The 55,870-nt window shown below is 38.6% G+C and carries 60 protein-coding genes, 5 pseudogenes and 1 riboswitch (2 of these 66 cut by a window edge); of the genes and pseudogenes, 52 read left to right on the top strand and 13 right to left on the bottom strand.

Annotated features, from left to right (window positions below):
• The 4 genes in view from ACOMA9_RS03705 to ACOMA9_RS03690 are tightly spaced (at most 32 nt apart) and all read left to right on the top strand, a layout consistent with a single transcriptional unit that may run on beyond the window.
• Positions 1–447: the end of an ABC transporter ATP-binding protein gene (locus tag ACOMA9_RS03705; protein ID WP_330945356.1), read on the top strand. It extends 1,233 nt beyond the left edge of the window; only the last 447 of its 1,680 coding nucleotides appear in the window; its start codon lies off the left edge, out of view; the stop codon is at positions 445–447.
• Positions 440–1,276, top strand: a complete 837-nt coding sequence (locus tag ACOMA9_RS03700; RefSeq protein ID WP_270737029.1) for an energy-coupling factor transporter transmembrane component T family protein — start codon at positions 440–442, stop codon at positions 1,274–1,276. The genes ACOMA9_RS03705 and ACOMA9_RS03700 overlap by 8 nt, the downstream gene beginning before the upstream one ends.
• Positions 1,277–1,308: 32 nt before the next feature.
• Positions 1,309–2,061 (top strand): SDR family oxidoreductase, encoded by a 753-nt coding sequence (locus tag ACOMA9_RS03695; protein WP_270737030.1) that lies wholly within the window; start codon positions 1,309–1,311, stop codon positions 2,059–2,061.
• Between the two features lie 21 nt (positions 2,062–2,082).
• Positions 2,083–2,910, top strand: coding sequence for a glycosyltransferase family 8 protein (locus ACOMA9_RS03690; protein WP_421424682.1), 828 nt, complete (start codon positions 2,083–2,085; stop codon positions 2,908–2,910).
• 37 nt (positions 2,911–2,947) lie between these two features.
• Here ACOMA9_RS03690 and rsmG read toward each other — a convergent pair whose 3' ends face one another.
• Positions 2,948–3,661: a 16S rRNA (guanine(527)-N(7))-methyltransferase RsmG gene (gene rsmG / locus ACOMA9_RS03685; protein WP_421424680.1), complete on the bottom strand. Its 714-nt coding sequence runs from the start codon at positions 3,659–3,661 to the stop codon at positions 2,948–2,950.
• Positions 3,662–3,808: 147 nt separating this feature from the next.
• Between rsmG and ACOMA9_RS03680 the strand changes: the two genes are divergently transcribed.
• Both ACOMA9_RS03680 and htpX read left to right on the top strand, forming a co-directional pair.
• A complete protein-coding gene (locus tag ACOMA9_RS03680) occupies positions 3,809–4,369 on the top strand; it encodes a LemA family protein (RefSeq protein ID WP_080979205.1) in 561 nt (186 codons plus the stop codon).
• A 1-nt stretch (position 4,370) separates the two neighbouring features.
• Positions 4,371–5,267, top strand: a complete 897-nt coding sequence (gene htpX, locus ACOMA9_RS03675) for a zinc metalloprotease HtpX (RefSeq protein ID WP_421424678.1) — start codon at positions 4,371–4,373, stop codon at positions 5,265–5,267.
• A 96-nt stretch (positions 5,268–5,363) separates the two neighbouring features.
• On the opposite strand, the gene ACOMA9_RS03670 is transcribed toward htpX, so the two are convergent.
• From ACOMA9_RS03670 to ACOMA9_RS09780, 3 genes and pseudogenes are all read right to left on the bottom strand, one after another.
• Positions 5,364–6,593, bottom strand: coding sequence for an MFS transporter (locus ACOMA9_RS03670; protein WP_421424676.1), 1,230 nt, complete (start codon positions 6,591–6,593; stop codon positions 5,364–5,366).
• Between the two features lie 189 nt (positions 6,594–6,782).
• Positions 6,783–7,331, bottom strand: a pseudogene (locus tag ACOMA9_RS09785) (Rgg family transcriptional regulator); the annotation flags it as partial.
• A gap of 21 nt (positions 7,332–7,352) precedes the next feature.
• Complete coding sequence (locus ACOMA9_RS09780) at positions 7,353–7,640, bottom strand: helix-turn-helix domain-containing protein (protein WP_462127919.1); 288 nt, start codon at positions 7,638–7,640, stop codon at positions 7,353–7,355.
• A gap of 112 nt (positions 7,641–7,752) precedes the next feature.
• On the opposite strand from ACOMA9_RS09780, the gene ACOMA9_RS03660 reads away from it, so the two are divergent.
• From ACOMA9_RS03660 to ACOMA9_RS03635, 6 genes are all read left to right on the top strand, one after another.
• Positions 7,753–8,289, top strand: a complete 537-nt coding sequence (locus ACOMA9_RS03660) for a DUF177 domain-containing protein (RefSeq protein ID WP_330945361.1) — start codon at positions 7,753–7,755, stop codon at positions 8,287–8,289.
• A gap of 50 nt (positions 8,290–8,339) precedes the next feature.
• Entirely contained in the window at positions 8,340–8,963 is a 624-nt protein-coding gene (locus ACOMA9_RS03655) for a DNA alkylation repair protein (protein ID WP_106083574.1), read from the top strand.
• A gap of 298 nt (positions 8,964–9,261) precedes the next feature.
• Positions 9,262–10,686, top strand: coding sequence for an NADP-dependent phosphogluconate dehydrogenase (gene gndA / locus ACOMA9_RS03650; protein ID WP_151379988.1), 1,425 nt, complete (start codon positions 9,262–9,264; stop codon positions 10,684–10,686).
• A gap of 8 nt (positions 10,687–10,694) precedes the next feature.
• Positions 10,695–11,384, top strand: a complete 690-nt coding sequence (locus tag ACOMA9_RS03645; protein ID WP_247906440.1) for a response regulator transcription factor — start codon at positions 10,695–10,697, stop codon at positions 11,382–11,384.
• 210 nt (positions 11,385–11,594) lie between these two features.
• Entirely contained in the window at positions 11,595–13,784 is a 2,190-nt protein-coding gene (locus ACOMA9_RS03640; RefSeq protein ID WP_049534654.1) for a PTS transporter subunit IIBC, read from the top strand.
• Positions 13,785–13,800: 16 nt separating this feature from the next.
• Positions 13,801–14,616, top strand: a complete 816-nt coding sequence (locus tag ACOMA9_RS03635) for an endonuclease/exonuclease/phosphatase family protein (RefSeq protein WP_330945352.1) — start codon at positions 13,801–13,803, stop codon at positions 14,614–14,616.
• Positions 14,617–14,662: 46 nt separating this feature from the next.
• Here the strand turns inward: ACOMA9_RS03635 and ACOMA9_RS03630 are convergent, their stop codons facing one another.
• Positions 14,663–15,292, bottom strand: coding sequence for a hypothetical protein (locus tag ACOMA9_RS03630; protein WP_151380002.1), 630 nt, complete (start codon positions 15,290–15,292; stop codon positions 14,663–14,665).
• A 166-nt stretch (positions 15,293–15,458) separates the two neighbouring features.
• On the opposite strand from ACOMA9_RS03630, the gene nrdR reads away from it, so the two are divergent.
• The 15 genes from nrdR to ACOMA9_RS03555 all read left to right on the top strand — a co-directional run bounded on the left by nrdR (position 15,459) and on the right by ACOMA9_RS03555 (position 30,271).
• A complete protein-coding gene (gene nrdR, locus ACOMA9_RS03625) occupies positions 15,459–15,932 on the top strand; it encodes a transcriptional regulator NrdR (RefSeq protein ID WP_144211171.1) in 474 nt (157 codons plus the stop codon).
• On the top strand, positions 15,933–17,081 hold the full coding sequence (locus ACOMA9_RS03620) for a DNA helicase (protein WP_151379989.1): 1,149 nt from the start codon (positions 15,933–15,935) through the stop codon (positions 17,079–17,081).
• Positions 17,082–17,981 (top strand): primosomal protein DnaI, encoded by a 900-nt coding sequence (gene dnaI / locus ACOMA9_RS03615; protein WP_247906439.1) that lies wholly within the window; start codon positions 17,082–17,084, stop codon positions 17,979–17,981.
• Positions 17,978–18,691, top strand: a complete 714-nt coding sequence (locus tag ACOMA9_RS03610) for a nitroreductase family protein (protein ID WP_330945351.1) — start codon at positions 17,978–17,980, stop codon at positions 18,689–18,691. The genes dnaI and ACOMA9_RS03610 overlap by 4 nt, the downstream gene beginning before the upstream one ends.
• Before the next feature lie 338 nt (positions 18,692–19,029).
• Positions 19,030–20,340 (top strand): ribosome biogenesis GTPase Der, encoded by a 1,311-nt coding sequence (gene der / locus ACOMA9_RS03605; RefSeq protein WP_151379991.1) that lies wholly within the window; start codon positions 19,030–19,032, stop codon positions 20,338–20,340.
• A 92-nt stretch (positions 20,341–20,432) separates the two neighbouring features.
• Positions 20,433–20,771, top strand: coding sequence for a hypothetical protein (locus tag ACOMA9_RS03600; protein WP_003029943.1), 339 nt, complete (start codon positions 20,433–20,435; stop codon positions 20,769–20,771).
• Positions 20,772–20,851: 80 nt separating this feature from the next.
• Positions 20,852–23,962: a pilus expression-regulating Snf2 family helicase gene (locus ACOMA9_RS03595; RefSeq protein ID WP_421424671.1), complete on the top strand. Its 3,111-nt coding sequence runs from the start codon at positions 20,852–20,854 to the stop codon at positions 23,960–23,962.
• 40 nt (positions 23,963–24,002) lie between these two features.
• Positions 24,003–24,647: a divisome accessory protein ZapJ gene (gene zapJ / locus ACOMA9_RS03590; protein WP_151379992.1), complete on the top strand. Its 645-nt coding sequence runs from the start codon at positions 24,003–24,005 to the stop codon at positions 24,645–24,647.
• 81 nt (positions 24,648–24,728) lie between these two features.
• Positions 24,729–26,060 (top strand): UDP-N-acetylmuramate--L-alanine ligase, encoded by a 1,332-nt coding sequence (murC, locus tag ACOMA9_RS03585; protein WP_151379993.1) that lies wholly within the window; start codon positions 24,729–24,731, stop codon positions 26,058–26,060.
• Positions 26,050–26,583, top strand: coding sequence for a GNAT family N-acetyltransferase (locus tag ACOMA9_RS03580; RefSeq protein WP_003041370.1), 534 nt, complete (start codon positions 26,050–26,052; stop codon positions 26,581–26,583). The genes murC and ACOMA9_RS03580 overlap by 11 nt, the downstream gene beginning before the upstream one ends.
• Positions 26,580–27,089 carry a GNAT family N-acetyltransferase gene (locus tag ACOMA9_RS03575; RefSeq protein ID WP_003029948.1) on the top strand — a complete coding sequence of 170 codons (510 nt, stop codon included), beginning with the start codon at positions 26,580–26,582 and terminating at the stop codon, positions 27,087–27,089. Before ACOMA9_RS03580 ends, ACOMA9_RS03575 begins: the two co-directional genes overlap by 4 nt.
• Positions 27,090–27,187: 98 nt before the next feature.
• Positions 27,188–28,792, top strand: coding sequence for an endolytic transglycosylase MltG (gene mltG / locus ACOMA9_RS03570; RefSeq protein WP_330945350.1), 1,605 nt, complete (start codon positions 27,188–27,190; stop codon positions 28,790–28,792).
• 109 nt (positions 28,793–28,901) lie between these two features.
• Positions 28,902–29,150 carry a hypothetical protein gene (locus ACOMA9_RS03565; RefSeq protein ID WP_106083588.1) on the top strand — a complete coding sequence of 83 codons (249 nt, stop codon included), beginning with the start codon at positions 28,902–28,904 and terminating at the stop codon, positions 29,148–29,150.
• Positions 29,151–29,244: 94 nt separating this feature from the next.
• Positions 29,245–29,727 (top strand): transcription elongation factor GreA, encoded by a 483-nt coding sequence (gene greA, locus ACOMA9_RS03560; protein WP_003029952.1) that lies wholly within the window; start codon positions 29,245–29,247, stop codon positions 29,725–29,727.
• Positions 29,728–29,806: 79 nt separating this feature from the next.
• Positions 29,807–30,271, top strand: coding sequence for an 8-oxo-dGTP diphosphatase (locus ACOMA9_RS03555; RefSeq protein WP_330945349.1), 465 nt, complete (start codon positions 29,807–29,809; stop codon positions 30,269–30,271).
• Between the two features lie 74 nt (positions 30,272–30,345).
• Here ACOMA9_RS03555 and yidC read toward each other — a convergent pair whose 3' ends face one another.
• Complete coding sequence (gene yidC, locus ACOMA9_RS03550; RefSeq protein ID WP_151379994.1) at positions 30,346–31,263, bottom strand: membrane protein insertase YidC; 918 nt, start codon at positions 31,261–31,263, stop codon at positions 30,346–30,348.
• Positions 31,264–31,342: 79 nt separating this feature from the next.
• A complete protein-coding gene (locus ACOMA9_RS03545; RefSeq protein ID WP_003029956.1) occupies positions 31,343–31,621 on the bottom strand; it encodes an acylphosphatase in 279 nt (92 codons plus the stop codon).
• Between the two features lie 31 nt (positions 31,622–31,652).
• Here ACOMA9_RS03545 and ACOMA9_RS03540 point away from each other — a divergent pair, with 31 nt between their 5' ends.
• From ACOMA9_RS03540 to ACOMA9_RS03470, 15 genes are all read left to right on the top strand, one after another.
• Entirely contained in the window at positions 31,653–32,393 is a 741-nt protein-coding gene (locus ACOMA9_RS03540; RefSeq protein ID WP_247906207.1) for a TrmH family RNA methyltransferase, read from the top strand.
• A 45-nt stretch (positions 32,394–32,438) separates the two neighbouring features.
• A complete protein-coding gene (locus tag ACOMA9_RS03535; protein ID WP_126407599.1) occupies positions 32,439–32,930 on the top strand; it encodes an HDIG domain-containing metalloprotein in 492 nt (163 codons plus the stop codon).
• A gap of 25 nt (positions 32,931–32,955) precedes the next feature.
• Complete coding sequence (locus ACOMA9_RS03530) at positions 32,956–33,639, top strand: Bax inhibitor-1/YccA family protein (protein WP_003029961.1); 684 nt, start codon at positions 32,956–32,958, stop codon at positions 33,637–33,639.
• Between the two features lie 84 nt (positions 33,640–33,723).
• Positions 33,724–34,974 carry a diaminopimelate decarboxylase gene (locus ACOMA9_RS03525; RefSeq protein ID WP_421424666.1) on the top strand — a complete coding sequence of 417 codons (1,251 nt, stop codon included), beginning with the start codon at positions 33,724–33,726 and terminating at the stop codon, positions 34,972–34,974.
• Between the two features lie 54 nt (positions 34,975–35,028).
• Positions 35,029–35,277, top strand: a complete 249-nt coding sequence (locus ACOMA9_RS03520) for a YneF family protein (RefSeq protein ID WP_421424664.1) — start codon at positions 35,029–35,031, stop codon at positions 35,275–35,277.
• A gap of 93 nt (positions 35,278–35,370) precedes the next feature.
• Entirely contained in the window at positions 35,371–36,165 is a 795-nt protein-coding gene (gene racE, locus ACOMA9_RS03515) for a glutamate racemase (protein ID WP_022526600.1), read from the top strand.
• Complete coding sequence (locus ACOMA9_RS03510) at positions 36,162–37,148, top strand: nucleoside-triphosphate diphosphatase (protein WP_421424662.1); 987 nt, start codon at positions 36,162–36,164, stop codon at positions 37,146–37,148. Before racE ends, ACOMA9_RS03510 begins: the two co-directional genes overlap by 4 nt.
• Positions 37,124–37,645, top strand: a complete 522-nt coding sequence (locus ACOMA9_RS03505) for a metallophosphoesterase (protein ID WP_421424661.1) — start codon at positions 37,124–37,126, stop codon at positions 37,643–37,645. The genes ACOMA9_RS03510 and ACOMA9_RS03505 overlap by 25 nt, the downstream gene beginning before the upstream one ends.
• Positions 37,642–38,103: a cyclic-di-AMP-binding protein CbpB gene (gene cbpB, locus ACOMA9_RS03500; protein WP_024051492.1), complete on the top strand. Its 462-nt coding sequence runs from the start codon at positions 37,642–37,644 to the stop codon at positions 38,101–38,103. Before ACOMA9_RS03505 ends, cbpB begins: the two co-directional genes overlap by 4 nt.
• Entirely contained in the window at positions 38,100–38,831 is a 732-nt protein-coding gene (xerD, locus tag ACOMA9_RS03495; protein ID WP_003023642.1) for a site-specific tyrosine recombinase XerD, read from the top strand. The genes cbpB and xerD overlap by 4 nt, the downstream gene beginning before the upstream one ends.
• On the top strand, positions 38,831–39,541 hold the full coding sequence (locus ACOMA9_RS03490) for a segregation/condensation protein A (protein WP_421424658.1): 711 nt from the start codon (positions 38,831–38,833) through the stop codon (positions 39,539–39,541). Before xerD ends, ACOMA9_RS03490 begins: the two co-directional genes overlap by 1 nt.
• Positions 39,534–40,100 (top strand): SMC-Scp complex subunit ScpB, encoded by a 567-nt coding sequence (scpB, locus tag ACOMA9_RS03485; protein ID WP_421424656.1) that lies wholly within the window; start codon positions 39,534–39,536, stop codon positions 40,098–40,100. The genes ACOMA9_RS03490 and scpB overlap by 8 nt, the downstream gene beginning before the upstream one ends.
• Positions 40,087–40,812 (top strand): pseudouridine synthase, encoded by a 726-nt coding sequence (locus ACOMA9_RS03480; RefSeq protein WP_003023648.1) that lies wholly within the window; start codon positions 40,087–40,089, stop codon positions 40,810–40,812. Before scpB ends, ACOMA9_RS03480 begins: the two co-directional genes overlap by 14 nt.
• A complete protein-coding gene (gene yidD, locus ACOMA9_RS03475) occupies positions 40,812–41,066 on the top strand; it encodes a membrane protein insertion efficiency factor YidD (RefSeq protein ID WP_151380003.1) in 255 nt (84 codons plus the stop codon). Before ACOMA9_RS03480 ends, yidD begins: the two co-directional genes overlap by 1 nt.
• Before the next feature lie 347 nt (positions 41,067–41,413).
• Positions 41,414–41,899, top strand: a complete 486-nt coding sequence (locus tag ACOMA9_RS03470; RefSeq protein WP_151380001.1) for an acyl-CoA thioesterase — start codon at positions 41,414–41,416, stop codon at positions 41,897–41,899.
• Between the two features lie 407 nt (positions 41,900–42,306).
• Here ACOMA9_RS03470 and ACOMA9_RS03465 read toward each other — a convergent pair.
• A pseudogene (locus ACOMA9_RS03465) lies at positions 42,307–43,035 on the bottom strand (IS982 family transposase); the annotation flags it as partial.
• On the opposite strand from ACOMA9_RS03465, the pseudogene ACOMA9_RS03460 reads away from it, so the two are divergent.
• Positions 43,026–43,130: pseudogene (locus ACOMA9_RS03460) on the top strand (IS30 family transposase); the annotation flags it as partial. The pseudogenes ACOMA9_RS03465 and ACOMA9_RS03460 sit on opposite strands and share 10 nt — an antisense overlap.
• 176 nt (positions 43,131–43,306) lie before the next feature.
• Here ACOMA9_RS03460 and ACOMA9_RS03455 read toward each other — a convergent pair.
• Positions 43,307–44,746 (bottom strand): TrkH family potassium uptake protein, encoded by a 1,440-nt coding sequence (locus ACOMA9_RS03455; RefSeq protein WP_106083787.1) that lies wholly within the window; start codon positions 44,744–44,746, stop codon positions 43,307–43,309.
• Between the two features lie 3 nt (positions 44,747–44,749).
• A pseudogene (gene trkA / locus ACOMA9_RS03450) lies at positions 44,750–46,098 on the bottom strand (Trk system potassium transporter TrkA).
• Positions 46,099–46,460: 362 nt separating this feature from the next.
• Here trkA and ACOMA9_RS03445 point away from each other — a divergent pair.
• The 8 genes and pseudogenes from ACOMA9_RS03445 (at position 46,461) to ACOMA9_RS03410 (ending at position 52,837) form a co-directional block, all read left to right on the top strand.
• Entirely contained in the window at positions 46,461–46,973 is a 513-nt protein-coding gene (locus ACOMA9_RS03445; protein WP_003041332.1) for a tRNA (cytidine(34)-2'-O)-methyltransferase, read from the top strand.
• A gap of 68 nt (positions 46,974–47,041) precedes the next feature.
• Positions 47,042–47,266, top strand: a riboswitch (FMN riboswitch).
• Between the two features lie 148 nt (positions 47,267–47,414).
• A complete protein-coding gene (locus tag ACOMA9_RS03440) occupies positions 47,415–47,978 on the top strand; it encodes an ECF transporter S component (RefSeq protein WP_059221000.1) in 564 nt (187 codons plus the stop codon).
• Entirely contained in the window at positions 47,968–48,618 is a 651-nt protein-coding gene (locus tag ACOMA9_RS03435; protein WP_421424653.1) for a phosphatase PAP2 family protein, read from the top strand. The genes ACOMA9_RS03440 and ACOMA9_RS03435 overlap by 11 nt, the downstream gene beginning before the upstream one ends.
• 30 nt (positions 48,619–48,648) lie before the next feature.
• A complete protein-coding gene (locus ACOMA9_RS03430; RefSeq protein ID WP_059220997.1) occupies positions 48,649–48,975 on the top strand; it encodes an MGMT family protein in 327 nt (108 codons plus the stop codon).
• A 41-nt stretch (positions 48,976–49,016) separates the two neighbouring features.
• A complete protein-coding gene (mnmL, locus tag ACOMA9_RS03425) occupies positions 49,017–49,961 on the top strand; it encodes a tRNA modification radical SAM protein MnmL/YtqA (RefSeq protein ID WP_151380522.1) in 945 nt (314 codons plus the stop codon).
• The gene (gene mnmM, locus ACOMA9_RS03420; RefSeq protein ID WP_247906092.1) at positions 49,955–50,503 is read left to right on the top strand and encodes a tRNA 5-(aminomethyl)-2-thiouridylate-methyltransferase MnmM; all 549 of its coding nucleotides are present in this window, start codon (positions 49,955–49,957) and stop codon (positions 50,501–50,503) included. The genes mnmL and mnmM overlap by 7 nt, the downstream gene beginning before the upstream one ends.
• 12 nt (positions 50,504–50,515) lie before the next feature.
• Complete coding sequence (locus tag ACOMA9_RS03415; RefSeq protein ID WP_003041513.1) at positions 50,516–50,770, top strand: hypothetical protein; 255 nt, start codon at positions 50,516–50,518, stop codon at positions 50,768–50,770.
• Between the two features lie 11 nt (positions 50,771–50,781).
• Positions 50,782–52,837: pseudogene (locus tag ACOMA9_RS03410) on the top strand (cation:proton antiporter).
• A gap of 70 nt (positions 52,838–52,907) precedes the next feature.
• On the opposite strand, the gene ACOMA9_RS03405 reads toward ACOMA9_RS03410, so the two are convergent.
• The 3 genes from ACOMA9_RS03405 to ACOMA9_RS03395 form a co-directional block, all read right to left on the bottom strand.
• Positions 52,908–53,207, bottom strand: a complete 300-nt coding sequence (locus ACOMA9_RS03405; protein WP_003023675.1) for a DUF1827 family protein — start codon at positions 53,205–53,207, stop codon at positions 52,908–52,910.
• Between the two features lie 63 nt (positions 53,208–53,270).
• Complete coding sequence (locus tag ACOMA9_RS03400; protein ID WP_059220993.1) at positions 53,271–53,720, bottom strand: NUDIX hydrolase; 450 nt, start codon at positions 53,718–53,720, stop codon at positions 53,271–53,273.
• 75 nt (positions 53,721–53,795) lie between these two features.
• On the bottom strand, positions 53,796–54,920 hold the full coding sequence (locus tag ACOMA9_RS03395; protein ID WP_151380520.1) for a PTS sugar transporter subunit IIC: 1,125 nt from the start codon (positions 54,918–54,920) through the stop codon (positions 53,796–53,798).
• Between the two features lie 391 nt (positions 54,921–55,311).
• Here ACOMA9_RS03395 and ACOMA9_RS03390 point away from each other — a divergent pair, with 391 nt between their 5' ends.
• Positions 55,312–55,870 carry the 5' portion of a GyrI-like domain-containing protein gene (locus ACOMA9_RS03390; protein WP_330945389.1) on the top strand. Its footprint extends 47 nt past the window's final position, so the window shows 559 of its 606 coding nt (coding positions 1–559); its start codon is at positions 55,312–55,314; its stop codon lies off the right edge, out of view.

Genomic DNA, 55,870 nt, shown 5'->3' with positions numbered 1-55,870 from the left:
GTGCTGAAAAACTGTGGTTTATATGAATTTCGGCATTGGCCCATTTCTGCTCTGTCTTTTGGGCAAAAGAAGCGGGTGACCATTGCTTCGATTTTAGTGTTAAATCCAGAGATTATCCTTTTAGATGAGCCAACGGCTGGCCAAGATCAACGCAATTATACAGAAATCATGAATTTCTTAGATGAGTTGAACCAAAAAGGGCATACGATTATCATGATTACGCATGATATGCAGCTGATGCTGGATTATTCTGACCGTGCGGTTGTGATGTTAGACGGAAAGATCTTGGCAGACAAAACACCGGCCGAAGTTTTGACAGATAAGACTTTGATTCATGCAGCGAACCTTAAGGAAACGTCTATCTTTTCCTTGGCTGAGAAATTAAACGTTGATCCACTAGCTTTAACAGAATTTTATATGCAAGAAAGGGAGGAAAGCCATGCTTAATCAGCAAAAACTTATTGGTTACCATGCGGGAACGACCTTTTTGCATCGCCTATCCGGAGCGAGTAAGTTACTGTTTTTCATTTTGGTATCAACTGCAGCGATGATTAGTTACGATACTCGCTTGCTGTTGGTCATTGCGATTGGCTCACTCTTTCTTTTTAGAGTGTCGAACATTCATTTTAAAGATGTATCGTTTGTTTTGGCTTTTGCAGGTGTTTTTGCCGCTTTGAATCTTATCATGGTCTATCTGTTTGCTCCTCAGTACGGAGTGGAGATTTATGGTCAACAAACGGTCTGGTTCAGCGGATTAGGCAGTTATACCGTAACTGCGCAGGAAATCTTTTACCTGTTTAATCTGTTCTTGAAATATCTCTGTACCATTCCTTTGGCAGTTATTTTTCTAATGACCACTCACCCTAGTCAGTTTGCGTCCAGTATGAATCAAATCGGAATTCCTTATAAAATTGCCTATTCTGTCAGTTTGACGCTGCGCTATATTCCTGACCTGCAGGAGGAATTTTACCTAATTAGAATGTCGCAAGAAGCGCGTGGACTGGAATTGTCCAAAAAAGCAAAATTAAGCCAGCGTATCAAAGGGAACCTGCAAATCATTATTCCATTGATTTTTAGCTCACTGGAGCGGATTGATACGATTGCAACAGCCATGGAATTGCGGCGTTTTGGTAAAAATAAAAAGCGGACTTGGTACACTTATCAGGCTTTTCAGAGGTTGGATATTGAAGTGATTTTGCTGGCTATTTTATTTTTACTGCTGAGCTTCCTACTCTTTTTTGTCAATCACGGTCGCTTTTACAATCCTTGGTTATAAATGAGAATTGAAATGTACATAGGAGGAAGAAAATGATTGCATTGGTAACAGGAGCTTCAGCTGGTTTTGGTCAAGCTATTTGTCGTCGCTTGGTGGCAGAAGGTCACCGAGTGATTGGAGTAGCGAGAAGATCAGAAAAATTAACGCAACTTCGAGAGGAGCTAGGTCTTGAAAATTTTTATCCGCTTCAAATGGATGTGTCGGATACAAAAAGCGTGGATCAGGCTTTAGAACATTTGCCAGAGGCTTGGCGGACGATTGATATTTTGGTCAACAATGCAGGTTTAGCATTGGGTTTAGACAAGGCTTATGAGGCAGATATGCAAGATTGGCTGACAATGATTCAGACCAATATTATTGGTTTGGTTTATCTAACACGTCAGATCCTACCGCAAATGGTAGAGCGAGATAGCGGATTGATTATCAATCTAGGTTCGACTGCTGGAACGGTTCCTTATCCAGGTGCCAACGTCTATGGAGCTAGTAAAGCATTCGTGAAGCAATTTTCTTTGAATTTACGTGCTGATTTGGCAGGACATCATATTCGTGTTACTAACATTGAACCCGGTCTTTGTGAGGGAACAGAATTTTCAAATGTCCGATTTAAAGGGGACGATCAACGAGCTGAAAAATTGTATGAAGGAGCTCATGCTATTCAGCCAGTTGATATTGCCAATACTGTTGCTTGGATTGTTGGACAGCCTCTTCATGTCAATATTAACCGGATTGAAATCATGCCTGTTTCACAAACATTTGGAGCGCAGCCTGTTTTTCGAGAAGAATAGATGAGATAGAATGGGGAGAGTATGACAGAAATAAACCTTTTGTTTTCAATTGATGATCGCTATGTAGAGCAATTTAAAACAACCTTGTATTCCGTTTACCTAAATTCACCGTCAGCTTTGCTGCATGTGTTTGTCTTGCAAAAACAATTGTTAGAAAAGAATGCGGAGATTGAGGATTTTTGTGCAGCATTAGGGATCATCTATGAACCAGTCGTGATTGGTGAAAAAGCTTTTGAAGATGCTCCAAGTACTGATCGGTATCCAGAAACAATCTACTATCGCTTGCTGGCACATGAATACCTTCCTCAAGATTTGGATCGGATTCTTTATTTGGATGCAGATATTTTATGTTTGAACGACATTTGTCCTCTTTATGAAATGGAGTTGGGAGCTTCTTTGTATGCTGCGGCTAGTCATGGATCAGATGACAATATGACAGATTTAGTCAATAAGCTGCGCTTACAAAATTTTGAGGCAGAAAGTTATTATAATTCAGGCGTTTTGCTTATGAATTTGACCGCCATTCGAAAAGAAGTGAAACGAGAAAAGATTTTAGAATACATTGCTCAAAATAGTTTTAAACTCTTTTTACCGGATCAAGATGTGCTAAATGCCTTGTATGGGCATTTGACAATTCAAATTCCAGATGAATTGTATAATTATGATGCACGCTACAATGTGCTGTATTATGCTCGGAGTAAAGGAGAGTGGGACTTGGATTGGGTGATTGAGAACACCGTTTTTCTTCACTTTTGCGGTCGAGATAAGCCTTGGCTGACAGAATACCACGGACGCTATGCCGCACTTTACAAGCATTACCAACATCGCAGCCGAAAAGTTGGCAGATAAAAACGAAACCAACCAATTAAATGGTTGGCTTTTCTTTTTATAACGGCCGTTTATTAGGTATCCCTGCTTTGCGCGGGTATTTATTGGGAGTTTCTTTTTTTTTGCCAACAACCGTGATATACCGCGGGTCGCCATTGGGGAGTTGGTAATGAATGTTTTCTTCGACTTTGCTGAAAAGAAGGCTAAGCGCGGTTTTTGCTTCTGTCAATTCCTCAGGGGCATTAGTAGCTTTGAGTGCTAAAAGACGTCCACCAACTTTAAGAAAAGGAATGGTCAGTTCAGCTAAGATTTGCATACGGGCGACGGCGCGTGCAGTGACAATATCAAACTGGGCGCGAAAGTCTTTATCTTGAGCAAAATCTTCTGCCCGACCATGATAAAAATGAACGTTTTCCAAACCTAACTCGTCAGCCAAGTGATTTAAAAATAGAATACGCTTGTTTAGAGAATCAATAATCGTCACATCTAGCGCTGGATAGAGGATTTTGATCGGAAGACTCGGAAAACCTGCTCCAGCTCCAATGTCCAGCAGTTTAATGTCTTTATTGTCAATCAATCCCTGTAAAATCGGTGCAATGGAGTCATAGAAATGCTTGAGATAGACTTCCTTTTTCTCAGTAATAGCTGTCAGATTAATTTTTTTATTCCATTCAACGAGCAGTTCAAAATAGCGTTCAAACTGCATCTGTTGTTGGTCCGTGAGTTCAATCTGTTGCTGTTTTAAAAGTTCATAAAATTCTTTGGGTGTCATCATTTGTCCTTACTTGTATCTTCTTGCTTCTATTATATCAAATAATCAGAAGAGAATCTTCAAAATTTCTCTTTTGAAGAAGTCTAAATTTTTATTCTTTTCATTTTTCTGGTATAATGTCTATAATAAATTTAAAGGAGAATGATTATGTGGATGATTATTTTAGCCATTGTTGTGGTACTGATATTGTTTGTGATTGCTAGTTACAACGGTCTAGTGAAAAGTCGGATGCAGACCAAAGAAGCCTGGAGTCAAATTGATGTTCAGTTAAAACGTCGAAATGATTTGCTGCCAAATTTGATTGAAACGGTCAAAGGGTATGCTAAATATGAAGCATCAACGCTTGAAAAGGTAACAGAGCTTCGTCGTCAAGTGGCAGCTGCTACAACGCCAGCAGAAGCTATGAAAGCAAGTGATGCCTTGACGCGTCAGATTTCTGGTATTTTTGCAGTTGCAGAAAATTACCCAGAGTTAAAAGCAAGCGCGAACTTTGTAAAATTGCAAGAAGAATTGACTAATACTGAAAATAAAATTTCGTATTCTCGTCAACTTTATAATAGTGTAACAAGCAATTACAATGTGAAGCTGGAAACATTTCCAAGTAATATTATTGCCGGAATGTTTAGCTTTAAGCCGGCAGATTTCTTAGCTGTCCCAGAAGAAGAAAAATCCGTACCAAAAGTTGATTTTAGCGGTCTAGGTGACTAATATGCTCTTTGATCAAATTGCTAGTAATAAAAGACGAACGTGGGTTCTCTTAATTGCTTTTTTTGCTCTGTTAGCGATTATTGGTGCTGCGGTAGGGTATTTATGGTTAGATTCAACTCTCGGTGGTGTGATAATTGCCTTTATCATTGGCGGCATTTATGCTTTTAGCATGATTTTTCAGTCTACTGAGGTTGTCATGTCTATGAACGGTGCTCGACAAGTCACTGAGGCTGAAGCTCCTGATTTGTACCATGTGGTAGAAGATATGGCGATGGTAGCGCAAGTTCCGATGCCACGGGTATATATTGTAGAGGATTCATCGCCTAATGCCTTTGCGACGGGCTCAAAGCCTGAAAATGCAGCAGTTGCCGCAACGACAGGGCTGTTAAATCTAATGAACCGTGAAGAGTTAGAAGCGGTCATCGGGCATGAAGTGAGCCATATCCGTAATTATGATATTCGGATTTCGACAATTGCGGTAGCACTTGCCAGTGCAGTGACCATGCTATCTAGCTTAGCTGGGCGTATGATGTGGTTTGGTGGCGGTGGTCGCAGACGTGATAGTCGAGATAATGACAACGGTTTAGGAATTTTGATGCTGATTCTGTCGCTTATTGCGATTATCTTGGCTCCTTTAGCAGCAACGTTGGTTCAATTAGCCATTTCTCGTCAGCGTGAATTTTTGGCAGACGCTTCAAGTGTAGAATTAACTCGCAATCCACAAGGGATGATTAACGCTCTCTTGAAATTAGAAAATAGCGAGCCGATGCACCACAAAGTTGATGACGCTAGTGCAGCTCTCTATATCAATGATCCGAAAAAAGAAAGTGGACTTCAAAAGCTATTTTACACTCATCCGCCGATTTCAGAGCGAGTAGAGCGCTTAAGAAAAATGTAAAAAGGTTGAGATAGACTATATGGTTGTGCAGCAATCATGACTGTCTGTCCCAATCTTTTTTTGTATTTAACCATATAAATTTTAGTTACGATAGCCTTATCTATGTTGTTTTTGGAATGAGAGTAAGAGAGATAGCACGCCACAGATTGTAAACACAATCCAAGTAACTTTCATATTCCAAATAGCGAGACTGGTAAAGATCATTGTTCCAAATGGGACAGAAAAACTAAATAGCAAACTCAGGAAGTTAGAAGTCTGTGCTAAGATATCTGATGGAAGTTTGCTGAGGAGCATGCTGTTGATTTTTGGATTGACTTTTCCGGAAAGATACATGATAAAGAAAACAGCAAAAATAGTAAGGAAAACAGGTAGCTGGAGAAGATTTATGAAGCCAATTAGAGCAATGGTTAAAGTAGCCCAAAAAGCAATTTTATTGACGGAAAGTTTACTAAAATAATCATTGGGAGTCAGGCTGGCAGAGACAACTCCTAAAATAATCGTTGTTTCAAAAATGAGAAGAGATTGACTGAAAGGGAGTCCAAATAAAGGGTGATCCAATAAATAAAGATTGTAAATGGCCATAATAGAGCCGCCGAGTGCATTGAGCATTAGTATCTGAAAGAGTAAGGTCAAAAAATGGCTGTCTCCGTTTTGCTCAAAAATTAATTTAGAACTTTGATACATTTCTAGGAATTGTTGTTTGAGAGGAAGAGGATTTTCATTTTCTTTGACTGGGTCATGGGTGAGTTTATGTCGAACAAAATAAAGAGTAGTGGAAGAAAGTAGGAAGGCTAAGGCATTGATGAAGGCGACCAACGCAAATTGTTGGTTGCTGACAGCAAGAAGCCAAACCCCTAATGCTTGTCCGGCTAGATTACAGAGATAAGCAATTAGTTGCATAAAGGAGAAAGCCGGTATCATCTCTTCCTCTGCTAGATTCTTTTTCAAAATAGGCATTTGCAGGCCACTACGATAATCACTCATCATATCTGATACGATATTTAGCAAACAAACGACAGAAAAAGCTAGATAAGAAGTTGAGCGAGTTAGACATGCTACAAAGACAAAAAGCAGGGCTTGGAGATAGCCCATGTGAATGAGCCAACGAGCTTTATGGGCTGTTTGATCAGCTTTCATTCCCACAAAGATAGTGAAAAATACTGGAACGAGAACGATAAAATTAGCAATTCCAACAGCAAATTTAGGATTTGGTAAACTGGATGCAAAGACTACAAAAACAATATTATAAATGGAAGAACCCAAGATATTGAATATGCGTGACAGACTAATAAAAGCAAATACTTTATTTCTCAAAATAAGTTTCATGATAACCTCCTATGTGTGTTGCATTGATTATAACAAGCAAAAAAGTAAATTCAATAGTCTTTTCGCAAGTGGGAATAAAGTTTAAGTAAGTGAACGATATGGAAAAGTAACTTGCAAGTAAACTTTATGTATTTTAGTATAAATGAAAAAATGCAACGTTAGCAAAACGTTGCACATATTCAACAAAAGTTAATTTTCTTTGAGGAGCTTTTCAATTCCATTTTGATAGTATTCGGCACCAGTCTGGCAATCTAATAGTTGCAAGATATGGACAGCTTGCTTCATTTGTTTCAATCCGTTTTCTTTATTTCCTTGAAGGAATAGGAGTTCTCCTTGAGCGAATTTAAAAACGATTCGTAGATAGGCTTCATTTTCCTTATAAAAATGAGCTTTAATCCAGTTTTCGAAGAAAGTAGCTTCTGCAAAGTGTCTTGATTCAATAGCTAGAAAGAAGCCATTTATAAAAATGGTATGAATAGTATAACGATTGCTCTCAAATAAGCCTAAAAAATCTTTTCTGTTGACCATTTCTTTTGTATATTGTGTATAAAGTTTTGAGGAGAGAATAGTTGTACAAAAGGCGAAAAGTTTAAGTTCATACAAACCCCAAATATCCACAGAAAAGAGATAATTATGAAGAAAGTTACTTTCCTCTGTGGAAGCTGTAACTCCATCTTTTAGGGCACAAAGAAAACCTTTGACAATAATAGCTTCAATCATATCTTCTTTTTTTCTGGATTTTTGATATAGAGCTTGTTTTTATAAGTAAAAAGCTTCGATAAAATCTGGATTATCAGACTGTTCTTGAAGGGTGTCAATTAGTTGTTGTTCGGAATTTTTTTGATGTCCATGAGCTGCTAGAGTAAATTCTTTAACATCTGTGTGGATGTTTTCAAGAGCTGTAAATAATTTTTGAGCAGAAAGCTCACTCTGACCATTTTCAAAACGTGACAGCATAGACTTTGAAAATTCTCCTCCGGTTGCTTCTATCAATGAAATATGTCTAGCTTCTCGGAAAGATTTAAATATACGACCTAAATTCTCCATCGCAATCCTCCTTTTGATTGTTATTATTATAACAAAATAATAGTTTCTCTCCTATTTATCATCTCAAAAATGGTATAATAAAACTAGAAATCTAAATACAAATGAGGAAATGATGTTATATATTCAAGAAATTCGTAAAAATCCAGATGGTCTTGCTTTTGAGCAAGGATTTGATTTGACACAAGAATTGCAAGTACGCAATCCTGAAATTTTAAATGTCCAAGATATTTTTGCAAGTGGAAGAGTGCAATATGAGGACGGTCTTTATTTTTTAGATTACGATTTATCTTATACCATTACACTGGCATCAAGTCGCAGTATGGAGCCAGTAGAGCAAAAAGAAAGCTACTTAGTGAATGAAGTTTTTGCCGATGCGCATAGTGGAAAAGTAGACCAGGATTTGATAGCGGATGATTTGGTGTTGCCGATTGAAAATGAAGAAATCGATTTAGCTGAAAGTGTGGCAGATAATATTTTATTGCATATCCCTCTTAAAGTGCTGACAGCCGAGGAGGAAGCGAGTGATAGCATGCCTTCAGGAAATGATTGGCAGGTCATGACCGAAGAAGAGTATCAGCAAAGTAAACAAGAGCAAAAAGAGAAGAACAGTCCTTTTGCAAGCCTGCAAGGTCTATTTGATGAGGAGTGAAAAATCTAATTTTTGTTTGCCATATTTTTTATTGGAAAAAGGAGTAAAAGATGCAAAAATACATAAAAAGATTAGAGCATGATTTTTCTGAAATAAAAAATGGTTTTAAAGAATTTGAGAAAATAGCGCAGTTAGATTTTGAAAGCTATGAAGAAAAAGAAGTGTATGCATTAGCTAAATTAGCTTATCAATCAGAGGTATATCAAGTTCGGATGTATGCTGTCTTTTTATTCGGATATCTGTCTGATGATAAAGCAGTTTTGCATTTTATGAAAGAAGAAGTGTCGAAAGATAAAAATTGGAGAATTCAGGAAATTCTAGCAAAATCCTTTGATGAGCATTGCAAAAGAGTTGGATATGAGCAATCTCTAGATGTAATTGATGAGTGGTTACATGCAGAACAGCCAAATACAAGAAGAGCAGTAACAGAAGGTTTACGAATATGGACTAGCAGACCTTATTTTAATGAGAATCCTCAGGAAGCGATAAAAAGATTGTCGAACTTAAGATTAGACTCTAGTGAATACGTAAGAAAGTCCGTAGGGAATGCTTTAAAAGATATTAGTAAAAAATTTCCAGAACTTGTAAAATCGGAACTCAAGACGTGGGGAACCAATAAAGCAGAGCGACAGGTTTATCAATTAGCTAGTAAATTCATTAGCACACATATATAAATATAAGGGCTTGTATTCTATAGACAACTTTTTCATATATAAAAGACTATTCTCCGTCACTCGTCCGTTATTAAAGTTTTTTGAAATATATTCAGTATTCTTGCAAATTTTTGTCTAGATTAACTGAGGAGTGAATCTTCGTCTGACAAAACTATCTTTGCGGGGACAGGCTCTAAGAATTATTTTACTTATATGTTTTTCTATTTATGCTAGCAAATAGTTTCATGTAAAATAACAAATCCTTTATTTTCACGCATAAAAATGATAAAATAAAACAAACTAAAAAGAGGAGTACAAAATGACAAAAGCGAATTTTGGTGTTGTTGGTATGGCCGTCATGGGTCGTAACCTTGCCCTTAATATTGAATCTCGTGGCTATACAGTAGCAATTTACAACCGCTCAGCGAATAAAACAGAAGATGTGATTGCATCTCACCCTGAAAAAAACTTTGTTCCAAGTTATGATGTGGAAAGTTTTGTAAATTCTATCGAAAAACCACGTCGTATCATGCTCATGGTCAAAGCTGGACCAGGAACTGATGCAACGATTCAGGCACTTTTACCTTTCCTTGATAAGGGAGATATCTTAATTGACGGTGGAAATACTTTCTATAAAGACACTATTCGTCGTTCAGAAGAATTGGCAAATTCAGGAATCAATTTTATCGGGACAGGAGTATCTGGTGGTGAAAAAGGTGCGCTTGAAGGACCGTCTATCATGCCTGGTGGGCAAAAAGAAGCTTATGAATTAGTAGCAGACGTGTTGGAAGAAATTTCAGCGAAAGCACCAGAAGACGGTGCGCCATGTGTGACTTACATCGGTCCAAACGGTGCAGGTCATTATGTAAAAATGGTTCACAATGGGATTGAATATGGCGATATGCAATTGATTGCAGAAAGCTATGATTTAATGCAACACTTGCTTGGATTTTCAGCAGCAGAAATGGCTGACATCTTTACAGAATGGAATAAAGGTGAGTTAGATAGCTATCTGATTGAAATCACTGCTGATATTTTGACTCGTAAAGATGATGAAGGTCAAGATGGACCAATCGTTGATTATATTTTGGATGCGGCTGGAAATAAAGGAACTGGTAAATGGACGAGTCAATCAGCTCTTGACTTTGGTGTGCCGCTTCCGCTCATTACAGAGTCTGTCTTTGCGCGCTATATTTCTGCTTATAAAGATGAACGTGTGGCTGCAAGCAAGGTTCTTCCAAAACCAGCTGCATTTAAATTTGAAGGAGACAAGGCTGAATTGATTGAAAAAATTCGTCAAGCCCTATACTTCTCGAAAATTATGTCTTATGCACAAGGTTTCTCACAATTGCGTGTAGCATCTAAAGAACAGGATTGGAATCTTCCGTTTGGTGAAATTGCTTCTATTTGGCGTGCTGGTTGTATCATTCGTGCTCGTTTCTTGCAAAAAATTACAGATGCATACAGTCGCAATGCAAATCTTGCAAACTTACTGCTTGACGAATATTTTATGGACGTCACTGCCAAATACCAACAAGCTGTTCGTGATGTAGTAGCTTTGGCTGTTCAAGCAGGTGTGCCGGTACCAACGTTCTCTAGTGCAATTGCTTACTTTGATAGCTATCGTGCAGAAAACTTGCCAGCCAATTTAATTCAAGCGCAACGCGATTACTTTGGTGCGCATACGTATGAACGTAAGGACAAAGAAGGAATTTACCACTATTCTTGGTATGATGAAAAATAGGATAGGCTATGGCGAAGCGGATTTTATTAGTTGAGAAAGAAAAAAAGTTAGCACAATTTATTGGCTTAGAACTACAAAAAGAAGGTTATCGAGTTGATCTTTTTGAAACAGGAAAAGATGCTTTAGCGTCTGCGCGAGCGAATCAATACGATTTATTCCTGTTGAATTTTATGCTTGACGATATGACAGGAACAGAATTTGCTGCACAATTAAGTGTGATAAAGCCTGCTTCGGTCATCATTGTATTGGATAATCGTGATAATATTCTTCAATATACTGAGAAAATCCAACGCTTTGCTGTTGCTTACATGGTAGAACCATTCATTGTGACGGACTTAGTTGAAAAAATTTCTGCCATTTTTCGTGGACGTGATTTTATTGATCAGCATTGTAGTCAGATGAAAGTTCCAACATCTTATCGGAATCTTCGGATTGATGTGCAAAATCATACAGTTTATCGAGGTGAAGAAGTGATTGCTTTGACTCGACGAGAATATGATTTATTAGCAACATTGATGGGAAGCCATCAAGCTTTAAGCCGTGAACAGCTGTTAGAGCGCGTGTGGAAATATGAAGGAGCTGTTGAAACAAATGTTGTTGATGTTTATATTCGCTATCTTCGTAGTAAAATTGATATAGCGGGGCAAAAAAGTTATATAAAAACCGTGCGTGGTGTTGGTTATGCTATGCAAGAATAACTCTGAGGTGCAGGAAATATCGTTTTTCTGCACTTTTCTAATGGGCGTATTTCCCTAGTCTATTACAATTTGCAAGCAAGAAATAGGAAAAATTTTTAAAATATTATATAAAAATGCTTTACAAAATAAAAATATATGATATAATTAAAGGGTCAAATAAATGCAAACGTTTTCGTAAAACGTTTGTGGAATTTTTATAAGGAGATATGAATGATGAAAGAGACATTCAAAAACATATTCAGTTTCGAATTTTGGCAAAAATTCGGAAAAGCTTTGATGGTCGTTATCGCAGTAATGCCTGCGGCTGGTTTGATGATCAGTATTGGTAAGTCCATTCCAATGATCAATCCAAATGTAGCTGCTCTTGTTACAACAGGCGGTATTCTTGAGCAAATTGGTTGGGGAGTTATCGGAAACCTTCACATTTTGTTTGCATTAGCTATTGGAGGTAGCTGGGCAAAAGAACGTGCTGGTGGTGCATTTGCGGCCGGACTTTCATTTATTTTAATTAACCGTATTACAGGGGTCTTTTTTGGAGTAACTTCAGACCTTCTTACAAAACAAGGAGCTACTGTAAAAACTGTCTTTGGTGGAACCATTAAGGTGGCTGATTATTTTGTAAGTGTACTTGAAGCTCCTGCCCTTAATATGGGGGTGTTTGTTGGTATCATTGCCGGTTTTGTTGGAGCAACTGCTTACAACAAATATTATAATTACCGTAAATTACCAGATGCGCTTTCATTCTTTAATGGTAAACGGTTTGTGCCATTCGTTGTTATTTTGCGTTCTACAATTGTGGCTTTGATTCTTGCAGTATTTTGGCCAGTTGTTCAAACTGGAATCAACAATTTTGGTATTTGGATTGCTAACTCTCAAAAGACAGCTCCAATTCTCGCACCATTCTTGTTTGGTACTTTAGAACGTCTTCTTTTACCATTTGGACTTCACCATATGTTGACAATTCCAATCAACTATACTCAATTAGGTGGGACATATGAAGTGTTGACAGGGGCTGCTAAAGGAACGACTGTATTTGGTCAAGATCCATTATGGTTGGCTTGGGTAACAGACCTTGTTAATTTAAAAGGTTCACACGCTGATCAATATCAACATCTTCTAAATAGTATTACTCCAGCTCGTTTTAAAGTTGGGCAAATGATTGGTTCATTTGGTATTTTGATGGGGGTTGCCTTTGCAATTTATCGAAATGTAGATGATGATAAGAAACATAAATACAAAGGGATGATGATTGCAACAGGACTTGCAACTTTCTTAACAGGTGTTACAGAACCAATTGAATACATGTTTATGTTTGTTGCAACACCTCTTTATTTGGTGTATGCAGTTGTGCAAGGGTTAGCCTTTGCAATGGCTGACGTTGTTCACTTGCGTGTTCACTCATTTGGTTCGATCGAATTCTTAACTCGTACCCCACTTGCAATCAACGCTGGTTTGGGTATGGATATCATTAACTTTATTTGGGTAACAGTTCTCTTTGCAGTTGGAATGTACTTTATTGCCAACTTTATGATTAAGAAATTTAACTACGCAACTCCAGGACGTAATGGTAACTATGAAACAGCTGATGGAGAAGATAGTGATTCATCTGCTCAAGCTGGTGGCAAAGTAGCTGAAGCTTCTCAAGCAGTAAATATTATCAACCTTCTTGGCGGACGCGCAAATATCGTTGATGTAGATGCCTGTATGACACGTCTCCGTGTGACTGTCAAAGATGGTGAAAAAGTTGGTACAGAAGAACAATGGAAAGCTGAAGGAGCAATGGGCTTGGTGATGAAAGGCCAAGGTGTTCAAGCTATTTATGGTCCGAAAGCGGATGTTCTTAAATCTGATATTCAAGACTTACTTGACTCAGGTGAAGTGATTCCTGAAACTCTTCCGAGTCAAATGACAGCTTCACAAGCTGCGGAAGTGAGCTACAAAGGTGTAACAGAAGAAGTTGAAACGGTTGCTGACGGTGAAGTCATTGCTATCTCTGATGTGAAAGATCCTGTCTTCTCACAAAAAATGATGGGTGACGGATTTGCAGTTGAACCTGAAAATGGGAATATCTACTCACCAGTAGCAGGTACTGTTACAAGCATTTTCCCTACAAAACACGCTCTTGGTCTCTTGACTGATAATGGCCTTGAAGTGCTTGTTCATATCGGACTTGATACAGTCAGTCTTGAAGGTAAACCATTTGAAGTACATGTTGCAGAAGGACAAAAAGTTGCAGCAGGTGATCTTCTTGTGACAGCTGATTTAGAAGCTATCAAAGCGGCAGGTCGTGAAACTTCAACAGTTGTTGTCTTCACAAATGCACAAGCTATTAAATCTGTAACGGTTGAAACATTCGGCAAAGTAGCAGCGAAAACGGTTGTTGCTAAAGTAGAATTGTAAATAGGAAAGAGAAATCATGGCAAAATTCCTGACTTTAAATACTCATAGTTGGATGGAAGATGAGCAAGAAAAAAAGCTAGATCAACTAGCTGAGCGGATTCTTCAAGAAAAATATGATGTCATTTGCCTGCAGGAAGTCAATCAAGAAATGGAGTCTGAACAGGTTGTTCAGGCTCCATTTTATCATGCGGTAGATGGCGCCATTGCGATTCATAAAGACCACTTTGCGCATTGTCTCGTGGAGAGATTGATAGAGAAAGGTCTTATTTATCATTGGTCTTGGGCTTATAATCATATTGGTTTTGATCGGTTTCATGAGGGAGTCGCTATTTTATCCTTAAAGCCGTTGAAACCAAGTGAGTTATTGGTTTCAGATGCCAACGATCCAACGGATTATCACACTAGAAAAGTACTTTTGGCGGAAACAGAAGTTGATGGACGGCTTGTAACGGTGGCTTCCTGTCATCTTTCCTGGTGGAATAAAGGCTTCCAAGAAGAGTGGGCACAGATAGAAGAAGAATTGTTACAATGCAACATGCCTTTGGTATTGATGGGAGATTTTAACAATCCTGTCGGTTATGAAGGCTATCAGCACATTCTAAGAAGTCCACTTGCTTTGCAAGATAGTCATGCTGTTGCTGACACAGTCGTTGGTACAGCAACGGTTGAAGGCGATATTGCTGGCTGGGCTGGAAATAAGGAAGCTCTAAAAATTGATTATATCTTTACAAGTAAAGATTTCAACATTGAAAAATCTGCTGTTGTTTTTGACGGCAAAGCAACACCTGTTGTTAGTGACCATTTTGGGTTAGAAGCAGAAGTTGCATTTTAACAATCAAAAACGGTAAGTTCAAGATAAAACTTCCCGTTTTTGATTGTCATTCTTTAGAGGTGTGGTGTTTTCCAGCATTGATAGCGTCGGCCTCGGTCATGGTGACTACTCTGTCAAACCGTGTATTGCGTGGCATATTATCTAAGCTGTACCAATAAACATCAGCAGTTCCGTTACGAGCTACATAAACGGTTCGTTCCTGCTGTTGAGCTTCTTTTGCTGCAGCAGCCTCTTGTTGTTGCTGCGCTTGAGCGGCAGCTGCTTCTTCTTGTTTTCGTTTTTCTTCTGCTTGTCTAGCTATTTCTTGTTCTTTTGCTACTTTTTCTGCGGTCTCTTTTTCTTGCTTAGCTTTTTCCGCTTTCTTTCTCGCCTCTTCTTCCTTTTTCTTCTTTTCCTCTGCTGCTTTTTCCTTCTTTGCTTTTTCCTCTTTTTTACCTAGAGCAATATATTGCTCGTTTTCTTTTTTGTAGGAGTCAAACTCATTTTTTAATGCTTTGTAATCTTTAGTAACTTCCTCATTGCTTTTTGTTAATTTTTGAATCTGTACCTTATATTCTTTCTCGCCCTTCTGCTGGTTTCCCATGGCAGAAAACGATCCCAATAAAAGAACGACTAGTGTTAGAATAGCGATATTCTTTTTGTCTTTAAAAAAGGCAAGAGAAAAAAATCTTTTCATCATAATTCTCCTTAAAATGATAACGTTTACAATTTATTATATAAAATTTCTCGAGAGAAGTAAATAGGATAACGGATTATTATATGTTTTCGTGAGGAAGGTCCTATCTTTTGTTATTTCTTAAAACATGGTATAATGAAGTATTAAGAATTCAGGAGGGAAGCAGATGCGTTGTCCTAAGTGTGGTGGTAGTAAATCAAGTGTTATTGATAGTCGGCAAGCAGAAGATGGCAACACAATCCGTCGTCGGCGTGAGTGTGATGAATGTCAGTATCGCTTTACGACTTATGAACGTGTAGAAGAACGGACGCTCGTTGTCGTTAAAAAAGATGGCACGCGGGAACAATTTTCAAGAGACAAGATCTTTAATGGAATCATTCGTTCGGCGCAAAAACGTCCTGTTTCTAGTGATGAGATTGAGGAAATTGTCAGCAGAATTGAGCAAAAAGTGCGCAGCAGCAATGAAAACGAGATCGCAAGCGAGTATATCGGTGGTTTAGTAATGGAAGAGTTAGCGGAATTAGATGAAATTACTTATGTTCGTTTTGCTAGTGTTTATCGTAGCTTTAAAGATGTGAGCGAGCTGGAAAACCTCTTGAAACAGATTACAAAAACAGCGAAAAAGAAAAAGGAACAATAGATGAAACCGAATGATCAATTTTCTTTTGTGAAGAATAATCTGATTAGCCAGGACAGCACCAATTTGATTCGTCTGTATTTGCCAATTTTAGGGCTTGAAGCGACCTCTATCTATCAGTATTTTCTTGCTTTTTGGGACAACGGAAAATCATCTTACACCTTTGGGCACATTTTGAATCATCTCAATCTGGGGATGAATGCCTTGCAAAAAAGTTTAGAAATGTTGTCTGCTATGCAGTTAGTAGAGCTTTATCATACGGAGAATCATTTTCAGGTCTATTTGCAGCCCACATTGTCGTCTGGTGAATTTTTAAGCAATCCTGTTTACAAGCGCCTGCTAGTAAAGAAGATTGGTGAAGCTGCGGTAGAGGCTTTGTTACCTAGTCACCCAAATGGTGAGAAGCAAGATGTGAAGCTGTCAGAGATTTTTCAAGTGGAAGATGCAAAGGCAGAGACGCAATCAAAACAGAATCATTTTGACTTGGATTACTTTAAACAATTGATGGCGCGAGAAAACTTGCGTTTTGAAAACGAAAAAGAAGATTTGCTGGTACTTTTTGCTATTTCAGAGCAACAAAATTGGACTTGGTATGAGACCTACTTGTTGGCTAAGGAGACGGCTGTCGGTCATGTGGTTTCAACCAAGCGAATGAAGCAAAAATTAAATCAGAAGCCTGCTGCAAGCGGATTTTCTAACGCTGAACAAACGATTATTCGAGAGGCTAAGAGTAAGTCAGCCATGCAGTTTTTAGCAGAAATCAAAAAAACTAAGCATGCGACAATCACACGAGGAGAACGTCAGTGTTTGCAAGAATTGGCAAATTTGGGACTGTTAGATGAAGTGATTAATGTGATTTTGCTGTTGACTTTTAACAAAGTGGATTCGGCTAATCTCAATGAAAAATACGCTTTGAAAGTAGCAAATGATTTTTCATATCAAGAAGTGACATCAGCAGAAGAGGCAGTTTTGCGAATTCGTGAGCGAAATCAACAACCAAGCAAAAAAGCAAATCAAACGGCTACTTCAAAGAGCAATGTTCCCGACTGGAGCAATCCTGACTATAAGAATGAAACAAGTGTTGAAAAGCAGGCTGAGCTAGAGGAGCAAAAGAGAAAACTTTTAGCGAAATTAGACCAAGGAGGTGACTAGATGGAGAGTGTTGGACAAACGATGGCGTATAGGAAACAAGCTCGTCAATTTAACTATGAAGAGTTGGTGAAGCAAATCGTAGCCGATCCAGATGTAGTGGCTTTTATCCAGTCTGAGCGATTAACACCTGCTGAAATCAAACGAAGCATTTCTAAGTTTAATCAGTATATTTCTGAACGCAATCGATTCTTACTGGGAGATGAAGCGTATATTGCTAAGGGCTATAAGCCGATATTGGTGAAGAATGAGGGGTATGCAGACGTTTCTTATGAAGAAACTCCAGAACTAGTCGAAGCGCAGAAACAAGCAACTATCAATGCACGGTTAAATTTAATTAGTCTTCCGGCTAGTCTCAAGGAAGCTAGTTTGGCAAAAGTGGATTTGGACGATGTTGGTCGTTACAAGGCTTTTGAATTGCTGACGAATTTTGTGGCAGATTATCCAAACTACAAAAAAGCGATTTACCTTTATGGTGATTTTGGCGTAGGGAAAAGTTACATGATGGCGGCTTTGGCACATGATTTGTCGGAAAAACGTAGTGTTTCTACGACCTTGCTTCATTATCCTAGTTTTGTTTTGGATGTAAAGAATGCTATTTCTTCTGGTCTCGTTAAGGAAAAGATTGATGAAGTAAAAGTAGCGCAAGTATTGATTTTGGATGATATTGGTGCGGAGCAATCAAGTCCGTGGATGCGAGATGAGATTTTGCAGGTCATTTTGCAGCACCGGATGCAGGAAAATTTGCCAACTTTCTTTACATCGAATTTTAATTTTGCGGATTTGGAACGACATTTTGCGACATCCAAAAACGGAGATGAAACTTGGCAGGCTCGTCGGGTCATGGAAAGAATAAAATTCTTAGCAGAGGAAGTTCGTCTGGAAGGAGAAAATCGCCGATGAATGAAACGATTGATTTGATGAAAAAGCATACTTCTGTTCGTCGTTTTACAGATGAGCAGATTTCAGATGAGGATTTGAAGGTGATTATTGATGCTGGTCGAGCAGCCTCTAGCTGGAAGAATTTCCAATCTTATTCGATTATTGTTACTTGCAGTCAAGAAAAGAAAGCAGCCTTGTTTGATTTGGTGCCTCAGGAGGCTATTCGTCAGTCATCTGTTTTTCTTCTTTTTATTGGAGACCTCAATCGAGCTGAGAAAGGTGTGCGACTTCACACAAATGCCTTTTACCCACAAGGAGTGGAGAATCTTCTGATTAGTTCTGTTGACGCTAGTCTGGTCGCGCAGAATACTCTTTTGGCGGCTGAAAGTCTGGGATATGGCGGGGTCATCATTGGCTTGATTCGCTATGCTTCTAGGGAAATAGCAGAGCTGTTTAATTTACCAGATTATACGTATCCTATTTTTGGAATGGCTTTGGGAAAGCCAGCTCAGCACCATGCTGTTAAACCACGCCTGCCGTATGAAACAGTCGTTTTTGAGGAAGATTATCAAGAACAGGATGCGTCTGTTATTCAGGCTTATGATCAGATTCAGGCAGACTATGCTGGAGATCGAGCAACTGATACATGGAGCGAGCGGTTGACGAATCAATTTGCTCAAAAGCCCAATCCTGCTAGTCAGAATCTATTACAAGACAAGAAATTATTATAAAGTAAAGGAAGTGAGACCAAAAACAGTCATTTCGAAGCAATTCGATTTTGTTGGTTCACCCCGCACAGCTCGAAAGGTTTGGGGAATCTTTCGAAGTTGGAAATAGTCAAGTGAAACTTGACGTCAAAAGAGTTGTAAAAGCTGATTTATCAGCACATTAGCCCCCACTTAGCAGTGATTGATTGGCACTAAGGTGCTAATCAATTGTGCATGGGAAATTCTAAATTGACTAAAGTCAACAGAGTTTCTCCAAATCGCTGCGTCCTGTAATTATAACTACATAAACAAGTGAAGCTGAGCATTTTGTCCCAGCTTCTTGGAATAGAAAGAGGAACACTATGGTTTTACCAACCATTGCCATTGTCGGCCGTCCTAATGTCGGCAAATCAACATTTTTTAATCGGATTGCTGGGGAGCGGATTTCGATTGTTGAGGATGTTGAAGGAGTAACCAGAGACCGTATTTATGCAACGGCTGAGTGGCTGAATCGCAAGTTTAGCATGATTGATACAGGCGGGATTGATGACGTAGATGCGCCTTTTATGGAACAAATCAAGCACCAAGCAGAGATTGCTATGGATGAGGCTGATGTCATCGTTTTTGTGGTGTCTGGAAAAGAAGGTATTACAGATGCGGATGAATATGTGGCTCGTATGCTCTACAAGACCCACAAGCCGATTATTCTAGCGGTTAATAAAGTAGATAACCCAGAGATGCGTAGTGAAATTTTTGATTTTTATGCGCTTGGCTTGGGTGACCCTTATCCTGTTTCTTCCGTTCATGGGATTGGCACGGGGGATATTTTAGATGCCATTGTTGAAAATCTCCCCAATGAAGAAGCCGTTGAAAATCCAGACATGATTAAATTCAGCCTTATTGGTCGTCCCAATGTCGGCAAGTCTAGCCTAATCAATGCGATTCTGGGAGAAGACCGTGTGATTGCTAGTCCTGTGGCTGGTACTACTCGTGATGCGATTGATACGGTCTTTACGGACAATGAGGGGCAAGAATTTACCATGATTGATACAGCAGGTATGCGCAAGTCAGGCAAGGTCTATGAAAATACAGAGAAGTATTCTGTTATGCGAGCTATGCGAGCCATTGACCGTTCCGATGTAGTACTCATGGTGCTCAATGCTGAAGAGGGGATTCGCGAGTATGATAAGCGGATTGCTGGTTTTGCTCATGAAGCAGGTAAAGGAATTATTATCGTTGTTAACAAGTGGGATACGCTGGAAAAGGATAATAAGACCATGCAAAATTGGGAAGCCGATATTCGCGACCAATTTCAGTATCTCTCTTATGCACCGATTGTCTTTGTATCAGCTCTGACTAAGCAACGTTTGCATCAATTACCAGACATGATTAAGAGAATTAGTCAAAGCCAAAATACCCGCATACCGTCTGCAGTACTCAATGATGTCATCATGGATGCCATTGCAATCAATCCAACACCGACTGACAAAGGCAAACGGCTGAAAATCTTCTATGCGACACAAGTTGCGACAAAACCGCCAACCTTTGTCATCTTTGTCAATGAAGAAGAGCTCATGCACTTTTCTTATATGCGTTTCCTAGAAAATCAAATCCGCAAGGCTTTCGTATTTGAAGGGACACCAATTCATCTCATTGCCAGAAAGCGGAAGTAGGGCGGAGCTAGCCAAATAAGGCTGAACATAAAAATAGTAGAAGTGGTACAGTACAAGATAACTAGTCTAATGTACTTATGTGAGAAAGAAATATGAATTGGATAAATATTGCTAAAGTGGTGCTCATTGGAATGGCAAGTGCAGCTTATGTGAATATTCACTATGATGATAGAAAGTACAAACCGTTTGGTTTTCGCTATTGGTTATCACTTTTTAGTCTGATAGTTGTAGGAATTGCACATCTTTTCTTGGCTGCTATAACATTGGGCGTCATTTGGCTTATGATAACAAAATTCTCTATACTTTTACTGGGAATTTGGCTCCTTTTAGTATTCTTAGTAATAGGAAATACAATATTGCTAGTCGGTTTTATGAAAGTGTTGATTGCACGCACTAAGCACTATAAAAAGCTCAACAAGGATATTTTCTAAAAGAAAGCGAGGCGAACCTTGCTTTTTTTCTTTATACTGAAAATATGGTATAATGAATAGATAAAATAAAGGTGGTACTTATGGCAAAATTGATTCCTGGGAAGATTCGGACAGAAGGAATTGCTCTTTACGAAGCAGGGAAAATTGAAATTCTCAAAGTGAAAGATCAGATGATTTACAGCCGAGTGGAAAATCACAATCTGCGATATAGCTTGGATGATGAAGCCATTTTTTGCGCCTGTGATTTTTTTCAAAAAAAGAAATACTGTGCTCATCTAGCAGGCTTAGAATATTTTCTAAAAAATGATCCTGAAGGGAAAGTCGTTTTGGCAAATCTAGAAGAGGAGCAGACAACTTCAGAAGAAACTCAAACGAAGGTCTCATTTGGCAGTCTCTTCTTGGATAAAATCCTCCAGACAGAAGATGTAGCCGTTCGCTATGAACTGTCTGCTGTCGGGCAAGAAGATGATTATACAGGACAATTTTTGTGGACCTTGCGTATCAGTCGTTTACCAGATGAGCGCTCCTATGTTATCCGGGATATTCGTGCTTTTTTAAAGATTGTTGAAAAAGGCGATTATTATCAAATCGGCAAGCACTATTATGAAAAAATGCAATTAGCCGCTTTCGATGAAGCTAGCCAAGAGGTGATTCAGTTTTTACGAGGACTTGTTTCTTATCAGCAGGATCAAGATGCTTCTTTTATCTTTCCAAATGCAGCTAGACATCTTTATTTTCCGTCTAGTCTGTTTGAAGAAGGCGTGAATCGGCTTATGAATTTGCCGCATTTCCGCTTAGAATACAGTCTTTATGACTATGACAAAATCTTTTTTCAAGATTTGCATGCTGAAGTAGGCATCTATGATTTTACAGTAGAGGAAAATTCAGATTATTTTGAGCTCATCATTACAGAGCAAAATTATAAAATCTTATATGGTGGTGACTTTATTTTTTATGGAGATCATTTTTATCAACTGACGGAGCAACAAAAGCGGATGATTCAGGTGATTCGAGAATTACCTGTGGATACCGATCGCAAAAAACGCCTTCAATTTGATACAAGCGATCAAGCCAAACTGGCTTCAGGACTATTAGAATTTGGTAAAATTGGCTTTATTCATGCATCGGAAAGTTTAGTAATTCATACGTTTACTCCGCTGTTTGATTTCGAATTATTGGATACTCAGGAAATTCGTCTCAAAATCCAGTTTGACTATGGAAATTGTGTTGTGGATACTCGTCTTGAGTTGGAAGAATTGCCATTTGCCAGCGATTTTCAGTTAGAACAAAGGGTTTTTCAACAAGCTCTGTCTGCTGGTTTTGAAGCAGATTTCACAAGCACTCGTCCGCCATTGCAACCACAAGAAATCTACTCCTTTTTCACAGTGGCTCTGCCTCATTTTAGACGCTTGGGAAGGGTATCTGTGGCAGAAAACCTGACAGCCTTGTACCAAGTGGAAAGACCAGCAGTTTCTGTTCAGACAAATGGTGGCTTGTTGGATATCGGGTTTGACTTTACAAGTATTGACCAGACAGAAGTGGACGATGCGTTAGAAGCTCTTTTTTCGGCTAATGATTATTTCATTAGTCGCTCTGGTAAGGTGCTCGTTTTTTACGAAGAAACAAAAAGAGTCAGCAAAACCTTACAGGATTTACGAGCTAAAAAAGGAAAAGACGGCATTTTCCAAACGCAGAAGATTGCTGCTTATCAGCTATCTGAATTGTTTAAAGACCAAGAAAAAGTTAGTTTTTCAGAGGAGTTTCGCCATTTAGCCTTTGATTTGACGCATCCAGAGGAATTTGCGCTACCGACGTTAAAAGTGGAAGCAACTTTGCGTGATTACCAAGAAACGGGTGTCAAATGGATGTCTATGCTTCATCATTACGGATTTGGTGGTATTTTAGCAGATGATATGGGGTTGGGAAAAACCCTTCAAACCATTGCCTTTTTAAGTAGTCAGCTAAAAAAAGAGACTAATGTTTTGATTTTGGCTCCATCTAGTTTGATTTACAATTGGCTGGATGAGTTTGCGAAATTTGCACCAGAAATGGATGTAGCGGTCATTTATGGATTAAAACCAGTCAGAGATAACTTGATTGCAGAAGGTCATCAGGTGATGATTACAAGCTATGCTTCTTTCCGTCAAGATGTTGAAGAATATAGTCAATTGAACTTCGATTATCTCTTTTTAGATGAAGCGCAGGTCATGAAAAATGCACAGACCAAGATTGCTCATCATCTACGAAATTTTGAGGTCAAAAATACCTTTGCTCTTTCTGGAACGCCGATTGAAAATAATCTCGGCGAATTATGGTCTATTTTTCAAATTGTTTTGCCAGGATTATTACCTAGCAAAAAGAACTTTTTGAAATTGCCTGCAGAAACTGTCGCTCGTTTTATCAAACCATTTGTCATGCGGCGGAAGAAAGAAGATGTCTTGCAAGAATTGCCCGATCTCATTGAAGTGTCTTATCGCAATGAACTGGCAGATAGTCAAAAGGCTATCTACCTAGCGCAGCTAAAACAAATGCAGGAGCGCGTGCTTGCTTCTACAGAGGAAGAACTCAATCGCAGCAAAATGGAAATCTTATCTGGCTTGATGCGTTTACGACAAATCTGTGATACACCAGCGCTCTTTATGGAAGATTATCATGGCGAGAGTGGTAAACTAGAAAGCTTGATGGAACTATTAGAGCAGATTCAGACAGGAAGCCACCGTGTGCTCATTTTTTCTCAATTCCGAGGCATGCTCGATATTATCGAAAAAGAATTGAAAAAGATGAAAATAGAGACGTTTAAAATTACAGGCTCCACTCCAGCAAAAGATCGTCAAGAGATGACAAATGCTTTCAACAATGGGGAAGGAGATGCCTTTCTAATCTCCCTAAAAGCTGGCGGTGTTGGCTTGAACCTGACGGGTGCAGATACCGTTATTCTAGTTGACCTTTGGTGGAATCCAGCAGTAGAGTCTCAGGCAATTGGCCGAGCTCACCGTATGGGACAAGAAAGAAATGTAGAAGTCTATCGCCTGATTACGCGAGGCACAATTGAAGAAAAAATTCAAGAATTGCAAGAAAGCAAGCGCCATCTCGTGTCAACTATCCTAGACGGAACGGAGTCGCGCAGCAGCCTAACCGTTGCTGAAATACGAGAAATTCTAGGAATTTCTCCAGAAACACTTGAAAAATAGCATCAATAGTTTATAATGAAGTGTTGAAAGGAATGTGCTAATGAAAGAAAAATCTTTTCCATTGATTTCTGACGATGAAGTCATGCTATCAGAAATGCCGCGTATGAACCTTTATGATGAAAGCGATCTTATCAGCAATATTAATGGTGACTATGTCGATAAAAATTATTTAGAATGGGAACCAATTGTAAAGAAAATTGTAGACAGTCAAGTAAGAGAAGGGAAAGGAAAAGCATACCAAGCAACTTCAGCTATTCCGTCTGCTGAAGTCGCAAAACCTGCCCCAAAAAGCTATGCAGAATTGGCTAGAGAAGAAGCCAGAGCGGATTTGAAAAAGAAACGTTCGGCAGCTTATTTGACATCGGATTTTACTGCTAAAAAGCGCTCCTATCCTGCCGTTACGAATGGTAACACAGCTATTTCACATCAACCAACAGCATTTTTCCAAAAGGAAAATGGTAGTGAACTGGCAAAATACAGTCGGAATTTGAAACAGGATCAATATATTTTAGCAGATATCAAGACGGAGCCTTCTGTACATCAACCAAATGAATTGCCCAAAAAAGCTAAAAATAATTATGACTTTTTAAAGACAAGTCAAATTTACAATAAAAAAGAATTGCAAAGCCAAAGAGAGCGCCGGATAGCACAAGAGCTAAATTTAACACGGCTGGAAGAAAAATAATCGAACGTTGACAAGAGCCAAATATTTTTGTGTGAACTTGGTTTCACTAAATTTAACGCTCTTAGCATTTAAGGAGAAATTATGACAAAAACCTATCATTTTATCGGGATTAAAGGCTCTGGGATGAGTGCCTTAGCATTGATGCTACATCAAATGGGACATCACGTTCAGGGAAGCGATGTGGAGAAATATTATTTTACACAACGTGGCTTAGAACAAGCAGGGATTAAAATCCTACCTTTTGATGAAAAAAATCTTCAAGCAGATGTAGAAGTCATTGCGGGAAATGCTTTCCGTCCGGATAATAATATTGAAATTGCCTATGCCGATGCCAATGGAATTTCTTATAAGCGCTACCATGAATTCCTTGGAACCTTTATGCGTGATTTTGTCAGCATGGGAGTGGCAGGGGCACATGGAAAGACATCAACGACGGGTATGTTGGCACACGTTTTGTCAAACATTACGGATACCAGTTATCTGATTGGTGACGGGACGGGGCGCGGCTCTGCAAATGCGAAATACTTCGCATTTGAAGCAGATGAATATGAACGTCATTTCATGCCTTATCATCCTGAATATTCAATTATCACGAATATTGACTTCGACCACCCAGATTATTTCACCAGCTTAGAAGATGTTTTCAATGCTTTTAATGATTATGCTAAGCAAGTTAGCAAAGGGTTATTTGTTTACGGTGAAGACAAAGAATTGCGCCGGGTCACAGCTAATGCTCCTATTTATTACTATGGCTTTAAGGAAGGTAATGACTTTATCGCTCATGATTTACTTCGTTCTACAACGGGTTCTAGCTTTAAAGTTTCTTTCCGTGGGCAAGAATTAGGAGAATTTAAGATTCCTAGCTTTGGTCGTCATAATATTATGAATGCAACAGCAGTCATTGGTTTGTTATACACCGCTGGATTTGATTTGAATTTAGTTCGGGAGCATTTAGTCACTTTTGGTGGTGTGAAACGTCGCTTCACTGAAAAAATGGTCAATGGAACGACAATTATTGATGACTTTGCTCATCACCCTACTGAAATCATTGCAACTTTAGATGCAGCTCGCCAGAAATATCCAAGTAAAGAAATTGTTGCGATTTTCCAACCACATACTTTTACTAGAACCATTGCACTTTTGGACGAATTTGCCGAAGCCTTGAACCAAGCCGATGCTGTTTATTTGGCGCAAATCTATGGTTCTGCGCGTGAGGTGGATCACGGAGATGTCAAAGTAGAAGATTTGGCTGAAAAAATTATCAAAAAGGCAGAAATTATTACTGTTGACAATGTTTCGCCATTGTTAGAACACCCAAATGCTGTTTATGTTTTCATGGGAGCTGGGGATATTCAGACTTATGAATATTCTTTTGAACGTTTGCTATCTAATTTGACAAGCAATGTCCAGTAATCTAATACCACAAGTCACACAAGTTACCTTTCGAGAAGCTGCTTCGGAAGATTGGGAGACAATCGTTGCGATTGAGGAGGCGAATTTCTCCACAGAAGCAGCTGGTGCAGAAACGCTCCAAAAATGGATTGAACAGGGTCAAACGAACTTTTTAATAGCAGAATTAAATGAGAAAATAGCTGGCTACATTGTAGGGTCAGCCGTTTTTTCACGTCATTTGACAAATGAAATGATAGATAATTCGTCAAAACAGCAGCGAGATTCTGATTTTATGACGATTCAGCGCTTGTCCATTCATCCAGAGTTTAAAGGTCAAGGGCTGGGAACTTTGCTTTTAGCTGCTTGCAAAGAAATAGCTGTTGCACGAAATCAGAAAGGTCTTCAGCTGGTTTGTTCAGATGAGTTGATTTCTTACTACGAAATGAATGCTTTCATAAACGAAGGAATTTCTGAAAGGGTAGATAGCCATGCTATTTTATATGAACTTGTTTGGGATAATCCATATTTTAAGGAGGAACAATGAAGATTAGACAGGCAAATTTAGCAGATTTGGATGCTATTACAACTATTGAATGGGAAAACTTTGGACCAGAAGAAGCTCTGAGTAGAGATATTTTAGAAGCCCATATCCAAAAACTAACAACCAGTTTCTTAGTCGCTGAACGAGACGGTCAGATTTTAGGCTACCTTGAAGGACCTGTTCGTCCTGAGCGCCATTTAGTAGACCAATCCTTTACTTCTGAGGTAGAAGATTATAGTCATTTGACAGACCATTATATTTCGTTGACCAGTTTATCTATTGCTAAAAATGCTCAAAATATGGGGTTAGGTCGAAGTTTGTTAAATGCAATGAAGGATATTGCTGTTCGCGACCAGCGTTTGGGAATCAACTTAACTTGTCATGATTATTTGGTAGCTTACTACGAAAAACATGGTTTTATCAATGAGGGTGTATCCCAATCTACCTATGCAGGTGAAGTTTGGTATGATATGCTTTGGAAAACTCCCAATAGTGGGGAAAAGAATTGATTATTCTGTAGAATGCTTGAAAGAAAGGCATTCTCTTATTGCTTTTCTTTACCTTTTAAGATATAATAGTAGGGATATTGAACAAGGAGGTCAACTATTTGGCTGAAGATTCACAAGAAAAAGAAGGGCTGAGTTTTAAAGAGCAGATTCTGTGCGACTTGGCAAAAGCAAAGGGAACTGAACAACCAAAACCTGTAGAAGAATCTAATGACTTGCAGGAAAAGTTAGGTTTGGGCCAATCTGTGCTTCCTTCTGCACAGGAAGAGGAGAAAACAACTGCTTCTGAAACGGATATACCAAAAGTTCAAAAAGAAGAAAGTGGCGAACCAGAGCCAGCTCCTTTAGAAAGTCCCCTTCCAACCGTTGAACAAATAGAAGCCGAAACGGCAGCTAGGGAAGAGAAAGAGTTTAATACTCATACAACGAAAGTTCCTGTTTCTTATCCAACCAATCAAGCGGTTGAAGAAAGTAAAGCTCCGGAAGAATTGGTTCAACCTGCAGTTTACGGAACAGAGCAAGACACAAAGAAACTTTCTCGTTCAAATCGGACTGCTCAAACGATTAACACGAAGAAGCGTCAAAACAAAATCGCCGGAAAAATCGTCAAAACGGTCTTAATTTTGCTACTTTTAGGGATTGGTTTAACTGGTTTCTTTGCTTATCGCTATGTTACATCAGCTTTACAACCAGTTGATGCGACAAATACAAAGTATGTGACGGTTAAGATTCCGACTGGATCGAGCACCAAAGCAATTGGAACGGTCTTGGAAAAAGCTGGTTTGATCAAAAATGCTCAGATTTTTAGCTATTATGCTAAGTTTAATAACTATGCAGATTTTCAATCGGGTTATTACAATCTGCAAAAGAGCATGAGTTTGGATACGATTGCTAAAAAGCTACAGCAAGGTGGAACGGATACTCCGCAGGATCCTTCAATGGAAAAATTAACCATTCCAGAAGGATATACGATTGACCAAATTGCAAAAACGATTGCGAAGTTGAAGAAAAGTAAATTGTCTTCGGATACGTTCTTAAAGAAAGTGCAAGATGATAATTTTATCACTCATGAAGTTGCAAAATATCCAAATTTATTAGGCAACTTAGCGAAAAAAGAGAGCGGTGTTAAGTATCGCTTAGAAGGTTATCTTTTCCCTGCTACTTACAATGTGACCGATAGCACAACTGCTGAAACGCTCATTGACCAAATGTTAGCAGCAATGGATAAAACCATGTCGCAGTATTATGATGTTTTAGCCTCAAAGAATTTGACTGTTCACGATGTTTTAACAATTGCGTCCTTGGTTGAAAAAGAGGGTTCAACAGATCAAGACCGAAAAAACATCGCAAGTGTCTTTTACAATCGTTTAAATCAAAACATGCCTTTGCAAAGTAATATTGCAATTTTGTATGCTCAAGGGAAGCTTGGTCAAAAGACAACCTTAGCAGAAGACGCTGCGATTGATACTAATATTGATTCGCCTTATAATGTTTATAAAAATACCGGTTTAATGCCTGGTCCTGTAGGCAATCCTAGTCTTTCTGCTATTGAAGCGACTGTTAATCCAGCTAAAACGGATTATCTTTACTTTGTAGCTAATACAGAAACAGGAAATGTTTATTTCGCAAATACCTATGAAGAACATGAAAAAAATGTTCAAGAACATGTTAATAGTAAATTGACACAATCAAGTAGTTCAAGTTAAAAAAGCGGGACAAAATCGTAACTTTTAAAACTTGATTTTGTTCTACTTCTGAGCAATGATGTATAAGTCTAAAAAGATTGCTACAAGTGTATTTTAGACTAGATGAAGAATGCACCTTGCAAAGCAAGCGAATATTAAAAAGAAGCTGGGACGAAAGTTTCCAGCTTCAAAGTATAAAGTATATAGTTATAATAAACCAACGACGCAGTTGCTGATTGCTCAAAGCATTGCTTTGAGGTGGCGGATAGAACTTGAAAAGCAAATCTCAAAGCTGTTTGCTTTTCAAGTTCGGAAGAACACTTTTGACAAAAACTTTGTTTTCTTTATCCACCACCTCAACAGTCTGGGAGACTGTTGAGCAACCCTGCGGGGGTGAGACTAGGAACTAAAATTTTCAAGATGAGTTCTGTCCCACTCCCTCTTTATTTTAAAAATAGAAAGAAGAAAAAATAATGGCAGAAAAAACTTATCCCATGACCCTTGAAGAAAAGGAAAAACTTGAAAAAGAATTAGAAGAATTAAAATTAGTTCGCCGTCCAGAAGTGGTAGAACGTATTAAAATTGCTCGCTCTTATGGAGACTTATCAGAAAACAGTGAGTATGAAGCAGCCAAAGATGAGCAGGCTTTTGTTGAAGGCCAAATCTCAAGTCTGGAAACCAAGATTCGCTATGCTGAAATTGTAAATAGCGATGCAGTGGCGCAAGATGAAGTCGCTATTGGTAAGACTGTTACAATTCAAGAAGTTGGCGAAACGGACGAAGAAGTCTATATGATTGTTGGTGCAGCAGGAGCAGATGCTTTTGCAGGAAAAGTTTCTAATGAAAGTCCTATTGGACAAGCTCTAATTGGCAAGAAAACAGGCGATACAGCTACAGTTGAAACACCTGTGGGCAGTTATGATGTAAAAATCCTAAAAGTCGAAAAAACGGCATAATTAAAAATGAGTAAGATGAGCCCCCGTGATTGTAATAGTACCACGGGGGTTGTCTCTGCAAAACATAGAGGAGAGAAGTATGGCTCGTAAGTCTCAAGTAATTTTAACCAATATGTGTCTGATTGAAGATAATCAAAATCGCATTGTCATGCAGATCCGTGATCCCAAGATGTATTCTTGGTCAGGAGCAGCCTTACCCGGCGGACATATAGAAGAAAAGGAGAGCCTCCACCAAGCAGTTGTGCGTGAAATTTATGAAGAAACGGGACTAACAATCTATCATCCTAGACTAGTTGGTATGAAACATTGGTACACGGCAGAAGGCATTCGTTATCTGGTCTTTCTTTATCGCACAAATGAATTTTCAGGACATCTCCGTTCATCAGAAGAAGGTGAAGTTAGGTGGGTGGCGCGTGAAGAGTTAGATACTCTCGAATTGGCTTATGATTTAAAAAATTTGCTACGTATTTTTGATGACAAATCATTGTCAGAATTATTTTATAGTGAACGCTTAGAAAATGATTTTGTTCGCGAATTTTGGTAAGTTTATTTTTGAATGAGAACATTTAAATTGAACGGCAAGCAAAAAGCTGGAATGATTGTTCCAGCTTTTTTTGTTCATCTTGAACGTTGTTTTCCAGCATTACGATTTTTCTTTTTATTTTGTTTTCTATTTTCAATAACGGCCTGTGCTTGAGGTGTCACATCTTTTTTACGACCAGAATTTTTAATGGCTTTAGGTGGATTATTTTTGTATTCTTCAGCTACGCGTTTTCTAAGCTGAGGACGGATGTAATGATTGATAATCAATTGTTGGATAATCATGATGAAACCGCCGACTACCCAGTAAAGTGTGACACCTGCTGGAGCTGTGAAAGAAAAGATAACAATCATGAGCGGGCTCATGTACATCATTTTTTTCATTTGTTCTTTTTGAACTTCATCAACACCAACAAGAGTTAAAGCAGACTGGATAAAATACAAAACACCGACGATAGCAGTAAGGAGAATGCTGGCTTTTCCGAGTGGAATTCCTAGGAATACACTCTTAGCTACTCCTTCAGTATATTGAGCAGAGAAGTAAAGGGCAGAGAAAAATGGCAATTGAATCAGGAGGGGAAGACATCCAATCCCACCAAGCATATTGACACCATTTTCTTTTTGAGCAGCCATGAGTGCTTGCTGAGCAGCCAGTTTTTCTTCTTGTGTTTCCGCATTCTTCATGCGTTCTTGGATCGGCTCAAAAATAGGCTTCAAGTAATTCATCTTTTCAGATTGGTAAGTTGATTTCCAAGACTGATAGAGTCCAAGTGGAAGGATAATCAAGCGCACAATCAAGGTGACGATGATAATAGCGACACCAAAACCAAGTCCCATATTATTAGCAAAATACTGAATGGCAAGGCTCATTGGTCTTCCGATAATATCCCAGACAAATCCAGCAGGCTTGCCATCTTTGACTTGCACACATCCTGAGAGTAGCAGAAGTATAGACAGCCCTAAACCTGAGAATAAAATACGATTTAATTTTTTCACGTGTTTGTTTCCTTTTTCTAAAAAATAATACCTTTCTATTCTACTGTTTTTTTCCTAAATATACAATAGTTCTTGGGACCTAATTTGCAATTTTAAAATCTGAATAGGAATCAAAATTAGCCATTGTGACATCTAAATAGCTGACTTTTGAAAATGGCGTTGGTCCTTTGCGGATTTCTTGGATAAATTTCGCCATGAGGGCAGAATTCTCCGCTTGTGCTAAGATCTCTACAGTTCCGTCTTCATTATTCCAGACACGTCCAGTGATGCCACCGATTTCTGTGGCAAGTGTGTAAACACCCCAACGAAAGCCAACTCCTTGCACGCGACCTTGTGCAATCATTCTTACTTTTTGCATGTGAACCTCCTTTTTGTGATATAATAGTTCTATGAATATTATAACCTCAAAAGCTAATAATGTGGTAAAAAATACCAAGAAATTACTTCAAAAAAAGTATCGGAAAGACTCATACTTAATTGAGGGCTGGCATTTATTTGAAGAAGCAGTCCAAGCACAGGCTGAGTTTCGGAATATCTTTGTTTTAGAAGAATTTGTTGATAGAGTGCAAGATTTTCCTCAAGTTCATGTGGTGACGGCAGATATTTTAGCAGATTTGGCTGATTCCAAAACACCGCAGGGCATCGTGGCAGAGATTGCTTTTGAAAAACAATCTGCTCCTTCATTTCTCAAAGGGAAATATCTCTTTTTAGAAGATGTGCAGGATCCCGGAAATGTAGGAACGATTATCCGAACGGCTGATGCAGCTGGTTATGATGGAGTGTTTATTTCGCAGCATTCGGCAGATATTTACAATCTTAAAACCCTACGCTCCATGCAAGGCAGTCATTTCCATTTACCTATTTATAGAGTGAGAACATCAGATTTTCTTAATCTTACCAAGCAAGTACAATTGCCGATATTAGCAACGACGCTTTCAAAAGATTCGATGGATTATCGAGAGTTAGCACCACTGTCGGATTTTGCTCTTGTGTTGGGAAATGAAGGACAGGGTATTAGTCATGAAATGGCAGAAGCAGCTGATAACCTCATTCATATTTCGATGAAAGGACGAGCTGAGAGTTTAAATGTCGCCGTGGCAGCAGGCATTCTCATCTTCGCTTTAAGCTAAAATTTAGAAATGTATTTATAATTAGAAGCACATGGAGGTGGTTCTATGCTTTATAAAGAAGATAAAGAGTATATGGAGCATGTTGGACAATTGATTGCTCAACCACGCGTCCAGAAATTAAAAACCATAACACACCATATTTATTCCAATCGCTTGGAGCATTCGATTCATGTTAGTTATACGAGTTATAAAATTGCGAAAAAATTAGGTTGGGATGCAAAAAGTACCGCACGTGGTGGACTTCTGCACGATATGTTTTATTATGATTGGCGGGAAACGAAATTTAATAAAAGCCATGCTTGGGTACACCCTCGCTTAGCAGTGCGAAATGCACGGAAAGTAACCAATTTAAATAAAGTAGAAGAAGACATCATTCTCAAACACATGTGGGGAGCAACATTGGCGCCGCCACGGTATAAAGAAGGCTATATTGTCACTATGGTGGATAAATACTGGGCAATCAAGGAAGCCATGGCGCCAGTTCGGAAAAGAATTGCTAAAAGAAGACTTTTTCATCGAAAAATGTTAAAATCGTAACATATCATAATAAAGGAGAGAGCTTATGAACAATACAGTTATTCAAGAAAATAGTGGTATCAATAGTTTTTACGCTAAAGTTTATTCATTAGTCGGTATGGGGATTGGCATTTCTGCCCTTGTCTCGGCTTTGATGTTAACAATATTTCAAGATGTGATTTATTCAGTAATAATGGCGAATAGTTGGATTTTTTACTTAGCTATTTTTGCTGAGTTGGTTCTTGTCTGGGTAGCTTCAGGGATGTCTGCCAAAAACAATCCAGCTGCATTGCCAACTTTTCTAGTTTATTCGGCTTTAAATGGCTTTACGATTAGTTTAGTATTGGCTCTTTACACACAAGCAACGGTTTTAGCAGCCTTCGTTACTTCTTCAGCGATGTTTTTTGCTATGGCATTGATTGGGAAATTTACCAAAAAAGATCTTTCTGGCTTGGGTAGAGCCTTTATTGCAGGTCTGATTGGAGTTATCATCGCTAGTTTGGTGAATATTTTCCTTAGAAGTTCTGGACTAGATTTCATCATTAGCATTATTAGTGTGATTATCTTCTCTGGATTGATTGCTTGGGATAATCAAAGAATCCGCTATGTCTATGAGCAATCAGGCGGAAATGTAGCGGCTGGTTGGGCAGTTTCACTCGCCTTAAGCCTTTACCTTGATTTTATCAATCTGTTCCTCAGTATTCTTCGTATTTTTGGAAGAGATAATTAAAAGTAAGAATTAGAAGTTGGACTGGTTTCAGCTTCTTTTTTTATGATATAATAAAGCAAATGAAAAGAAAGTATGAGGCTTGCTATGAAAGAACCATTTCTCAGTCGCGAAAAGTTAGCTGAAATCACTGCTCAATTTCCAACTCCATTTCATTTGTATGATGAGAAAGGAATTCGTGAGACAGCTCGTGCACTTCAGGAAGCCTTTTCTTGGAATCAAGGATTTAAAGAGTATTTTGCAGTAAAGGCAACTCCGAATCCGGCTATTTTGAAAATCTTGAAAGATGAAGGCTGTGGAGTAGATTGCGCCAGCTATGTAGAACTTTTGATGAGCCAAAAAGTAGGCTTTTCAGGAAATGACATGATGTTTTCGTCCAATGACACGCCTGCAAAAGAAATGCAATTTGCGCGTGAATTGGGAGCTACTATCAATCTTGATGCTTATGAAGATGTTGCATTTTTACAGGAAGTGGCGAGCATTCCAGAAGTTATTTCTTGCCGCTATAATCCAGGCGGTGTGTTTGAATTGGGAACAGATATTATGGATTCTCCAGAAGAAGCCAAATTCGGGATGACCAAAGAGCAGCTTATTCAGGCTTTTAAAGATTTAAAAAAGTTGGGCGTTAAAAAATTTGGGATTCATGCCTTATTAGCTTCTAATACTGTTACGAATGATTATTATCCTGAATTAGCCCGTCAGCTATTTGAATTAGCCGTTGAGGTCGTAGCTGAGACCAATGTGGACCTGGATTTTATCAATCTTTCAGGCGGAGTAGGCGTTCCTTATCGTCCAGAAGAAAAAGCAAATGACATTTTAGCGATTGGGCAAGGAGTTCGCCGAGTTTATGAGGAAATTTTAATACCTGCAGGTTTAGGAAAGGTTAAAATTTTTACGGAACTGGGACGTTTTATGCTGGCCACTCATGGGTTATTGGTGACGAAAGTATTGCATAAAAAGAAGACTTATCGCACTTACATTGGTGTAGATGCTTCAGCAGTGAACCTGCTGCGTCCTGCTATGTATGGCGCTTATCATCATATTACAAATATGGATCACCCAGATGGACCGACAGAAATAGTGGATGTGGTCGGCAGTCTTTGTGAAAATAATGATAAATTTGCCATTCAGCGCGAACTGCCGATTACCAATATTGGGGATACCCTAGTGATTCACGATACAGGAGCGCACGGTTTTTCAATGGGCTATCAGTACAATGCTAAACTTCGTTCAGCTGAAATTTTACTGGAAGAAGACGGCGGTGTACGAATGATTCGGCGTGCTGAAATACCAGAGGATTACTTCGCAACTTTGTATGGCTTTGATTTTGAAAAATAGACAATTTTTGATATAATAAGAAGATGTAAAAAGGGAAAAGAGGATTACATATTTATGAATTTACTATTAGCTATTTTGTTGATTATTCTGGCTTTCTTTGGTGGCATGCTCGCTGGAATGTATCTAATTCGCAAACAAATTGAAAAAGAATTTGCAGACAATCCACGTTTGAATATTGATGCGGTTCGTACAATGCTATCTGCAAATGGACAAAAACCAAATGAAGCAAAGGTACAACAAGTGTATCGTCAAATTAAAAATCAACAAAAAGCAGCACTTGAAAATGCTAAAAAGAAAAAATAAGCTGTTAAAACAGTATAAAATTTGATTTTTAAAGAGATAACTGAATGGGGATTTGGGCCTTGCACCCAGTCCCTTCTTTAGAAAGAAGAACTTATGGATAATCGACCAATTGGTTTTTTAGACTCAGGCGTGGGCGGTTTGACAGTTGTTCGCGAACTGATGCGGCAGCTTCCACATGAGGAAGTGATTTATATCGGTGATTCTGCGCGTGCGCCTTATGGACCAAGACCAGCAAATCAGATTCGCGAGTATACATGGCAATTAGTGCAATTTCTCTTAACTAAAAATGTCAAAATGATTGTTCTTGCCTGCAATACAGCTACTGCTGTGGTTTGGGAAGAAATCAAAGAAAAATTGGATATTCCAGTTTTAGGAGTGATTTTACCAGGAGCTAGTGCGGCAATCAAAGCCTCTCAACATGGGAAGATTGGCATTATTGGAACGCCAATGACGATTCAATCAGATATTTATCGGCAAAAAATCGAGCGTCTCTTACCGGAAGTGGAGGTGACAAGTCTTTCTTGTCCCAAATTTGTACCGCTAGTAGAATCTAATGAACTGTCGTCTAGCATTACGAAAAAAGTGGTCTATGAGAGCTTGATGCCGTTAAAAGGCAAGGTAGATACTTTAGTGCTAGGCTGTACGCATTATCCTTTGCTAAAACCAATCATTCAAAATGTAATGGGACCAACAGTGAAACTGATTGATAGTGGAGCAGAATGCGTGCGGGACATTTCTGTTTTGCTCAATTATTTTGAGATCAATCACAGCAGAGAAGGAGAACTTCCTCAACACCGCTTTTTTACCACAGCAAATGCAAAAAGTTTTGCTGAAATTGCAGAAACGTGGTTAAATAAAGAAATAAATGTGGAGCATGTGACCTTATGAGTAGCAAAATTTATGAGTATAAAGATACCCAAGATTGGTATGTTGGAGAATGGTCTTCTCGTGGCGAAACTTTCCATTTTAAGGATGTTGATTTGGAAGAACTCAGTCGTATGGAAGAAGAGCTTTGTCAATTAGTAGTTGAAGAGCAGTCTTTTTCTGTTGCAGTGATTCAATATAACTCCATGATGTCTTTTGTTCAATTTGTCTTGCAAATGATTAACGAGAACCAAGATTCACAGTTTCAGGCACAATTTCATAAGGGCGCTATTCTGATTACGGAAAAGGGACAGTTAGTTTTAGTGCATTTGCCTAAAAATGGGATTCAGCTGAATGATTTCTTTTCTCAACAAGAATTGTCAGGTTTGACAGTAGGAGATACGATTTTAATTGCTACTCGTAATGAGGGGAAAACTGCTGAGTTCCGCAAAATCTTTGAAAAATTAGGCTACAAAATTGAAAACCTAAATGACTATCCTGATTTACCAGAGGTCGCAGAAACTGGGATGACTTTTGAAGAGAATGCTCGTTTGAAAGCAGAGACCATTTCTAAGCTGACTGGCAAAATGGTATTGGCGGATGACTCAGGCTTAAAAGTGGATGCACTAGGTGGTCTTCCTGGAGTTTGGTCTGCTCGCTTTGCTGGAAATGATGCAACAGACTTAGAAAACAATGCAAAATTGCTACATGAATTAGCAATGGTTTTCGACTTGAAAGATCGCTCTGCACAGTTTCATACCACTCTGGTAGTGGCAAGTCCTGACAAAGAAAGTCTGGTCGTAGAGGCTGACTGGCCAGGCTATATCAATTTTGAGCCGAAAGGTGAAAATGGATTTGGCTATGATCCTTTATTTTTAGTAGGTGAAACAGGCAAAACATCTGCAGAATTAACAATGGAAGAAAAAAACGCTCAATCACATCGAGCTCAAGCAGTTCAAAAATTAGTGGAGGTATTTCCAACATGGCAAAACAAACCATCATCGTAATGAGTGATTCTCATGGAGATCGTGCTATTGTAGAAGAGATAAAGACCTATTATCTCGGAAAAGTAGATGCTATTTTTCATAATGGTGATTCTGAGCTGCCAAGTGATGACGAAGTGTGGCAAGGAATTTACGTTGTAGCAGGGAACATGGATTTCTATGATGGTTATCCAGATCGCTTAGTGACAGACTTAAACGGCACCATTATTGCGCAAACTCACGGACATCTTCAACAGATCAATTTTGGTTTTCAAAAATTGGATTTCTGGGCACAAGAGGTAAATGCAGATATTTGTTTGTATGGGCATTTACATATTCCAGATGCGTGGATGGAAGGAAAAACACTCTTTTTAAATCCAGGTTCTATCAGCCAACCGCGCGGTGTTATCAATGAGCGACTTTATGCTAAGGTAGAGATTAGTGATGATGCATTTCAAGTGGACTATTATACGCGTCAACACGAACTGTATTCTCGCCTATCAAAGGAGTTTACTCGATGATTGCCAAAGAATTTGAAAATTTTCTCTTACAGCAAGAAGATACTTTTTTAACACCGGCAGAAAACTTGGCTGTTTTAATTGATACTCACAATGCTGATCATGCTATTTTGTTGTTAAGTCAGATGACCTACTCACGAGTACCCGTGGTGACAGATCAGAAAAAGTTTGTTGGCACCATTTCGCTAACAGATATCTTGTCTTATCAGATGCAGCACGAAATTCCTGATGAGGAATTTATGACAACGGATATTGTTCACATGGCGAAAAAAGATGACCTGACAGTCGGTCCAGATTTTACATTGACAGAAGTGCTGCATAAGTTAGTAGATGAGTCCTTCTTGCCAGTCGTTGATCAGGACAATACATTTCAAGGAATTATTACACGCAAGTCTATCCTAAAAGCAGTTAATGCTCTTTTGCATAGTTTTGCGAATGAATATGAGATTCATCCAAAATGAAAGAAGAAATAACAACCTTTTTAGAAGGAAAAAATTTATCTGACAATTCAAAAACAGCTTATTTTTATGATTTGGAGCAATTCGTAGATGTGACCCATGCAAAAATTACAGAGACCAATCTGCGGATTTACCAAGCTTCTATCGCTGACTTTAAACCTTCTGTTCAGAAACGAAAATTATCTGCTGTCAATCAATTTTTGCATTATTTATATAAGCAACGATTGATTTCAGACTTTTATCGTTTGGAGTTGCCAAAAGTGGGAATCCCGAAAGAACACGATGCGGAAATTTTGGATTTGTCTGATTTTTATGCAGATACAAATCAATACAACGGTCGCTTGATTGCGCTTCTCATTTTAGAAATGGGGCTTTTACCAAGCGAAATTTTGCAGTTGAAAGTAGCAGATGTCAATCTGGATTTTCAGATTATTCGCATTGAGAAAGCAGGTCAAAAGCGCATTGTGCCCATTCCAGACCAATTGATTGGAGAATTGGAAACAACTCTGGAAGGAACTTACTTGTTAGAAAAGAATGGAAAAAGCTATTCGCGGCAATGGGGCTTTCGTCAATTAGAAGCTTTTTTGATTGAAAAAAATCAAGCTACTTTATCAGCTCAGAGTTTGCGGGAGCAATATATTTTACGCCAGCGAGAAAAAGGCGTAGAAATATATGAAATTGCGCGCAATTTAGGCTTGAAAACAATGATGACGTTGGAAAAATACAGATAATGGACATAAAAATTAAAGATTTTGAAGGCCCATTGGACTTATTGCTTCATTTGGTGTCAAGATACCAAATGGATATCTATGATGTGCCGATTACAGAGGTCATTGAGCAATATTTGGCTTATGTGGCGACGCTTCAGGCTATGAAGTTAGAAGTGACGGGAGAATACATGGTTATGGCAAGTCAGCTCATGTTGATTAAAAGCCGAAAACTCTTGCCAAAAGTAGCTGATAGCTTAGAAACTGAAGAGGATTTGGAGCAAGATTTGCTTTCTCAAATTGAGGAATATCGGAAATTCAAATTGTTAGGTGAGAAAATGGCGGAGCAACATGAAGAACGAGCTCTTTATTATTCCAAACCTAAAATTGAATTGGTGTATGAAGATGCAACATTGCTCCATGATAAGACAACGATTGATTTGTTTTTGGCTTTTTCTAAATTGATAACGCAAAAAAGAGAAGAATTTGCTCAAAGTCATACAACGATTGTCAAAGATGAATATAAAATCGAAGACATGATGGATGTGATACGTGATCGCTGTCATTCTCAGGAAAAAATAGCTCTGCAAGCCATTTTTTCAGAAACAAAAGATATGAACGAAGTGATTACCTTATTTTTAGCGACATTGGAACTAGTAAAAGTCCAAGAAATCCAAGTAATGCAGGAAGAAAATTTTGGGAATATTTATCTAATAGGAAAAAGAAATGAGTAAGTTAGCAGAGATTGAAGCCCTGCTCTTTGTGGCGGGCGAGGACGGCTTGCGTGTCCGTCAACTGGCAGAGCTCCTCTCTATGCCTCCTACGGGAGTGACACAGAGTTTGGAGAAATTGGCAGAAAAGTATCAAAAAGATGAAGATTCAAGTCTTGCCTTGTTAGAGACGTCGAATACTTATAAAATTGTTACCAAGCAAGATTTTGCTGAATTGTTGCGGGAATATTCAAAAGCCCCTATCAATCAAAGTTTATCAAGAGCTGCCTTGGAAACTTTGTCCATTATTGCTTATAAGCAGCCCATTACGAAAGTGGAAGTGGATGAGATTCGTGGAGTCAATTCTAGTGGTGCGATTTCAAAGTTGCAGATATTTGACTTGATTCGTGAAAATGGAAAAAAAGAAGTGCTAGGGCGCCCAAATCTTTATGTGACAACGGATTATTTTTTGGATTATATGGGAATCAATAGCTTAGAAGAATTGCCAATAGTAGAAGAAACAGAGTTAATAGCAGAAGAAAGTCAGCTATTTACTGAAAGGATAGAGGATGAGAATCAATAAATATATTGCCCATGCTGGGATTGCGAGCCGTAGAAAGGCAGAAGAGTTGATAAAACAAGGGCTTGTCACTGTGAATGGACAAGTTGTTCGTGAGTTGGCGACGACGATCAAGTCAGGTGATCGTGTTGAGGTCAGTGGTCAGCCGATTTACAATGAAGAAAAAGTGTATTATCTCTTAAACAAGCCTCGCGGTGTCATTTCTAGCGTGACAGATGACAAAGGTCGTCCAACGGTGGTTGATTTGTTGCCAAATGTCACAGAGAGAATCTATCCAGTTGGTCGACTTGATTGGGATACGTCGGGTGCTTTGATTTTGACAAATGATGGCGATTTTACAGATGAGATGATTCATCCTAGAAATGAAATTGATAAGGTCTATGTAGCTCGTGTCAAGGGGGTGGCTGATAAAGAAGTTCTCCGTCCCTTGACAAAAGGTGTGGAAGTTGACGGCAAAAAAACCAAACCAGCGGTTTATGAAATTCTGAAAGTAGACCCGGTTAAGAATCGTTCGGTTGTCCAGTTGACCATTCATGAAGGACGAAATCATCAAGTGAAAAAGATGTTTGAAGCGGTTGGTTTGCAAGTAGATAAACTTTCTCGTACGCAATTTGGTCATTTGAATTTAACAGGTCTTCGTCCGGGTGAAGCTCGCCGTCTCAATAAAAAAGAGGTCAGTCAGTTACATAACCTAGCTGTGACGAAGAAAAAATGATGAAAAAAATCTTTATCGCATCAGTGCGTTTTTATCAAAAGTTTATCTCGCCAGCCTTTCCACCTTCTTGTCGCTATCAGCCGACTTGTTCAAATTATATGATTCAAGCGATTGAAAAGCACGGTGCTAAAGGGGTATTAATGGGAATATCACGTATTTTGCGTTGTCATCCTTGGGCAGAAGGAGGAGATGATCCTGTGCCGGATGTATTTAGCTTGAAGCGTAACTATGCAGAAGACAAAGAAAGAGGTTGAGACGTTTCCTCTATAAAAGGGGCAACCAGAGATTCTTTATAAAATACTATAACTTAATAGTACAAATAAGAAAAACGAACAATTTTGACATTCTAACTAACAGAAAATTAAAATTGCTCGTTTTTTGTATTTCTCGCTGGCCTTTTGTTGCCTGTTCATCTCATACTCAATGAAAATTGGAAAGTTTTAAAGGCATTCGCTGTGTGAAATCTAACTATCTTTTCTATAAAGTCAGCTTAGACGAACGATTAAAATATCTTGAATCTACTTCGTGTTTACTCTTCATTTAAAGACTGATATAATAATCATGAAAGCGCTTGTAAATTTAATTTTAAAAAGGAGAACAAATGGTTTTGGAAACAAGAAATATTGCTATTCAAGGTACTTATGGTGAGCGATTCCAGCATTGTTGGGGATGCGGTCCTAAGAATGAGTCAGGCTTGCATTTAAAAACTTATCCTAGTCTAAACGGAACTAGCTGCATTAGCAAGATAACACCAGCTCAACAGTATACCGGTGGTGTTCCAGCTAATCTATTTGGCGGTATGATTGCCATGATTTTTGACTGTCATGGTACCGCTTCAGCAGCCTGGTTTGCTCATCAAAATAAGGGCTTAGATTTGACAGAAGAAACGGTCATTGGACGATTTATCACAGCTCGCTTGGAAATAGATTATAAAAGTCCAACGCCCATTGATGAGGAAATTACGGTCATCTCTCGACTTGAAGAACTAGGCCAAAGAAAAGCCATTGTGGCAATGGAGATGACAGTAGCGGGTCAGGTGCGTGCCAAAGCTAGAATGGTAGCAATCGCAGTGAAAGATAACATGTAGTATGTTTCGAAGATGAGACTACGCACTAAATTGTTGTTTCATTTAGTTCCTATACGGTAAATTTTAAAAAAGTGAAAAAATGCTTTTTCTATAATATAATCAGAGTGAAAAATTATGGAATGTTAGTTTGTCTCTAACATTCTTTTTGTGTTTAAATAGAATCATCATAGCTTATCTGATAAGAAGTAGATAGTATACTAATCTCAGTGGAGAATGAGTAAGAGTTATTGTTGCTTTTTGCGATAAACATAATAAACTACTAATCACAAAGATCTCACTAGGATTACACACCTAATGAAGACTTTATATTGGCTTACATAGTTTTTTAAACAAGTGTAGCAAAATCATGGAATTTATTTAGGTTTCATCTATTTAAAATTTTTTTAATTATTTGAATACCCGTGGTGCTAGTTAAGTTCAAAATAGCTCAAATTATAAGCCAATAGGATTTGTTCAATCCTCAGTTGTAGTCCAGCTACTCCTCTGGCGAAGGTGTGTTCCATATCAAAGAGAGCACATAACTCAGAAAAGCAAGTTTCAATGGTTCGCCTCATAGCCAGTAATCTCCCATTGTTATGCTGGCTCGCGCTTCCCATATTCTGACGCAAGGGTGTCCATAAATGATACCCTCTCTGTTTCAACCGATCTTTAAGAGCCTGGCTGAGATAACCTTAATCTGCTAAAATCACAGATTGTTGGCAGCCTTCCAATAAATCCTCCACCGCTTTGATATCATGAACAGAAGCTGAGGTGACAATATAGTTCAGAATATAGCCAGATAAGGTAACGAGCATGTGAACTTTGAAACCGTAAAACCACTGGTGTTTTGACGCATTGTAGCCAATGTCTGCCACTCCTTCGAAAATACTTGCTCTATGGTTGCGAACAGACTGACAAAGTGGTAGAGGGAAACTGTCCATGATAACAATATTATTAGAGGGCGCTTGGTCATTCATCGCTTGTCGAATGAGTTGTAGCAACCAAATCAACTGTCTTGAGCGACGATTAAAGCGACTTCTTTCAAGCAGTCGACCACAGGGAAATAGTTGACAGATTCGGTGAAAATGACGTTGCGATTTGATTCCTAGTTCAGCTTGCAATAACAGTAGGACTAATAGAGATTCATCCGAAACTTTTAGAGGACTATACAAAGGCTATCAATGAAAGACCTAGACGAATCCATGGCTATCAGTCCGCAAAAAAGCTGTTTGAGCTAACTCAAACAGCTTGAAAGATACTCAATTAATCAGAGGAACAACTTTGTTGCACTTGACTTGACAATTGGGAAAAATAAAAAATTAGCAAAGAAGCATTTCCACTAAAAAATAAAAGACAAACCTACCAAAATGGTGATTTGTCTACAGTCTGAGATGTTAGTTCTATGACCAGTGAGTTTCAGGCGATATGCTATCGTTTTGACCATGTCTGTGGCATAAAGAGCAGGATCATTGGGTAAATTTCTAAACGCCCTGCAATCATGGCAAGAGAGAGTAAGAGTTTGGAAATAGGACCAAAGATTGCAAAGCTATCAGTTGTTCCTAACATTGGTCCAATGTTGTTGAAACAGCTAAGAACGGCACTGACGACTGTCATCAAGTTATTATTATCTAAACTAACGATGAAAATGAGAAAGATGATAATCATCGTATACAGAACAAGATATTTTAAAATTTTATGCTGGGTGTCTTTGTCAATGACACTATGATTGACGTGCAGAGTCAATACCCGCTTTGGTGAGAGGGTGGACAATACTTGATTTTTAGCAATGCGGACTAAGATTAAGCAACGAACCACTTTTAAACCGCCGGCGGTTGAACCAGCGGACCCTCCTATGCACATGAGAATGAGGAGAATGAATTGAGAAAATAGTGGCCAAGCTGAGATGTCCCCTAAACCAAATCCAGTTGTGGTAATAATATTAGAGACTTGAAAAAATGAAATCTCCAAAGTTTGAGAGAGGTTTTGGTAGATATGAAAGACATTAAGGCAGATAAAAATGGTTGCGGATGCTACAATAATGAGATAGGTTCGTAATTCTTCGTCACCAAAAAGGGCTTTGAATTTTCGTAGTAGTAGGAAATAATACAGATTAAAATTCACACCAAAGATGAGCACACCAAAGCTCACTAAATAAGTAATCAATGAGCTGTGATAATGCGCAATACCATCATTGTAAACACTAAAGCCTCCTGTTCCCGCTGTTCCCATGGCAATGATAAAACTATCAAATAAAGGCATTCCTGCCAGATAATAAATCACTACAAAAATAGCAAAAAGTGCTAAATACAGCAAATAGAGAATTTGTGCAGTGTCCTTTAATTTAGAGACAACTTTCCCAAAAACAGGACCAGGAACTTCTGCTCGCATCACTTCCAAATGGCTATTTTTATTATTTTCCATAATAGCAAGAGCAAAGACAAGTACTCCCATACCTCCGATTAAGTGGGTAAAACTGCGCCAAAAGAGGAGGGAATGCGACAAAACAGAAACGTCTGGTAAGATTGAAGCTCCAGTTGTTGTAAAGCCTGAACTGATCTCGAAGAAAGCATCAATGAGATGAGGAATTTGTCCCGAAAAAACAAAAGGAAGAGCTCCAAAAAAGGACCAAAGTATCCAGCATAAGGCGACAATCAGGACCCCTTCTTTGGCATAAATGTGATGATTTTTAGGTTTAAAAGAGATACCTAAAAATCCGACTGCTAAGAGAATACCAATTGTGGTGCAAATTGAGAGCAGGTTTTGATTGGGTTCATGATAGATAAACGCTACAATGAGTGGAATTAGCAGTAACCCTGCTTCAATGATTAACAATTTTGAGAGGAGGAAACGAATCATACTTCTATTCATGGCTTACCTCTCTAACAAATCATATATTTGTGTGATATTTTGGATCAGAGTTGTGACGATGATTTGGTCACCGATTTGAATGTGGTCTTCCCCCATTGGGAAAATAGGTTTTCCATTTCGGATAATGGCAGCAATCAAGACACCTTTTTTCAGTTTGAGGCTGGAAAGTGGTCTTCCAGTCATTTTATTTTCTTCCTTTATTTGAAATTGCAGAGTTTCAAGTTGTCCATTGGCCAGGTGGTGCATGGCCTGTAAATCAGAATATTGAGCATTCATACGTCCGCGGACAAAATGCATAATCGTGTCAACAGCAATTCTCTTTGGTGTTACAATGCTTGAAAATTCCTGACTATCAATGATTTCAAGCAAGCTAGTCCGATTGACTTTCGTGATATTTTTTTGCACACCCATGCTTTCAAGGAACATAGATGAAATGATATTTTCCTCATCGACACCAGTCAAAGTGGCAACAGCGTCATAGTGCTGCGCACTTTCTTCCAGAAGAATATCTTTTGCAGTACCGTCACCTTGAACGATATGTAAATGTGGAAATTCTTGACTAAACCATTCAGCATGCTTTGGATTGATTTCAATCACTTTTAGTTTGATTTTGCTATTTTTAAAATATTAAGTAGATAGTAGGCGATTTTTCCTGCACCAATGAGCATTAAACTTTTAATGACTTTGGGTCGCACGAAATTATGGAAAAGAATGACTTCTACCCGATTTCCGGTGACATAGATAATATCATTCTGTAAAATGGTAATTTCACCGTCTGGAATGAGCAATTGTCCATTGCGGTTAATGGCACAAATCAAGACATTGCCAAATTTTTTGCGAAATTGAGACATGGTCATCTGACAGAGGTCACTATTTTGCTTAACTTTAAATTCCATTAAGCTGACGCGTCCATTGGCAAATCGCTCAACAGAGAGCGCATTTGGAAACTCAATGATATTTGCAATATAGCGTGCTGCTAGTAATTCAGGATTGACTATAAGAGAGAAACCAAGGATATTTTTTTCTTTAAAATAAGAATTAGAATACTCTGGATTGCGCACTCGGACAATCGTTTCTTTTGCTCCCATTCTTTTTGCCAACACAGCTGATACCATATTGACTTCATCGTGCTCTGTCATGGCAATGAAAATATCGCAATGCTCTACATCAGCTTGCTCTAAAATTTTAAAATTGGCACCGTTACCAACAATGCCCATAATATCATAACGCTTGGTGATGCGATTCAGTACGGCTTCGTTTTGCTCAATGAGAATCACATCGTGTTTTTCAGCCACAAGTGAACGACAAAGTGCAGAGCCTACTTTACCGCCACCAACGACAATAATTTTCATGTTATACCTCCCAAGTATCCCCCTCTATCATACCCTTTTTTTGCAAAAATTTCATCGTTTTGAAGAAAGAAAAAGAGATATTTTATTCAGAAGAGTCTAGTAATTGAAAATAAAAAGATAAAACTTGAAAATTCGTCATATAAATCTAGAAAATATAAAAAAATAAAGCTTTTTTTGTTGACATATGCTAAGAAAGTGATATACTAAGAAAGTACCCTCATTGATTTACCTCAAACCTGTTGTGATGTAAGTTAATGAGCCTTAAACCATGCTGTCTGCTGAGCTTGACTCCGGGCAGCGTGGCTATTTTTTTGCTTGGTAGCAATCACAGTTCACTAAGATAGATGAGAAGGCTATAAGATATGACAACATTTCAAAATCACATTGTTCTTTTTGAACCACAAATTCCTCAAAATACAGGAAATATCGCACGGACTTGTGCGGCGACCAATTCTCCTCTTCATATCATTTTACCAATGGGATTTCCGATTGATGACCGTAAGATGAAACGAGCTGGCTTGGATTATTGGGATAAGCTGGACATCACTTATTATGACAATTTAGAAGAGTTCATGAGTAAAATGGACGGACAATTGTATTTGATTTCTAAGTTTGCGGAGAAAGTTTATGCAGAAGAAAATTTTGCAACTGCTGGAAATCACTATTTCATGTTTGGGCGTGAGGATAAGGGATTGCCAGAAGATTTTATGCGTGCTCATTCTGAAAAAGCCCTGCGGATTCCGATGAATGATGAACATGTCAGAAGTTTGAATTTGTCAAATACAGTCTGTATGCTGGTGTATGAAGCCTTGCGGCAACAGAGTTTTGCAGGTTTGGAGCTAGTACATCACTATGCACATGACAAATTAAAATAGGATTTCTTAAAAGAATGGACGACATCGGATAAAATGCTTGCTCTAGCAGGCTTTTTTTGTTATGATTAAAGGGTCTTCAGGGCAGGGTGAAATTCCCGACCGGCGGTAATTTGCAGCCGTTGACAATCTTTTGTTTTTATATAGCGTTGGAGTTTCATGGTATATCTTTGTAGTGCCACTTCATTTAAAAACAAAATTTTTGCCAACTGGATAGCTGTTTTAAGTCCGCGAGCGTAAGCTGATGTGGTGTAATTCCACAACCGACAGTACAGTCTGGATGGGAGAAGACGAAAGGCAATGAAGAAGGTCTAAAAGTACAGCTTTTAAATTTTATTTAAGGAGATTTTCTTATACCATTTCAAAGGTTCTGTTGATTTAGAGAAATCGTTCTTCAGCAAGCCTTCCAGCTTCTCTAATTTTTATAAATTGGAGGAACCTGTTATGACACATACACGCAAAATGGCTGTTGTTGCCATTCTTTCAGCAATTTCATTTTTGCTGATGTTCTTTGATTTCCCGATTTTACCGGGGGCTAGCTTTTTAAAGCTGGATTTCAGTATTTTACCAATCCTACTGGGATTAGTGGTGCTGGATTTAGGTGGTGCTTTGAGTATTTTATTGGTTCGTTCAGCGCTCAAACTGCTGCTGAACAATCAAGGCGTCAATACTTATATTGGCTTGCCGATGAATATCATTGCGGTTGCTGTTTTCGTAATTGCTTTTGCCTTGATTTGGAAAAAAGAGCAGACAACCGTTCGTTTTCTAATCGCTTCTGTGGTGGGGACGCTCGGATTGACCTTGGCAATGCTGATTCTCAACTATGCCTATGCTATTCCACTCTATGCAACATTTGCTAATTTTGATATTTCAAAGATTCTGGGCGTGGCAAACTATCTATTTGCAATGGTCATTCCATTTAATCTATTAGAAGGTGTGGTTTTTGCGGTTGCCTTCTGGCTCATTCATTTGCTTTTAAAACCGATTTTAATCAAATATGAAAAATAAACAAACTTTTTTAACCAAGGGCTCTTTTGCCCTTTTACTTTTTGTGATTTTAGGATATGTTATCAAGTTTCATTCTAATTATTTAAAAGGCTTTGATCGGCCAATTCAGACAATTTTACGTGGGGATTTACCAGATTCTTTGACATTTTTCTTTTCTAATGTGACAAGTCTAATCAACATACCCGTTATTATAACTTGGGTTGTAGTTTTAGTTGGTCTTTTCCTTTATAAAAAATGGTGGAGTGAGGCAATTCTTTTGGCTGGAAATCTTGCTTTGACGGGAATTTTAGTGGCTCTTTTGAAAAATGTCTATCAACGTCCTCGTCCTACGCTCCAACATTTAGTAGAAGAAGGTGGATTTTCTTTTCCGAGTGGACATGCCTTGGCTTCGACGTTAGTTGTTGGGGCGTTAGTGATTATTGTGAGCCAGCGCGTGAAAAATCGTCATCTCAGACATTTGCTGCAAGTGTTACTCATGGTATTCATTCTTACAATCATGACATCTCGTGTTTATCTAGGAGTTCATTATCCAACAGATGTTTTAGGAAGCCTTTTATTAGGAGTGGGGATTTTATATATTGAATTTCCATACTATGATAAGGTGCGCTTCCAATGGCGTTTTGCAGGAAAGCAAAAATAGATTATTAGCAGACAGTTTAGAGGAGGCAGGGTGGTAAAAGTTTTAGATAAACGTCTGATTCTTCAAATTTTGTCAATAGTTGAGCAGATTCCTGTAGGAAAAGTGGCTACCTATGGACAAATTGCGCATTTGATAGGGCGAGAAAGAAATGCTCGTTTAGTGGGGCGCGTGCTGTCTCAAGCAGAACTTTATGGAAAATTTCCTTGCCACCGTGTGGTTAATGCAGCAGGACGCTTAGCACCAGCATGGGAAGATCAGCGACATCTTCTTTGGGCTGAAGGAGTGACTTTTAAAACGAATGGCTGTGTGGATTTGAAAAAGCACCAATGGAAGCCAATTGACATGAATAAAGTGTAAATGGAACTCCGAGCGCGAGTTCTGTTTTATTTTGTGGTACAATGGAAGTTATGAAACCATATAATTCGTTAAATGCTTATTATCGAAAACTATTTGGAGAGAAGACTTTTAAAGTTCCGATTGATGCGGGATTTGATTGTCCCAATCGAGATGGAACGGTTGCTCATGGTGGCTGTACTTTTTGTACGGTGTCAGGTTCTGGTGATGCCATTGTAGCTCCTGAAGCACCGATTCGTGAACAATTTTACAAGGAAATTGATTTCATGCACCGCAAATGGCCTGAAGTCAAGAAATATCTAGTTTATTTTCAAAATTTTACCAATACCCATGATAAGGTGGAGGTCATTCGTGAGCGATATGAGCAAGCTATCAATGAGCCAGGGGTTGTCGGTATCAATATCGGAACTAGGCCAGACTGTCTACCTGATGAAACGATTGACTATTTAGCAGAATTGTCTGAACGCATGCATGTGACGGTAGAGCTGGGCTTGCAGACGACTTATGAAGCCACTTCGCAATTGATTAACCGCGCACATTCCTATGAATTATATGTTGAAACGGTTCAACGCCTGCGGAAATTTCCAAAAATCGAGATAGTTTCCCACTTAATCAATGGCTTACCTGGTGAAACTCACGAGATGATGATAGAAAATGTTCGCCGCTGTGTGACTGACAATGACATTCAAGGGATTAAATTACATCTTTTGCATTTAATGACCAACACACGGATGCAACGAGATTATCATGAAGGACGCTTGCAGCTGCTTAGCCAAGATGAGTATGTTTCTATTGTTTGTGACCAATTAGAAATAATCCCTGAGCATATCGTCATTCATCGGATTACAGGCGATGCACCACGGGACATGCTAATTGGGCCCATGTGGAGCCTCAATAAATGGGAAGTGCTCAATGCGATTGAGCAAGAAATGAACCGTCGCGGCAGCGTTCAAGGGTGTAAAGCAAAGGAGCAACGATTTATATGTTAAGACCATTACAAATGGCACATGCTTTTTTAGAGGAAGTAGTGACTGATGAAGACATCGTCGTTGATGCCACTATGGGCAATGGGCACGACACGCTTTTCTTGGCACGATTGGCTAAAAAAGTCTATGCTTTTGATATTCAAGAGCAAGCCATTGAGCAAACCACCAAGCGCTTGGCAGAAGCTAAATTGGACAATGTTGAATTGTTTTTGACAGGCCACGAAAATGTGGATCAATATGTTGAAAGCATTAAAGCAGCTATTTTTAATCTAGGCTATCTTCCGTCGGCAGATAAAACAGTGATTACGCAGCCACATACAACTATACAGGCCTTGGAAAAATTATGTCAGCGTTTAGTAACTGGTGGTCGGATTGCAATCATGGTTTATTATGGGCATGCAGGTGGCGATGTGGAGCGAGATGCAGTTTTAGACTTTGTCAGTCAATTGCCGCAGCAGGAATTTACTGTCGCCCTTTATAAAACAATCAACCAAATCAATCAGCCCCCCTTTTTAGTGATGATTGAGAAATTAAAAATGACTTAAGTGGAGAGAAAAATGGATAAGCAATATCTACATGAAAAATTGAACTGCTTACGCAGTCAATATCTAGATTCAACCAATGGAGAAATCTTAGCAAAGCAAGTAAATGATGTGCAGATGAGCAAAAAAATGCTTCGGATTAAGAAAAAATTAGTCAATCTTGAAATGGAGCGCTGTCAAAAAATGATTGAACATCGCGATTTATCGAAAATTGAGCAAAAAATCTCCGAGCAGAAGATGCTTTTTGAAAAATGCTGTAAACAAAAATAAAGGAGGAAAATGTGGATTTACTCCTTTATATTATTATCTTTTTATCTGTTCTGATTGTTTCAAATGCCACCAACAAGCTATTTCCAAGCTTGCCGGCGCCACTCATACAAATTCTATTAGGGATTGGCTTGGGATTTTTCATTCCAGTTGGAACGTTTCATTTAGAGACGGAGCTGTTTCTAGCTTTAATCATTGGGCCGCTACTGTTTCGAGAAGCAGAAGAAAGCGATATTACCAGTATTCTTAAGCACTGGGAGATTGTTGTTTATCTGATTTTTCCAGTTATTTTTCTATCAACTCTGAGTCTTGGCTTTTTGTCACATTGGCTATGGGTGTCCCTTCCTCTTGCAGCTTGTATCGCGGTTGGAGCCGCCTTGGGTCCGACTGATTTAGTGGCTTTTGCGTCCTTATCTGAGCGCTTTACCTTTCCAAAACGTGTAGAAAATATTTTGAAAGGGGAGGGCTTGCTAAATGATGCGAGTGGTTTAGTTGCCTTTCAATTTGCCCTGACGGCTTGGACAACAGGGAAATTTTCAGCTCAGGAAGCCAGCACCTCACTTATCCTTTCAATCATTGGCGGTTTTATTGTGGGTGGTCTAACTGCTTTTTTAAATCGTCAGTTGCAAAAGCTGCTGTATACGGTGCGAGCCTCAGACACAGCAGGAGAGTTGTTGTTAGAATTAAGTTTACCGTTGCTGACATTCTTCTTAGCCGAAGAACTCCATGTATCAGGGATTATTGCAGTTGTCGTGGCAGGAATTTTTAAGGCTAGTCGTTTTAAAAGGATTACTTTATTAGAGGCTCAAGTTGATACCGTGACAGATACGATTTGGCAAACTGTCACATTTATGCTGAATGGAGCGGTCTTTGTCATTTTAGGAATTGAGTTGGAAACGATAGCTGAACCCATTTTGAAAAGTCCGGTTTATGATAATCTCTGGCTCCTTCTGACGATTCTTTTGCTGACGATTGTGCTACTTGTCATTCGTTTTGTCATGATTTATGGCTTTTATTTCGGGAGAAGCCTACGTTTGAAAAAGAAAATGTCGAAATATTGGAGAGACATTGCTCTGTTAACTTTTTCAGGCGTAAAAGGAACCGTATCCATTGCAACCATTCTCTTGATTCCAACAGCTTTAGAGCAGGAATATCCTCTTTTGCTTTTCTTGGTGGCTGGAGTTACATTGCTTAGTTTTTTGACAGGACTGGTAGTGTTGCCTCGTTTATCAGAAAATAAGGAAGAATCATCAGACTACCTCATGCATATTGCTATTTTAAATGACGTTGTCCAAGAATTAGAAGAAGATTTGAAGCATACCAAAGTCAAAGCTCCGCTTTATGCGGCTATTGATAATTATCATGGACGAATCGAGCATCTTATTCTGGAGCAGGAAGGCAAATCTGTTCAAAAAGATTTGACAGATTTACAATTGCTGATGCTGAGTATTGAAAGTGACGGTTTGGAACAAGCCTACGAAGAAAGAAAAATGAGTAACCGTGCCTATTCCATTTACCAACGTTATTTATGGAATATGGAGCAAAGAATCAACCGCAATCTTGCTTCGCGCTTAACTTATTTTTTTGATTAGCTTTTTCAGAATGACTCGCTTATTGCTACATGAGATTGTTACGTTTGGCTCTACTTTCCGTAATTGGCTCAATCAAGATAGAGCAAAGCCTAGTAAGGCTGAAAGAGAAGAGATTGCCGAACTGTATCTAGCCAATACAGAAGTGATTATCGGCAGTTTAGAAAATCTGAAGGGCGTTTATAATACTGCGCTTATCAATTTCTTGCAAGATTCGCGTATTCGTGAGGCAGCAATTATTGAAAGCGGTGCTTTTATTGAGCGAGTTATCACACGTATCAAACCGAATAATATCAAGGAAATGCTGCGAGGTTATTATTTGGAGCGGAATATTATTTTTGAATACGAACACGAAAAGCTGATTTCAGCTAGTTATGCAAAATATCTTCGTCAAAATGTTAATAATTTAGAAAACTATTCTCTCAAAGAAACCGCCAATACATTACCATACGACATGATGAACTATGTCAGACAGAAATAAAACGGGAGTGGATTGAGCACTTAGTTGCGAATTCACTCTTTTTTAAACAAAAAAATAAGCCTTGACGGGCTTATTTAGTTGGGATGGATATTTCAATGAGGTTTGTTGAATAGAGTGTCTTAATTCGAGAAGCATCAATCGATTTTGTATCAATTTTTCGTTTCAGAAAAAATTCTCGAATTTTTTCAACTTCTTGTTCGCGAATGGCGCGGTGTTTATTTGAAATCAGAATTTCATAATGAAAAGGTGCTTGCGTAAAGACAACGTCTGTATTTCCAGCGGAAAAAGTCTCAACTAGTGTAGCATCTGTACTTTCTAATTGACTTTGTACAAGGCGTGCATGGCTGTTTGTCGTGTTAATAAGCTTCATCTGACTTCCTCCTATATTCTATTCCTATTATAGCACTTTTTCATAAAAAATGTGAACAATTTCTCATACTTTATGATTCTTTTTCCACATTTCAATTCCCCATTTATGACTGCCACGTTTTAATTTGGAAATAGCTTCTTCGATTGGAAACCAGGCGAGCTGATTAAAATCTTCTAAAGGTGCATGCGATTGCTTATATTGGCTTACTTCATAAATGTAAGCAGGGTTATAAAAATAGGTATCGCGGTGGCGAGAATAAAAATATTCATCTGCTTGTCCGTAATATTGACCGATTTGAGCGGTAAAACCAAGCTCTTCAATCAGTTCACGTTTTAAGGCAGTCAAGTAATCTTCGTCTTGCTCAATCTCGCCTCCGGGCAAGAACCACGCGCCGTTGGGAGCTTGCACTAAAATTATCTTTTCTTGCTTTTCATCTGGAATAACTGCATAAACGCCATAGCGATTCACATATTGCACGCCTTCTTGCTTTTCTCCAAAAGTTGCGACTGTCATATCATTTCCACTCTTTCTTATATGCTACTAATATCATAATGCAGAAATCAAGCGCTGTCAAGGCTTTCAAGCATTTTAAGGTTCAAATTTGAAAATATCTGCTGTGTATAAATTGAGCACTTTTTCAAAGAGAAGACGGAAAAGAATGGCAACGACTGTTGGGATGACAAGCCAAGCTAGAATTGCCAGTCCCATGGAAAGTCCGCCTGTAACAGAAGCGAAGAGTCCTGTCAGACCAACGAGTCCAAAACCTGCTGATGCAGGAGTCCCAGTAATAGTGAATAGTGGAACCAACAGCCCAGTTACAGCAGAAGTTGCAACGATAGGAACATAAGAGATTGGATGTTCAAAGACATTGGTCATCATCATTTTCATTGAACCAAGGGCGACAGCAGCAGTTACACCAGGTTTATTGACAAAGAATGAATGAACAACAAGTACGATACAAGTTGTTCCGACTCCCATAGCAGAAGCACCAGCAGCTAGTCCATTTAGTCCAATGGCAAGACCGATTGCAACAGTTGAGATTGGAGCCACGATTAAGATAGCAAAAGTAACACAGATGAGAACACTCATTAGGTAAGGCTGAAGATCCGTAAAGTAGATGATTCCTTGCCCGATTAAGCTAGAAATCATTTTGACATAAGGAAGTGTGAATAGCCCCACAGTCGCAAGAAGCGATCCAACGATTGGAAGAAGAACAAAATTAAAGGATTCAAATTTTCCTTCTAGCCAGAGCAATACGAGGACGCTGAGGGCACAAATTAGCATGACATTGATAATGTCCCCTGTACCAGTCGTGTAGAATCCAGTAACCATTTTGTTTGCAGTTGCGGTAATTTCAGCAGGGGCTTTTTGCTTTTGGAGATATCCTAATAACTCCGTAGCACCCACTAATTTACTAGAAGCACCAGAACTAACAAAAGCAATGGCTGCTAGAAGCGCAGCTTTCATTCCTTTGAAATTAAATTCCAAGGCAACCAGCGTTCCAATTACGGCAGATAAAGTGGCTTGGAAAAGAACGTTAGCCACATTCCAAGTTGCAAAGAAAGCATTATTTTTGAAAAAGTCTAAAGAGAAAATAATGGCAAAGATACAGTTAGGCAACAAGGCTACGATAACACCGATTGCGGTTCCGTTTAGAACTTTATGCAAAAATGATTTAGGGGTAAGTGATGCGGTTGTGTTTTCTTTTGTCATAAAAAACTCCTTTATTTTTGAAAAATAAAAATCCGCCCTATCCCAAATGAGAATAAGGCGGAGTCGTGTAAAAATGGAGATGATTATCCCATTTTAAAACGGTAGCTACGCCTTGATAAAATACTATAAATAATGACAATAATAGCTATCATCAACATAACGTAACTCCTTTTTTATTTTTCTTGTTGTCTATTATAACATCTTATTCCAAAAAAACAATAGAAAAATTGAAATTTTCTGATTATTTTGAAAAAACAGAATATCTATTATAAAAAATATGGGAAAACAGAAGAAAAATCTTCAAACAAATTTTACTTTTATATAAAAGTTGACATCAGGCGACAAGTTTCTTCTGTTATACTCATGATAGAAAAATGAAAGGAGCAAACAAATGAAATATGAATGGAGAAAATTAGATAAAAAACTTTATCAAGTTCCAAAAACTCCTGTGGTCATTGAACATCCTGTGCAGTCATTTATCATGTTAAATGGTCAAGGAAATCCAAATAAAGCTGACTTTTCAGAAAGGGTTTCTGCTCTTTATTCCCTCGCTTATGCGATTAAAATGGAGTATAAAAAAACTGCTCATCATCAGGAATTTACTGATTTTACCGTTTACCCTTTGGAAGGGATTTGGCAGCAAACAGAAGCAGAGACTTTGGTAAAAGACGACTTGGTTTATACGATTATGATTGCTCAGCCAGAGTTTATTACAAATGAAATAGTTGAAACAGCTCTCGAAAAAGTAAAAGTGAAAAAGCCAAATCCGTTTTATAATGAGATTCGCTTTGAACGAATAAGCGAAGGAAGCAGCGTTGCCATGCTTCATGTAGGACCATTTGACGATGAACCACAAACCTTCGCGAAAATGGATGCTTTCTGTCAAGAAAATGGGTTAAAACGCTGCACAGCATATCATCGTGAAATTTATTTGAACAATAAAAATCGCA

Source organism: Streptococcus atopicus (genome assembly GCF_049166725.1).
In the GTDB taxonomy this organism is placed as follows: Bacteria; Bacillota; Bacilli; order Lactobacillales; family Streptococcaceae; genus Streptococcus; species Streptococcus hominis.
Note: the sequence above shows the minus strand (reverse complement) of the source record. Positions and strands in the feature narration are given on the sequence as shown.

What these genes read in the sequence shown, in the direction of transcription:
- ACOMA9_RS03700 (WP_270737029.1), top strand. Translation starts at nt 440, where the DNA reads ATGCTTAATCAGCAAAAACTTATTGGTTACCATGCGGGAACGACCTTT.
- ACOMA9_RS03695 (WP_270737030.1), top strand. Translation starts at nt 1,309, where the DNA reads ATGATTGCATTGGTAACAGGAGCTTCAGCTGGTTTTGGTCAAGCTATT.
- ACOMA9_RS03690 (WP_421424682.1), top strand. Translation starts at nt 2,083, where the DNA reads ATGACAGAAATAAACCTTTTGTTTTCAATTGATGATCGCTATGTAGAG.
- rsmG (WP_421424680.1), bottom strand. Translation starts at nt 3,661, where the DNA reads ATGACACCCAAAGAATTTTATGAACTTTTAAAACAGCAACAGATTGAA.
- ACOMA9_RS03680 (WP_080979205.1), top strand. Translation starts at nt 3,809, where the DNA reads ATGTGGATGATTATTTTAGCCATTGTTGTGGTACTGATATTGTTTGTG.
- htpX (WP_421424678.1), top strand. Translation starts at nt 4,371, where the DNA reads ATGCTCTTTGATCAAATTGCTAGTAATAAAAGACGAACGTGGGTTCTC.
- ACOMA9_RS03670 (WP_421424676.1), bottom strand. Translation starts at nt 6,593, where the DNA reads ATGAAACTTATTTTGAGAAATAAAGTATTTGCTTTTATTAGTCTGTCA.
- ACOMA9_RS09780 (WP_462127919.1), bottom strand. Translation starts at nt 7,640, where the DNA reads ATGGAGAATTTAGGTCGTATATTTAAATCTTTCCGAGAAGCTAGACAT.
- ACOMA9_RS03660 (WP_330945361.1), top strand. Translation starts at nt 7,753, where the DNA reads ATGTTATATATTCAAGAAATTCGTAAAAATCCAGATGGTCTTGCTTTT.
- ACOMA9_RS03655 (WP_106083574.1), top strand. Translation starts at nt 8,340, where the DNA reads ATGCAAAAATACATAAAAAGATTAGAGCATGATTTTTCTGAAATAAAA.
- gndA (WP_151379988.1), top strand. Translation starts at nt 9,262, where the DNA reads ATGACAAAAGCGAATTTTGGTGTTGTTGGTATGGCCGTCATGGGTCGT.
- ACOMA9_RS03645 (WP_247906440.1), top strand. Translation starts at nt 10,695, where the DNA reads ATGGCGAAGCGGATTTTATTAGTTGAGAAAGAAAAAAAGTTAGCACAA.
- ACOMA9_RS03640 (WP_049534654.1), top strand. Translation starts at nt 11,595, where the DNA reads ATGATGAAAGAGACATTCAAAAACATATTCAGTTTCGAATTTTGGCAA.
- ACOMA9_RS03635 (WP_330945352.1), top strand. Translation starts at nt 13,801, where the DNA reads ATGGCAAAATTCCTGACTTTAAATACTCATAGTTGGATGGAAGATGAG.
- ACOMA9_RS03630 (WP_151380002.1), bottom strand. Translation starts at nt 15,292, where the DNA reads ATGAAAAGATTTTTTTCTCTTGCCTTTTTTAAAGACAAAAAGAATATC.
- nrdR (WP_144211171.1), top strand. Translation starts at nt 15,459, where the DNA reads ATGCGTTGTCCTAAGTGTGGTGGTAGTAAATCAAGTGTTATTGATAGT.
- ACOMA9_RS03620 (WP_151379989.1), top strand. Translation starts at nt 15,933, where the DNA reads ATGAAACCGAATGATCAATTTTCTTTTGTGAAGAATAATCTGATTAGC.
- dnaI (WP_247906439.1), top strand. Translation starts at nt 17,082, where the DNA reads ATGGAGAGTGTTGGACAAACGATGGCGTATAGGAAACAAGCTCGTCAA.
- ACOMA9_RS03610 (WP_330945351.1), top strand. Translation starts at nt 17,978, where the DNA reads ATGAATGAAACGATTGATTTGATGAAAAAGCATACTTCTGTTCGTCGT.
- der (WP_151379991.1), top strand. Translation starts at nt 19,030, where the DNA reads ATGGTTTTACCAACCATTGCCATTGTCGGCCGTCCTAATGTCGGCAAA.
- ACOMA9_RS03600 (WP_003029943.1), top strand. Translation starts at nt 20,433, where the DNA reads ATGAATTGGATAAATATTGCTAAAGTGGTGCTCATTGGAATGGCAAGT.
- ACOMA9_RS03595 (WP_421424671.1), top strand. Translation starts at nt 20,852, where the DNA reads ATGGCAAAATTGATTCCTGGGAAGATTCGGACAGAAGGAATTGCTCTT.
- zapJ (WP_151379992.1), top strand. Translation starts at nt 24,003, where the DNA reads ATGAAAGAAAAATCTTTTCCATTGATTTCTGACGATGAAGTCATGCTA.
- murC (WP_151379993.1), top strand. Translation starts at nt 24,729, where the DNA reads ATGACAAAAACCTATCATTTTATCGGGATTAAAGGCTCTGGGATGAGT.
- ACOMA9_RS03580 (WP_003041370.1), top strand. Translation starts at nt 26,050, where the DNA reads ATGTCCAGTAATCTAATACCACAAGTCACACAAGTTACCTTTCGAGAA.
- ACOMA9_RS03575 (WP_003029948.1), top strand. Translation starts at nt 26,580, where the DNA reads ATGAAGATTAGACAGGCAAATTTAGCAGATTTGGATGCTATTACAACT.
- ACOMA9_RS03565 (WP_106083588.1), top strand. Translation starts at nt 28,902, where the DNA reads ATGCACCTTGCAAAGCAAGCGAATATTAAAAAGAAGCTGGGACGAAAG.
- greA (WP_003029952.1), top strand. Translation starts at nt 29,245, where the DNA reads ATGGCAGAAAAAACTTATCCCATGACCCTTGAAGAAAAGGAAAAACTT.
- ACOMA9_RS03555 (WP_330945349.1), top strand. Translation starts at nt 29,807, where the DNA reads ATGGCTCGTAAGTCTCAAGTAATTTTAACCAATATGTGTCTGATTGAA.
- ACOMA9_RS03545 (WP_003029956.1), bottom strand. Translation starts at nt 31,621, where the DNA reads ATGCAAAAAGTAAGAATGATTGCACAAGGTCGCGTGCAAGGAGTTGGC.
- ACOMA9_RS03540 (WP_247906207.1), top strand. Translation starts at nt 31,653, where the DNA reads ATGAATATTATAACCTCAAAAGCTAATAATGTGGTAAAAAATACCAAG.
- ACOMA9_RS03535 (WP_126407599.1), top strand. Translation starts at nt 32,439, where the DNA reads ATGCTTTATAAAGAAGATAAAGAGTATATGGAGCATGTTGGACAATTG.
- ACOMA9_RS03530 (WP_003029961.1), top strand. Translation starts at nt 32,956, where the DNA reads ATGAACAATACAGTTATTCAAGAAAATAGTGGTATCAATAGTTTTTAC.
- ACOMA9_RS03525 (WP_421424666.1), top strand. Translation starts at nt 33,724, where the DNA reads ATGAAAGAACCATTTCTCAGTCGCGAAAAGTTAGCTGAAATCACTGCT.
- ACOMA9_RS03520 (WP_421424664.1), top strand. Translation starts at nt 35,029, where the DNA reads ATGAATTTACTATTAGCTATTTTGTTGATTATTCTGGCTTTCTTTGGT.
- racE (WP_022526600.1), top strand. Translation starts at nt 35,371, where the DNA reads ATGGATAATCGACCAATTGGTTTTTTAGACTCAGGCGTGGGCGGTTTG.
- ACOMA9_RS03510 (WP_421424662.1), top strand. Translation starts at nt 36,162, where the DNA reads ATGAGTAGCAAAATTTATGAGTATAAAGATACCCAAGATTGGTATGTT.
- ACOMA9_RS03505 (WP_421424661.1), top strand. Translation starts at nt 37,124, where the DNA reads ATGGCAAAACAAACCATCATCGTAATGAGTGATTCTCATGGAGATCGT.
- cbpB (WP_024051492.1), top strand. Translation starts at nt 37,642, where the DNA reads ATGATTGCCAAAGAATTTGAAAATTTTCTCTTACAGCAAGAAGATACT.
- xerD (WP_003023642.1), top strand. Translation starts at nt 38,100, where the DNA reads ATGAAAGAAGAAATAACAACCTTTTTAGAAGGAAAAAATTTATCTGAC.
- ACOMA9_RS03490 (WP_421424658.1), top strand. Translation starts at nt 38,831, where the DNA reads ATGGACATAAAAATTAAAGATTTTGAAGGCCCATTGGACTTATTGCTT.
- scpB (WP_421424656.1), top strand. Translation starts at nt 39,534, where the DNA reads ATGAGTAAGTTAGCAGAGATTGAAGCCCTGCTCTTTGTGGCGGGCGAG.
- ACOMA9_RS03480 (WP_003023648.1), top strand. Translation starts at nt 40,087, where the DNA reads ATGAGAATCAATAAATATATTGCCCATGCTGGGATTGCGAGCCGTAGA.
- yidD (WP_151380003.1), top strand. Translation starts at nt 40,812, where the DNA reads ATGAAAAAAATCTTTATCGCATCAGTGCGTTTTTATCAAAAGTTTATC.
- ACOMA9_RS03470 (WP_151380001.1), top strand. Translation starts at nt 41,414, where the DNA reads ATGGTTTTGGAAACAAGAAATATTGCTATTCAAGGTACTTATGGTGAG.
- ACOMA9_RS03455 (WP_106083787.1), bottom strand. Translation starts at nt 44,746, where the DNA reads ATGAATAGAAGTATGATTCGTTTCCTCCTCTCAAAATTGTTAATCATT.
- ACOMA9_RS03445 (WP_003041332.1), top strand. Translation starts at nt 46,461, where the DNA reads ATGACAACATTTCAAAATCACATTGTTCTTTTTGAACCACAAATTCCT.
- ACOMA9_RS03440 (WP_059221000.1), top strand. Translation starts at nt 47,415, where the DNA reads ATGACACATACACGCAAAATGGCTGTTGTTGCCATTCTTTCAGCAATT.
- ACOMA9_RS03435 (WP_421424653.1), top strand. Translation starts at nt 47,968, where the DNA reads ATGAAAAATAAACAAACTTTTTTAACCAAGGGCTCTTTTGCCCTTTTA.
- mnmL (WP_151380522.1), top strand. Translation starts at nt 49,017, where the DNA reads ATGGAAGTTATGAAACCATATAATTCGTTAAATGCTTATTATCGAAAA.
- mnmM (WP_247906092.1), top strand. Translation starts at nt 49,955, where the DNA reads ATGTTAAGACCATTACAAATGGCACATGCTTTTTTAGAGGAAGTAGTG.
- ACOMA9_RS03415 (WP_003041513.1), top strand. Translation starts at nt 50,516, where the DNA reads ATGGATAAGCAATATCTACATGAAAAATTGAACTGCTTACGCAGTCAA.
- ACOMA9_RS03405 (WP_003023675.1), bottom strand. Translation starts at nt 53,207, where the DNA reads ATGAAGCTTATTAACACGACAAACAGCCATGCACGCCTTGTACAAAGT.
- ACOMA9_RS03400 (WP_059220993.1), bottom strand. Translation starts at nt 53,720, where the DNA reads ATGACAGTCGCAACTTTTGGAGAAAAGCAAGAAGGCGTGCAATATGTG.
- ACOMA9_RS03395 (WP_151380520.1), bottom strand. Translation starts at nt 54,920, where the DNA reads ATGACAAAAGAAAACACAACCGCATCACTTACCCCTAAATCATTTTTG.